Here is a 54687-nt window from a genome sequence, read left to right as displayed (position 1 = left end):
CCGTTGGCGGCGTTGCCGCCGTCAAGGCCGAACTTGTTGTGCCAGTAACGGTACGCCACGAAGGCCTCCACGAAATGCGCGTATTTCGCGCCCCAGAGCGCCTTGCTGGCGTCAAAGCTCAACCGGACCGGCTCGGCATTGATCTCCGTCTTGGTGTTCCAGTTCGACGGAAGCGTATAGCCACCATAGGCGCCATTGCCCTTTGGTCCGTAGATGCCGACATGCCCGCTCAGCGAGAAGTAGCGCAGGCCCTCCGGCAGAAAACCGAGACTACTGCCGTAATCGATCTCGAGTGCCCAGGTCGGATCGTAGTGCAGATTGCCGTCGACCGTTCCGGTGAAGCCGGCCGGCATCAGGCCCTTGTAGGGCGGCACGCCGTATAGTCCGACGCCGTACGGACTGTTGCCCGCGTTGTTCGGAACCGCATAGACCGAATGATTCCACTCCTGATAATAGAGCGGAGCGATCGTCAGGTAGCTCTTGAACGGCAAGTCGAATGCAAATTGCAAACCAGCGACGATCGCCTCCTTGGCCGGCGCCGCATAGCCCAGCGTCGTCCGCCCGTCGGCGCCGATCTCGAAGGACACGTTGCGTAGCGCCCCTGCCCTGAACGCCGTGGTGTTGAACACTTCGTTGAACCCGATCGTGCTGCGCAGCGAGGCGTTGATCTCCATGTTGCCCGAGCAAGGCGCAGTGGCGCCGAAGACCGGATGGTTGTAGACCGCCGAACAGGGCGAAGCCGGATCGCGGTGATCGGACTTCAGCAATTCGGCATAGAGACGGTTGGTGCCATAGGCCCAGCTGTCGGTATGGGTGAAGGCGTAGACCTGCTTTACGGTCTTTGCGGTTTCGCCGGGAGCGGTCGCGCTCGGCAGCACGCCATAGGTAAAGCTGTTGTCGACGCTGGTGAAGAACGGCGTGCCGAACGGTGACAGGGCCGGCGTTCCCGGCACCGGAGCTCCCAGCTTCACGGTCATGCCGTAGTAGATGCCGTTGCTGGAACAGCTGCCATTGTAGACGCCCTTGGTGATGCAGGACGTGTCATAGGCCTCGGCATAGCCGCCGATGTTCTTTTCGTATCGCCAGGCAGCCCAGACGTCGACGAGGTGCGCGTAGCTCGCGCCCCAGAACAGCTTGCCGGCGTCGAGCGTCAGGCGGACCGGCTCGAGCGCGTAACCGGTGGTCCGGTTGCTGAGCGGGCTTCTCGGATAAGGGCCGTAGCCGCCGTTGCCGTCCGCGCCGCGGATCGCCGCGCGCCCGCTGATCGAGAAATATTGCAGGGTCTCGGGCAGGAAGCCGAGATCCATGTAGTAGTTGAAATCGAGCCCCCAGGTCGGCGAGAAGTGCATCACGCCGTCGGGAAGGCCGGGATAAGGCGGCGGCATCGACACCGGGCCGCCGAAGCCCGGAGGCATGAGCTGGGCGCCGTGCTGCATCCGCTGGAAGTACATCGGACTGACGTTGAAATAGCCCCTGTACGGCAGGCTGAAGCCGAACTGCAGACCGGCAAGCACATCGTAGTTGCTGGATGCGGTGAAGATGTTCGAGAGCGAAGCGTCCGCCCCGACGAGAAACGAGATGTTGGTCAGCGGGCCGACGGAGAACGCGTTGGTGTCGAACAGTTCGTTCCATCCGAACGTGCTGCGGATCGACGCAGAAGCCGCCACGCCGCCGGCGCAGAGTCCAGTCGGCGCAAGCACGGACCCGAGACATGGCGCGGTCGCCGCTCCGTGATCGTATTTCGACGTCAGCAGCGAGAAGCTGTTGCTGCCATAGGCCCAGGTGTCATAGTGCGTATAGGCGAGCGTTGTGCCCTGCGAGTTCTTGGCGTAGCCGGGAACGCCTCCCGAGAATTGCGAAACCGTGACGCGGTTGTCGTTGGCCAGGAAGAACGGTTTTTCGGCCGGCGGCGGCGCCTTCAGCGTCGCGGCCTTCTTCGGCATCTCGCGCGCTGCATCGGTCGTTTGATCGGCGGCCTGTGCCGCTGCCAGCATACAGAACAGCCCGGCCACTGCGCCCGGGAGTACGCCCTTCCGCATCATCCTCGCCCCCTTGTCGTTGTTGTTGTTGTCGATCCGCCCCTGTCGATCCCTTCGGATCCTTGAATGCTCTAGCCGGCGGCCTCCCGGACCGGCGGCAAGCGCCAGCGTCCCGCCAGCATCTCCTGACGCGGTAGGTAGCAGCGCATGATCAGGCTGAACGGTCCGCGCTTCGGCGCCGGCAGCCAGTTGGCGGCTCGATCCCCGCCCGGATCGCCGCGCCCGATCCAGATGGTGATCGACCCGTCGGCATTGCGCCGAAGGCCGTCCGTGCGATCGCCGATGGCGTAGCGGCCCAGCGCGTTCTCGGTGAGGAACAACTGATTGTCGTCGGCGACTTCGTACATCGTCAGCGACCAGAAGCCGTTCAACGGCAGTCTGGCGGGCAAGTGAAGCTGATAGCCAGCCGCGCCGTCGAAGAAGCCGTTCTCCAGATTTCCCGCGGCGCGCATGTACATCGCCTCGGCAACCGGCAGCGCCCCGATGCCCCACAAGGCCACGGCGGCGCGGTAGCGATAGTCCTGATCGAAATTGCCGAGGTTGGCGCGCGGATAGCTCCAGCCGTCAATGAATTCCAACCGCCTGCCGCCGGACATCAGTGCCGTCCGCGCTGCGGCGACACCCTGGGCAATCGCCTCCGCGGCTGCCGGCGACGGCAGCTGGAGCGCGGCTGCGATCCGACGCAGAACAGCGGTATCGGTCGCCGGGGGCGGGTCCGACGCCATCAAGCCCTGAATGCTCGCGAACAACGCCGGCGTCGCCGCGTTGCGCTCCGCATGGTCGTTGGGCGGGCTACCCGACGGGCCGTCCAGTTTGAAGCCATCCTGAATCCGGCGCGCGGCTGCGAGATCCGCGACGCCGTCGACCAATGTTCTGATCAGCAGCCACGCATGCGGGGTCGCGACGCGGACGACATCGGGGCCCGAACCGGTCTGATCCGGTCCGACGATCGTGAACGTGCCGCCGGCATTGCCAATCGTCCTGGTGCCGAGCACCGCATTGTTATTGGTGTACAAGTCCATCAGCGCGGCGGAGAAATAGCGGTCTCCGGTCGGCGGGATCGTCAGCCGGACCGCGCCCTGCGTCAGATCGAGCCATGCGATCGAATACAGCGTGTCGTTGTTCGGCGTCGTGACCCAGCGCGCCCTGTGATCGATCAGGTCGCGCTGATGCGACAGCGTATTTTGTAGCCCGGTGCGGCCAAGCGAGTTGCGGCGAACCGCGGCCATCTCGATCAGCGGCAACGCATAGACGAAGGCCTCGCCCGCCGCGGCGGCCAGGCTCGCTTCCTCCGGGATCGGCTGGGACGGCGGTGCGCCGGCAGATGTCTGCGGCAAATCCCTGAGCGTCATCTTTCGTCTCCAGTTAGGGCCATCGATCCAGGCTCAAGTCAGCGCAACGGCAAGGCTTTGGACGCGCTCGGGCGGCGTTCGGTAGCGGCCAAGCGACAGGAACAGCATCACGGGGACGATCTGCACGGCCGACAGCAGCAGCAACGGCAGGACCACGCTATCGCTCAATGTCGAAAGCCAGACGAACGCGACCGGGCCGATCGCCGCGCCGATGCAGAACGCAAACAGCAGCCAGCTGAAGACCTTCGAGACCGATCGGGTGCCGAAATAGCGCCCGGCCAGATAGGGCATCAGGTCCGCCTCCCCGCTGATCGAGAACCCCATCAGGATCGAGGCGAGCACCATCGGGACCACTCCGCCCGCGGTGGCATTGATCAGCGCGGACAGTGCCATCAGCAGAACGGTCAAGATGCCGACGACGCGGGCGTGCAACCGGTCGAGCAGATGTCCGACCACAATTCGCCCGAACAGCGCAGCGACGGCGCCGGCCGCCTGAATCCAGGCCACATCGGCGGCGCTCACGTCGGCGCGGCGCTTGAGGATGTACATGACGTTCGGCGCGATCGCATAGAACGACATCCCGATCACGGCAAAGCAAAACGCGAGCTTCCAGAAAGTCGGAGTGCCGATGATCTCGGCGGCGCTGATGCCGGCCTCCGGTGCGTGGACCTCAGTCGATGGCCGCGCCCCATCGGTTCTCGACGCCGGATCGCCGCCGGGCGGACCGTCCGCCACCAGCCACGCCACGAGCGGCAGGCAGACGACAAGCTCGAAGGCGGCGAATGCCAGCAGGCAGGCCGACCAGCCGTATCTTGCGATGATCCCGTGCGCGGCCAGCGGCACGATGAAGCTGCCGGCGGCCTGCGCGCTCGCGGCGAGACCGAGCGCCAGGCCGCGTCGCTGGTCGAACCAGCGGGAGATCGCCTTTGCATAGGACACGACATTGGTGCCCGCGCCGACAAAGCCGAACAGCGCCGCCGCGAGATAGAACTGCAGCAGCGAATTTCCAATCTGGCTCAGAATGACGAGCGACACCGCGAACAGGGCAATGCTGATCAGCGCGAACTTTCGCGATCCCAGCCGATCGAGCGGCCACGCGCAGAACAAATAGGCGACCATCGTCGACGACAGCACGATGGTCGCGGCCCGGGCTACCTCACCCTGGCTCCAGCCGTAGTCTTGCGCCATTGCGCCGGTCAGATGTGCAAAGCCCGCGGTGAAGATCGGCGCGGCGCCGAACGAAATGCCAATTCCCGAGCCGATGACGACCTTCCAGCCGGGATCCATGATCTGTCGCGCCATGCTGCCCTCGTCAGTCACGAGCGACGCGCACCGACAGCGACCGGCCGGCCGCGTCGATGCACCGGAGAACGACGACCGCCCGACCAATCCGCGATCTCCTGTTGCCGCTGAACGACATCGTGCTCCTCCCGAAATATTATTGCATATTTTTATGCAGTTATAATTTTGCGGTTCGAGCGATGTCAAGCCGCCGGTGATGCTTGACGCGCTAGGTTGCCAGCCGGTGCACCGTGACCCAGGAATCGCGCAGGATCTCGCGCCGCCGCGCAAACAGCCCGCCCCAGACGTTGCGGTTCGGCTGCGCCTGGTGCGCGGGTTTCGGCTTCCAGTAGCGGCTCTCATCCCATGCTTCGAGACTGGGATAATTCACGATCATCAGCACCACCGCCTCGCCACTGGCATTCAGCTCGCGGCAGCGCCAGAAGCCGGCGATGCGCATCGCAGTGTCGGCTTCCGACGATTTCCACGCCTCGACGCTCATCTCCGTCAGCGCCCGCACCTGATCCGGCGCGACGACGAACCAGCGGTGGGTGTAGATGCCCTCGGCAGAACATGGCTCCTGTCCGCGCGCCAGGACATCGAACAGGCGACTGCGGCTGCCGACGAGGTTGGCGCCCTCATAGGCATGCGGTGTGGGTTCGCCCGTCCAGCTTGTAGCGACGGTGACGACGTTGCTCGAGATACCGATCAGCGGCACGAAGACACCGAGCACCTGTGCATCGGACGGTTCGCCGTCGGCCTTGAGCGTCGCGGCGATCTCCTCGCCGCGGTTCGGTTGAACGATCAGCTCGTCAAACCGCAGCACCCGATAGTTGGTGTCCGGCAATGGCTCCTCCCCGGTCGGCTCGCTTCGGACGGGCTTCGTCCTGGAATATATTTGCATATCTTTATGCAAAAATATTCCGCCCGCTCGAGCGGTGTCAAGCCGCCATCGATGCCGCGGCACATCGCGATCCCGCAACACGCGGGATGCGAAGGACTTGCCGGAGCGGGAAAAATCCGCTCTGTCTGGCTAGCCGCGAATATTTTCTCGTGCTCGATTTTGCCAAGAGGCAATCAAGCTTTTGAAGGACCGCGATTGTATGGTTTCCCGCTCGACATCAGGTCTCTCTTCCGCCAAGTCGGCCGACGGCCGGCGACAGCGCACGCAGGTCACCCGCGGCAATATCGTCTCCGCGTGCATCGCGCTTCAGAATGAGGGCTCGGCACGTCCATCGGCGCAACAGATCGCGGAGCGGGCTGGCGTTTCGATACGCACGCTGTTTCTGCATTTCCCGGAGAAGGGACAGCTCACGCAGGCGGTGCTCGACGAGTTGACGCCCCCTGAATCGATCGAGCCGCCGCCTGCGAAATCCGTCCTGCACGGCGCGGTGGACGTTCGCGTTGCGCAGTTCATCGATATGCGGGCCCAGGCGCTGGAGCGAATGACGCCGCATCGTCGTGCGTCCAACGCGATGATCGAGACCTCGCCGCTGCTGCAGAAGCACCGTCTGCGGGTACGCAAGGCCTTTCGCGACGTGGTCGGCCAGTGGTTCGCCACTGAACTTGAGCAGGTGTCCGCCGAGGCACGGCAGAAATGGCTCGTTGCCCTTGCGACCCTGGTCGATTGGGAGATGTGGCAGTCGCTGCGCACCTATCCGAACCGAAGTATTCCCGAGGCGAAGGATTGCCTCACGCTTCTGCTCAAGGCTGCCCTGCGGCAGATGGAAGCGGAAGGGTCATAGGCCGAGCCCGCTTGGAGCATGAGCGCCGCGCCATGGGTTGGCGCGGCGGTATGCTGAACCGCCCGTTAACATTACCGCTCAAATTGCCGGATGGCCTCAACGGCATTTTCCATCTCTCTCCGCTAGCGTTACCCGCGATGAACGCAAGACCGACCAGCCTTGCAGACCGGGGAAACATGGGACGTGGCCGATATTGCTGACCAGGCAATGATCCGCCGGGCATCGCGCAAGGATGCCACGGATGATCGCGCGTTGCCGCCGCTGTCAGCCGCGCCGGTCGGCGCATGGCGGGCGCTGGCCGAGCGCGCGATCGAGGCCAATGGCTACTATCAGCCCGACTGGGAATTGGCGGTCGATGCCTCCGCCCGCGGCCGCACCGGCGCATCGCTGCTCAGCGCCACCGGCGATGCCGGGCAATTGATCGGTCTGCTGCCGGTCATCCCGATGCGGCGAATCTACCGGGTCCCCCTGCCCGCACTGGTCGGCGCCGAACCCTACGGCACGCTGTGCACGCCGCTGCTCGACCGCGACGCCGCAGAGCAGGCCGCCGGCAAGATGCTGCAGCAGGCACGCAACGCCGGCGCGCATGCGCTGATCCTGCGCACCATGTCGCTCGAGGGCCCGGCCATGGCGGCGATCCGCGCGGTGCTCGCGCGCGACGGTTTGCAGCCGCGCCCGCTGAGCACCTATCAACGCGCGCAGCTCGATGCGACGCGCGATGCCGATGAATTGCTGCGCGACGCGCTAGGGCCCAAGAAGCTGAAGGAGCTGCGCCGCCAGCACCATCGCCTGTCCGACCACGGCGCGGTGCGCTTCGACGTCGCGCGCACGCCGCGCGACATCGCGGCGGCGCTCGAGACATTCCTTGCGCTCGAAGCCGGCGGCTGGAAAGGCCAGCGCGGCACCGCGCTCAGCCAGCATGCCGGCGACGCGGCCTTCATCCGCCGCGCCACTTCGGCGCTGGCCGAGACCGGCCGCTGCGAGATCGTCACCCTGCATGCGGGCGGCACGCCGGTCGCAGGCGGCATCGTGGTGCGCCACCAGGACCGCGCCTTCTTCTTCAAGATCGGCATCGACGAGCGTTTTGCAAAGCATTCGCCAGGCGCACAATTGACGCTGGAGCTGACGCGCCATCTCTGCGCCGATCCCGCGATCAATTCGGCCGATTCCACCGCTGCGCCCGGCCACCCCATGATCGACCCGATCTGGCGCGGCCGCTTCGCGATCGGCGACGTGCTGCTGCCGCTGCGGCGGCGGGATCCGCTGGTCGCCGCCGTTCATGCCGCATTGACCCTGAACAATTTCGCCTACGAGGCCGCACGCAGCGCCATCCACTTCATCCGCAGCCGGCGCGGCAAGCCCGGATAGCACGGTCCCCCTTTACGCGAGCCCGCGCGGATCGATAGGCTGCGCATGACGGCCTTGAGCCGCTAACGTCGTGATCGGGCGGGAACGTGACGATCCAAGAATGCTACGTCCAGCAGGACGCGTTGACCGACCCCGGCGAGTTGGCCGATGCGTATGACGATTTGCCGGAGACGGTCTCCGGACTGTGCGAAATCGTCTCGGGGCTGATCATTCACGTCGCGCTGGCGGAGCGGTACGGCATTCCGCCTGACTTCCCGATGATCCGGCAAACCCAGCCGGTCGCAGATCGCTTGAAGCTGATCCTGGCGTCGTTCGCCGGTCCGCTGACCGTGGCACGCCCGCCGCGCAGCCGCACGTTCGGCACCTGTCGCGACTACGCGCTCCTGCTGTGCAGCATGCTCCGAAGGCGATCGATCCCGGCGCGGGTCCGCTGCGGTTTTGCGACTTACATCGGCGACGACATCTATCATGACCATTGGATCTGCGAATATTGGACACCAGGCGACCGGCGCTGGCTGCAGGCCGACGCGCAGCTCGATGCGCTTCAGATTGAACAAATGCAGATCACATTTGACAGCGCGAACCTGCCGCGCGATGCGTTTCTGACCGCATCGCAGGCGTGGCGGATGGCGAGAAGCAACGCGGTGGCTGCCGGAGCGTTCGGACACGGCGCGGCCACCGGTCTGTGGTTTCTTCACGTCAACGTCTACCGCGACCTGCTGTCGCTCACGAACCGGCAAATGTCGGCCTGGGATAGCTGGCGCGAGGCTGCGCCGGCCAGCAAGGTCTTGAAGGCCGACGCCCTTGCCGAACTGGACCGGCTCGCGGACGTGGTCGCGGCGTTCGAGGACGGTGCGGAGCAGTTCGCCGTGCTGGACGAAGCGGCATCACGCAACCTGATGCCGCCCTGGTCTCGGTAATGCGCCGGACAGTTCGGCACAACGAGTTCGGCTCCTCCACAGTTGCCGATGGTTTACCTTTTCGTAGCCATGCAGACACATCAGGAAACAATAAGTTCCCGCCGTCAGGTTGGTGTCAGCTGGCCCTTCTAGCGTTGAGGGGCGCTGTTTCTCAGACAGCACATGCCCTTGCCTGGAAAGCCTCACCTGATGGAAGCATCGGGTGAGGCTTTCTGCCGCTGTACGTCCGGCCCGACCATCCTCGGCGCGGGCTCGCCTTACTGCAGCGGCGAGTGCGGGGCCGGCAGCATGATGGTCGAGTGCATCTCCTCGAGCAGCTGCGTGCCCTTGCTCAGGAATTCCAGCCACGCCGGATCCTTCATCGCGCCGCCCCGCGCAGCAGCGCGGGCGTTGAGATCGGGATAGGCCCAGATATGGCAGACCTCGTTGGGCTGCCCGGAATCGGTGTGCCAGAGGCCGACGATCTTGGAGTATTTCTCACGCTCCGGCAGCACGCCGGTGATCAGATCGAGCCATTGCTTGGCGGCGCCGAGCGGCTTGGCGCGATAGTTGCGGAATTCGTAGATGTTGCCGTTGGTGGCCGGTGCCACCGGCGGAATGATCGCATTCATCAGCCGGACCTCCTGGCGCACGAGGAGCGGACGGATCGCCGGAATGTACTCGCCGGTCCAGCGCGGATTCTTCGCAAGCTCGGCGCGAAGCCGGGTCCGCTCGTTGAGATCGGCGTAGCTCCACATGTGCATGACCTGATTGAGCGGCCCAATCTCGGTGATCCAGTAGCCTTCCAGCTTGCCGAAATTGTCGGCGCGGATGTCGCGCGAGATCGTGCTCGCCGCCTTCACCATCTCGCCGACGGTCCCTGGACGTACCGTGTAGGTGCGCAGCTCATAGATCATGATGGTCTCCCTGGTTGTTTCCGATGGATCGTATGGTCAAACGAAAAAGCCCGGCATGTGCCGGGCTTTCGTGAAGAACTTCGGACTACTCGGCCGCCTGCGCGTTGATCTCGGCCGAGACCTGGCGGATGGCACGGGCGAGCTGCTCGGCCGGCTGGGCGCCGGACACCGCGTATTTCTGCGCGAACACGAAGGTCGGCACGCCCGATATCCCCTTCTCGGACGCTTCCTGGGCTTGCGCGGAGACCAGCGCCACATCCTCGTCGGTAGCAAGACGCTTGCGCACGTCGTCGGCGTCGAGCCCGACATCGGCTGCCGCCTGCACCAGTACATCGTTGTCGGTGAGATCGCCGCCGTCGCGGAAATACAGCTCCATCAGCCGCTGCTTCATCTCGGCCGCCCTGCCCTTGGCCTCGGCCCAGTGGATCAGGCGGTGGCAGTCGATCGTGTTGGGCTGCCGCTTGACGAGCTCGGGATGGTAGGTCAGCCCCTCCTCATTGGCGGCGGCGACCACGCGGCCGGCGATGCCCTTGTAGGCCTCGACCGAGCCGAATTTTGCCGTGAGATATTCGTCGCGGCTGATGCCCTCGCGCGGCACCCAATTGTTGAGGAAGAACGGCCGCCAGTGCACCTCGACCGGCACATCGGGCACCAGCTTGAGTGCATCCTCGATGCGGTGCTTGCCGATGTAGCACCAGGGGCAAACGACGTCGGAGACGATATCGAGGCGAAGCGGCTTCAGATCGCTCATGGCAGGGTTCCCGGCGGAATTGGAACCCCAAAAGTAGGCCGAAAGCGTCCCGAGACAAGCCGCTATTTCATACTGGCTGCCATCTGCCGCATCCGCTCGGCGGTCAGTTCGTCGGCCGGAAAGAACGTCTCCAGCGCCAGTTCCTGCAGCGTGATGTCGACCGGGGTGCCGAACACCATGGTGGTCGAGATGAAGCTCAGGATCTCGCCATTGAGGCGGAGCTTGAACGGGAGCGCGACGTTGTTGTCGGGGGTGATCGGGGCCGACCGCGCCGGGATCGGATAGGACTTCAGGTCCTGATAGAGCTTGAGCAGCTCCGGATCGGCCGTTGCCTCGCACTGCCGATGCAGCCGCTCCAACAGATGCGCGGCCCATTCCGCCAGGTTCACGGTGCGCGGCGCAAGGCCCTCCGGATGGAAGGCCAGCCGCAGGATGTTGAAGGGCTGGCCGAGCAGCCGCTGCGGCACGCCCTCGAGCAGCGGCGCCACCATGCGGTTGGCGGAGACCAGATTCCAGTGCCGGTCATAGGCCAGCGCCGGGTTCGGCTCATGCGCCTTCAGCACCAGGTTGATCGCCTCGCGCGCCGATTTCAGCGCGGGATCCTCCAGCGAGCGTTGCGGGAATGCGGGTGCGAAACCCGCAGCAACCAGCAGCACGTTGCGTTCGCGTAAGGGCACGTCGAGGCGCTCCGCCAGTTTGAGGACCATGTCGCGCGACGGCGCCGAGCGGCCGGTCTCGACGAAGCTCAAATGCCGCGCCGAGATTTCGGCATCGACGGCGAGGTCGAGCTGGCTGAGATGGCGGCGCTGCCGCCATTCGCGCAGGTGCTCGCCGATCAAGACGGGTTTTGCGGGCTCGGCCCGCGCCAGGGATGCATGTGCGTTCATGGTGCAAAACCTACCATGCGAAATTCGCCCGTTCCATTACGCCTGAGGTAATCGAATTGGCGCGCGGGCCGGCTCATCTTCCACGGCACAGGAGATGACCATGCTGATGCTGTCCCTTATCCGCGCCCTCGCCGTCCTGATCGCTTGGCTAGTCCCTTGGCTGGTCCATCTGGTCACCTGGCTGGTCGCGCGGTCGCTCAACATGCCCCAACCGATCGTGCACGACACCGGCGTGTTCGTGTTCGCGCAGGTCTATGCGGTCGAGATGAGGGTCGGCAGGGCGCTGTGCCCGTTCCGGCTGTGGCGCCAGTTGCAGTCCCTGTTCGGCTGACCAATCCCATCCCAACCAGAGGAGACACCGCCATGATCCATTCGTCCCACCTTCTGCGCCGCGCTTTGCTTGCCGATGCCGTGTTCAGCGGCGTATCCGCCATCGCGATGGTGCTCGACGCCGGAGCGCTGGCCTCGTTGCTTAGCCTGCCGGAAGCGCTGTTGCGCGAGACAGGGCTGTTTCTGATTGCCTACGCAGCATTCGTTGGCTGGCTCGGCGCGCGAACCTCGCTGCCGAAAGGACCCGTGATCCTGGTGGTCGCCGGCAACGCCGCCTGGACGCTTGCCAGCATCGCGCTGCTGCTCTCGGGCTCAGTGTCGCCGAACCTCTTGGGGACCATCGTGATCCTCGCCCAGGCGATCGCCACCGGCGTGTTCGCCGAGCTGCAATATATGGGGTTGCGGAAGAGCCAGGGTGTGGTGACGGCGTAACGACTGTCGTCGTTACGAGCGAAGCTGCGTAGGATGGGTAGAGCGAAGCGAAACCCATCGGCTTCGTTCCGAGGCAAAGATGGTGGGTTTCGCTGCGCTCTACCCACCCTACAAAGTCATTGCACTGCTCCTGCTTCGCTTCGCCTGTAACGCTCGCCGACCCCAAGCATCACGCCCTGCCCGCTCGCGACGCCCATCTCGAGGCTCGACGCGATACGCCGCGCGCGCTCGATGAAATGATCCGCCGCGACCGGCGAGCACAGTTCATGCGCCGTCGCCTCGAACAATTCGAGCCAGCGATCGAAATGCGCGGCATCGACCGGCAGCTTCATGTGCTTGACCATCGGCGTGCCGTGATAGCGCCCGGTCATCAGCGCGACCGACGACCAGAATGCGCACATCTGGGCCAGATGCGGCTCCCAATTGCTGATCCTGGCCTCGAACACCGGCCCGATCATCGGGTCGCTGCGGACCTTGGCGTAGAAGGCGTGCACCAGCTGCTCGATCATGGCGTCGGTGATCCCGGTCCGCGCGACGATCTCGGCAGTGATCTGCTCGCGGCGCTCTGCTGCTGTCATTCGCTCACATCCCAAATCGGTATTTTAAATACCTATTTAGACTGCTATGGTGGCTCCGCCAAGTGCCGATTTCGAAGGGCTTCCATGCGCCTGACTTCATTCACGGATTTTGCGCTGCGCGCGCTGATGCGGCTGGCCGGCGAGCCGGACCGCTCATTTGCCACCAGCGAGATCGCGGCCGAGTTCGGCATTTCCCGCAATCACCTTGCCAAGGTGGTGCGCGACCTCGCCGAGGCCGGCTTCATCGCGACCCAGCGCGGCGCCGGCGGCGGATTTTCGCTGGCGCGCGCTCCGCAGGCAATCACGCTCGGTGAGGTGGTGCGCGCGCTCGAAGGCGGCAGCGCGCTGGTCGAATGCTTCAGGGATGATGGCGGCGATTGCGTGCTGCTGCCGCGCTGCCGTCTGAAGGCGCGGCTCGCTGCGGCCCGCGAGGCCTTCATGCGCGAACTCGACGGGACCACGCTCGCCGAATGCGCCTATCTGCCGCGTCCTGCGCGCACCCGCGCATCGCGATGATGGTCGGCGCCCCAGGATCGCAGGAGATCGGCTTCGGAACTCAGGCCTGCAGCACGCGCGTGGCGCCGCGCCTTGAAGGCACCGCCCGCTTGCCGGTCACTGCGGTCAGGCTATGGCCGTTGAGGTGCTTGCCATTCAAAGCCTTGCCGTTCAGAGCCTTGCCGTTCGGCGTTTGGCCGTTGCCGAGCTTGCCATTGGCCTTGGCGGCCTTCTTGGCCTTCCGCTGCTTGGCCCGCGCCTCGGCGAGCTTCTCGGCCTCGCGCCTGGCCTTCCGCTCGGCCTTTTCCTTCAGCCGCAGCCGCTCCGCCCTCGCCTCCGCGCGCTTCTTCTTGCGCTTCTTCTCGCAGGCATCGCACTTGCAGCCGATCGGCTTCAGATAGGCTTTGAAATAGTCGGTTCCGTAATCGTAGTTGATCTCGTCGCCCGGCTCGATGTCCTTGATAGCGCGGATGAACACCTTGCGCTTGCGCGGCTTGACGTCGGATTCCGCGTTCGGCCGGCAGGCGTGGTTGATGTAACGGGCAACGTTCTCGCGGATCGAGCCGTCGATGGTCCAGCGGTTGGTGAGCTCGAACAGATATTTGTTCTCGATCGCGTCCTCATCCTTCTTCTTCGAGTCGAGCAACGGCCCGAAATAACGGATGATCTTGGTACCCTTCTTGATCGGCTTGGTGGCGAAAAGGCCGAGGCCAGTACGGGAACGGCCGACGCGATAGGGCTTTTGCGATAATGATGCGGGCATGACGATCGAGGCTAAGGCACGCAAGGTGCACGCGACAGAAGTTGCGAAGCCGCCCTTCTAGGACGATTCCGCGCGCCTGTCAGGTGTTTCCCGCGTGTCTGTTGAACCTTCCCCAGATTGCATATGTCAGACACAAAGTAACGTCCGGATCGCAGGTTTCCCCCGATGAAATACCTTGCTTTTGCGACAATCGCTGTGGCGCTCGCCAGCGCAAATCCTGGTCAGGCTGGCGCCCAAACGATCAGCAGCAGCTATACATCGACCGCGCCGAAGGCCTGCCGGATGATCGGCAAGCCCGGCGACGAGGACGGCAGCACTACGCGGGTCTGCCCGGGGAAATCCGGCCTTGTGGTGCTGATCAACGAGGGCGATCTGCGCGAAGTGGTCTCGGTCGGCCGAAACCGCGCGGCAGCCGCCAGGGAACCGGCTGCGCAGGCCTGGTTCGGCCCGTTCAGCTCGACCGGCGATACGGTCGAATGGCGTGCCGCCGGCAGCAAGCCCTTCGCGATCATCCAGCGCTGGCAGATCGCCGACAACAGCGAGCAGGACAAGAAAGGCAGTCCGGTCTCACGGGCGATGCTCGCCGTGACGCGGCTGCCGCCAGGCGAGGTCTGTCATGTCGCCTATGTCGACGTCGCCGCCAACCCCAACGCCAATGAGCTGGCGCGGCAAGCCGCGGACGATTTCGCCCGCGATTTCAAATGCGGCGCGGACCAGGTGAGAACGGTGGGACAGACCGGCCGCTCGACGTTGCTTGTGCAGCGCTAACCATTCAGCACGGCTTCGTATTGCCCTTCAGCATCGCCTCGAACAGCAAGTCGAGCGTGCTGCCATGTGGCATCCGGTTCAGCACGTCGGTCAGGCGTCCATCCAGCAACAGCATCGTGAAGCCATGGACCAGCGACCAGGCACGCACGATCGCGGCGGCCTGATCGAGCGACAGCGCTCTCTCCTGGATCTGCTCGTGACGGCTCTCGCCGATCGAACCGGCGAGCCCGGCAAACGAAATATTGGCCGCCTCATGCAGCGAGGGCCTCGACATATCGAGCCGCTCCGTGCGGAACATCAGCCCATACATGCCGGGATGCGCCTGCGCATAGGTGACATAGGCCTTGGCGCGCGCCAGCCCCTTCTCGATCGCGGTGGCGCCGCTGGCGCCGGCCGCGACCATCGCCGCGTTGAACTGGCGAAAGCCGATCGCGGCAAGCTCGCTGACGAGGCCGGTGAGATCGCCGAAATGATGCGTCGGAGCGGCATGCGACACGCCGGCCTCGCGCGCCACCGCACGCAGTGTCAGTCCCGCCAGTCCATCACGCTCGAGCACGCGCTCGGCGGCCTTCAATAGCGCCTCGTGCAGATCGCCATGATGATACGGCGTGTCGTTGGCCCGGCGCCGCGGCGCCGGACGATCGGCTGCCGCTCGCGCAACCCGGCGCGGCGCAGCCCGTGCCGGGCGAGCCGCTTTGTTTTCTTTGGATAATCTTGCCATGTCGCTATTATAGGTCGCAATTTTTACACTGTAAAGATTTTGCTTGACGATCGATGACGTCATCCCTATTGATATCTTTACGATGTAAAGATCAATAAGGCAGGGAGATGCGGTATGCTCGACCAAGTCATATCCAACACGGCGCGGACCAATCTGGCGCCGATCCCGTTTGAAGCCGACGCGCCGTTCCTGAAGGTCACTGGCGAATTGCCGCGCGAGCTCAACGGCACGCTCTACCGCAACGGTCCCAATCCGCAGTTCGAGGCGCCGGGCGCGCACTGGTTCGTCGGCGACGGCATGCTGCACGCCTTCCATCTCGAGAACGGCCGCGCCAGCTACCGCAACCGCTGGGTCCGCACCCCGAAATGGCAGGCCGAGCACGACGCCGGCCGCGCGCTGTTCGGCGGTTTCGGCCGCAAGATGCCGGACGCCCCTGCCGACATCACGACCGACGGCGGCGTCGCCAACACCAACATCATCTTCCATGGCGGCCGCCTGCTCGCGCTCGAGGAAGGCCACCTGCCGACCGAGATCGAGCCCGGCACGCTCAATCGCCTCGGCTATTGCGACTACAAGGGCGCGATCTCAGGCCCCTTCACTGCGCATCCCAAGATCGATCCGGTGACCGGCGAGATGGTGTTCTTCGGCTACAACGCCGCGGGCCCGCTGACGCCGGCGCTGTCGTTCGGCGCGGTGAACTCATCCGGCGTGGTGACGCGATTCGAACGCTTTGAATCGCCCTACGCCAGCATGGTGCACGACTTCATCGTCACCGAGAACCATGTGCTGTTTCCGATCCTGCCGATCACCGGCAGCATGCAGCGCGCGATGCGCGGACAGGCGCCCTACGCCTGGGAGCCCGAGAAGGGCGCCTATGTCGGCGTGATGAAGCGCAGCGGCGCATCGAAGGACATCGTCTGGTTCCGCGCCGAGACCTGCTACGTCTTCCATGTCATGAACGCGTGGGAGGACGGCAACCGCATCATCGCCGACGTGATGCAGTTCGAGGAAGCGCCGCTGTTCAACCATCCCGACGGCTCGCAGACCGACCCGAAGAAGAACCGCGCGCGCTATTGCCGCTGGACGTTCGATCTCTCCGGCAATACCGACCGCTTCACGCAGACCTATCTCGACGATCTCACCGGCGAATTCCCCCGCGTCGACGATCGCCGCGCGGGATTTGTCAGCAATCATGGCTGGTACGCCTGCGCCAACCCCGATCTGCCGATGTTCGGTGCACTGTCGGGCATCGTGCATGTCGACGGCCGTGGCCAGCGGCTCGGCCACTATCTCCTGCCCGCCGGCGACACCATCTCCGAGCCCGTGTTCGTCGAGCGCAGCGCCGACGCAGCCGAGGGTGACGGCTGGCTGCTCGCGGTGGTCTGGCGTGCCCGCGAAAACCGCAGCGACCTCGCTGTCTTCAACGCCACCGACGTCGAGGCCGGCCCGACCGCGCTGGTTCATCTCGGCCACCGTGTGCCTGACGGATTCCACGGCAATTGGGTGGGCGCGGAGTAGCTGCGCGTCACTCCAGACGTAAGAACACCCAGTCCCTCCACTCGTCATGCCCGGGCTTGTCCCGGGCATCGAGGTATTTGTCGGGTTTTGAAGGAAGACGTGGATGGCCAGGATAAGTCCAGCCATGGCTGGCGATATAAGAAACGCTCCACGATCGCTTAAGTATCAATCTGAATTCACTCACTTTCTTGAGATCGCATCACGATTTTGACACTGTAAAGATATCGCTTGACGCTCGCTCTGCCCGCCCTTAGGATATCTTTACGATGTAAAGATTAGCCCTTCGAGGCTCCCAATGACGATCTTCCTGATCCTTGCTCCTTACGGCGCCTTCGCCACGCTGATGCTGGTGACCTCGGCCACGGCGAGCCTGCTCTGCGCCGCGCTGATCTGCCTTGCCGTCATCGCGTTCGATATCGCGCGCGGCCGCAGCATCAAGATCCTCGGCGTCGGTTCGGTGATCGTGTTCACCGCAGTCGGCAGCTACCTCACCTTCGTCGATCCGACGCCAAGCACCATCGCAGTGAAGATCGCCGTCGATGCCGGCATCCTGCTGGTGTCGTTCGGCTCGATCCTGATCGGCCATCCGTTCACACGGCAATATGCGCTGGAGCAGGTCGATGCCGAGATCGCGAGGCAGCCGGGCTTCCTCACTGCCAACTACCTGATCACCGGAGCCTGGACCGCTGCGACGCTGTTGATGCTGATCGGCAATATCGCGGTGCTGTATGTGCCGGCCCTGCCGCTGTGGACCGGCCTCTTGATCGCCTTCGCGGCACGTAACGCCGCGGTGGGCTTCACGCGCTGGTATCCGCACTATCGAGCGGCCAAGTACGGGACGCCGCCGGCCGGCGCGCTACCGTCGCGCTAGACGCTGCAATAGCAACATCACAACGATCATCCTGCCAGAGGAAACGGAAACCACGACGATGAAGAGCGTATTTGCCAGGCTCGCGAGCGACTTCCTCTCCACCATCATATTTCTTGGGGTCTACCTCACCACCGACAATGTCCTGATCGCCACCGCTGTTGCGATCGTGGGTGCGATTGCCCAGGTGGTCTATGCGCACGTCAAGGGACAGGCGCTCGGCTACATGACCTGGGCGAGCCTCGGGCTGGTGATCGTGCTGGGCGGCGCGACGCTGCTCACCAACGATCCGCGCTTCGTGCTGGCGAAGCCCGCGATCGGCCACATCGCGATCGGCGCGATCATGCTCAAGCGCGGCTGGATGCTGCGCTATCTGCCGCCGATCGTGACCGAGACCATTCCGGAATACGCCACCCTCGCCGGTTACGCCTGGGCCGGGCTGATGTTCATCCTCGCCGCCGGCACCGTCGCGATCGCGGCGACCGGCGACATCAAGCTGTGGGCGTTCTACGTGTCGGTGGTGCTGGTCGGCGCCAAGATCGCCGCCTTCGCGATCCAGTACGTCGCCTTCCGCTTCCTGGTCGGCAGCCGGCTGCGCACCGCCGCCCGCGCCTGATCGCCGCAGCCGCGATCTAGGCGCAAGCTGCAAGATGGGCTATACCCGCCCTCGCTTTTAACCGGAGGGGAGACATCAATGGCGGTGGACGGAAACTGGAATCTGACGATGACGACGCCGATGGGCGAGCGCAAGGCGACGCTGTCGCTGGCAAGCTCCGGCGGCACGCTCACCGGCACGCAGGGTGCCGAGGGCAACTCCACCGAAATCTTCGACGGCACCGTGAACGGCGACAGCGTCGCCTGGAAGGTCTCCATCACCAACCCGATGCCGCTGACGCTCGAATTCTCCGGCAAGGTCGCAGGCGACGGCATTTCCGGCGAGATGGGCATCGGCCCGATGGGCAGCTTCCCCTTCACCGGCACGCGGGCGTAAGCCCTCAATCTAGAACCAGATCTGCATCGGCAGATCATGCGCATCCAGCGGCTGCGGTCCCCCGGGAACGCAGCCGTTTGGTTCATGGGCTGCGAGCGCCACCGCACAAGCATCCAGCACGTCGTCGCGCTTCGCTCCGGTGCCGATCCGCACCTCAGCCAGCCAGCGATCGATCTCGCGAACGCCTGATCGCTTCAGCAGCTTGCGACGAAGCGCATCGCCCTCCTCCGACTTCTTGCGCGGCAATGCCGTGCCGCCGTTCAGCCGCAGGAACACCAGCTCGGGATGCACCTCGCGGATGTCGCGCGCGGCGTTCGCGCGCACGAACGCGTCGACCTCCATGATCTTGCTGCCGAGGTGCCAGAGCTGGCGCGAGACGCGGGTCTGGCCGCGGCGCAGCGCTTCACGGTTCGCCGCATCGGGATCGTCAAACTGCTGCCACAGCCAGCGCCGCGCACCGGTGAAGACACGCGAGGTGTGCGGGCGCAGCCGCTCACGGGCCAGACGATCGCAATCGCGCTCGCCGGCATCGGTCATGCCGATCGGAATATCGATCCCGGCGCGATCGAACGGACGCGAGAGCGCGTCCGCAATGTCGCTGTGAAAGGAAAGCGTTCGCTGGTCGCCGTCGATGCTGACGGCGACCCAGCCTTTGGAGAATCCGTCGAGGCCTGTTGCCCTCAACCCAGATTCAATTCCTTGAAGAAGTCGTTGCCCTTGTCATCGATGATGATGAAGGCCGGAAAATCGACCACCTCGATGCGCCAGATCGCTTCCATGCCGAGCTCGGGATACTCGACCACCTCGACCTTCTTGATGCAGTGCTCGGCGAGGTTCGCCGCGGCGCCGCCGATCGAGCCGAGATAGAAGCCGCCATGCTTCTTGCAGGCCTCGCGCACCGCGACCGCGCGGTTGCCCTTGGCGACCATCACCATCGATCCGCCCGCGGCCTGGAACTGGTCGACGAAGGAATCCATGCGGCCGGCCGTGGTCGGGCCGAACGCGCCGGAGGCGTAGCCGTCGGGCGTCTTGGCGGGGCCTGCGTAGTACACCGGATGGTTCTTGAAATAATCCGGCAGTGGCTCGCCCTTCTCCAGCCGCTCGCGCAGCTTGGCGTGCGCGGAGTCGCGCGCCACGATCATGGTGCCGGTCATCGAGACGCGGGTCTTGATCGGATACTGCGACAGCGTCGCGAGGATATCCTTCATCGGCTTGTTGAGGTCGATCTTGACGACCTCGCCGCCGAGCGACTGCTCGACCGCCGGCAGATACTGCGCCGGATTATGCTCGAGCTCCTCGAGATAGACGCCGTCCTTCGTGATCTTGCCGAGCACCTGGCGATCAGCCGAGCAGGAGACGCCGAGCCCGATCGGCAGCGAAGCGCCGTGGCGCGGCATGCGGATCACGCGCACGTCGTGGCAGAAATACTTGCCGCCGAACTGCGCGCCGACCCCCAGGCTTTGCGTCATCTTGAGGATTTCCTGTTCCATCTCAAGATCGCGGAAGGCGTTGCCGTCGGCCGAGCCGTGGGTCGGCAGCGCGTCGAGATAGCGCGCCGAGGCAAGCTTCACGGTCTTCATGCAGAGCTCGGCCGAGGTGCCGCCGATCACGATCGCGAGGTGATACGGCGGACACGCCGCGGTGCCGAGCGTCAGCACCTTCTCCTTCAGGAAGGCGAGCAGCCGATCTTTGGTCAGGACCGACGGCGTCGCCTGGAACAGAAAGCTCTTGTTGGCCGAGCCGCCGCCCTTGGCCATGAACATGAACTTGTAGGCGTCGTCGCCCTCGGCGTAGATCTCGCACTGCGCCGGCATGTTGTTGGCCGTGTTCTTCTCCTCGTACATCGACAAGGGAGCGACCTGCGAGTAGCGCAGGTTACGGCGCAGATAGGCGTCGCGCGCGCCCTCGGAGAGCGCGGCCTCGTCGTCACCGTCGGTGATGACGTTGCAGCCCTTCTTGCCCATGATGATCGCGGTGCCGGTGTCCTGGCACATCGGCAGCACGCCGCCGGCCGCGATGTTGGCGTTCTTCAGGAAGTCGAAGGCGACGAACTTGTCGTTGTCGCTGGCTTCCTTGTCCTCGAGGATCGAACGCAGCTGCTTCAGATGGCCCGGCCGCAGATAGTGGTTGATGTCGCCGAAGGCGGCCTCGGAGAGCGCCCGCAACGCCTCGCGCGACACCACCAGCATGTCCTTGCCCAGCACCTTCTCGACCCGAACGCCCTCGCTCGTCACCTTCTTGTAGGGCGTGGTGTCGGCACCCAGCGGGAACAGCGGGGTGTGCTTGTAGGGCGGAACGGGCTTCTGGTCAGGGAAGGCTGAGGGGGCGTTCATGAGCTGCTCTTTGGGCTTGCAGGTCGGGTTCGTAAGGCCGGTCCGGCCGTGCGGCCGCCGGAATGTAGAGCCGTTCTAAGCCTTTTTCGGACAAAGGAAAGGGAAGCCGGCCGTCTTCCAGCCATGCACGGGACCGGCAATCCATGTGCTACCCTTCATCCGTCGGTAATCTCTGGTTGCCACAACGCTTCAGTGATCCGCGGAGCGGTCAGGAAAGCCATCAGGAGACCATCATGAAGACAGCGCTTTTCGCCTCGTTCACAGCGCTGGCCTTGGTGATCGCGGTCCCGACCGGCGCCGATGCGGCCCGCCTCGGCAGATCCTGCGGCGGCCTTGCCGGCGTTCAATGCAGCCGTAGCGGCCAGTTCTGCCAGTTCAAGCCGGGACAATGCGGCCGCGCCGACCAGACCGGCAGCTGCGCATTCCGGCCGACGATCTGCAACAAGATCTACAAGCCGGTGTGCGGCTGCGACGGCAAGACCTACGGCAACGATTGCGAACGCCGCGCCGCCGGCGCCTCCAAGGCGCAGGACGGCAAGTGCGCCTCCTGACAGGGCCGTATTGACGCGCTGCGCGGGAGCCTGCATGTAGCTTCGCGTATTTTCATACCGCGGGGGTATTTCGTGACAGCACCGTTGCGCCGACGCTTTCCCTTGAGCATCCGCTCTTTTCTGCCGGCCGCGCTGATCGCGCTGGCGACAGCCTTCACTGCGGCGCCTGCGCATGCCGATCCCTGCGAGGACATCGCCAAGCAGCTCGCCGGCCAGATCGACGGGCTGAAGGTCAATTTCAGCGCCGCCAACATCACATACCTCACACATCCGGCGGCGAAGGAATTGTCGCTCGGCTGCCGCGGCAAGGACTATTCGATCGAGCTGTTTGCCAAGACCGATCGCAAGATGAAGCCCGAGTTCTTCAACCTGGTCGGCTCCGCCACCGCGCTGGTCTTCACCGTGCCCAAGGACGATGCCACCACCGGCACCTCGCGGTGCCTGAAGCGCATGGGCATTCTGCGCGGCAACACCATCACGATGCGCTATCGCCGCCTCAACCTTGAATGCACGCGCAACAAGGCCGACGCCTCGATCACCGTACGACGCGGCAAGAACGAGTGATCGGTCAGGCTTCCGCGGCGACCCGTCCGATCGCATCGACGATCTTGCCCCAGCCCGGGCTCATCATGTCGAAGGCGTAGCGGTTGCCGGGGAAGACGAAGCCGTCATGCACCATGCGGACTTGCGTGCCGCCCTCGACCGGCGTCAGCGTCCAGGTGACGACGGAGTCGAGTTTCGAGCCGAATTCCGGATTGGTGTCGGCGCCGCCCTTCCAGGAATAACGCAGCAGGTGCGGCGGATCGCAATCCAGCACCTCGCAATGCACGACACCGTCCCAGTCGCCGATCGGCCGCGTGCGGAAGTTGAACTTGTGCCCGACGCACGGCTGGAAATCGTTCGGCATCAGCCATTTCATCAGCAACTCGCTCGTGGTCAGCGTCCGCCAGATCCTGTCGGCGGCATAAGGCAGCACCTTCTCGACCGTGATCGCGTGCGTCTCACCCATCACTCACTCTCCTTCAACAGCCGTTCCAGATTTGCGAAGCGCTCGGCCCAGAACGTCTCGTAATGGCCGAGCCAGTCGATCAGTGGGCTGAGCCCCTTCGGCGCGACGCGATAATGGATGTGCCGGCCCTCGCGCCGCTCGGCGACGAGGCCGGCATCGCGCAGCGCGCGCAGATGCTGCGACACCGCCGGCTGCGACACCTTGGAGCCCTGCACCAGCCCGGTCGCGGCGATTTCGCCTTCCCGGATGATCCGCTCGAACACCGCCCGCCGCGTCGGGTCCGCGAGGGTCTTGAGCACGTTGGTCAGCTGCATGGCGCTGGTCATGCGAATATATAAGCAATCACTTATACGATTGTCAATGCAGAGATGACGCAAGGACGGCGCGGGAACACCTCGCCTGCTCCGAAAGTTGATGATTGCGGTCGCATGTTTGCCGGAAAATGAGTGCGATAATCGCGGCTGGAATCACGGAGCCCGCTCATGATCGCAAAGCTCCTCGTGCAGAATACCTTCTTCGTCATCGCCATGGCCGCGCTGCTGTTTGCCTTCGCCGGCACGCTGCATTGGCCCGGCGCCTGGGCTTACCTGATCGCCTCGGCGCTGATCGGCCCGGCCTGCGGGCTGTGGCTTGCCAAGGTCGATCCCGGCCTGCTTGCCGAGCGCATGCGTCTCACCGCGCGCGAGGGCCAGCCCGCCGAAGACAAGCGCTTCATGCTGGTGTTCCTGGTCATTGCCGTGCTGTGGTTCGTCGCGATGGGCCTCGATCGCCGCTTCGGCGGCGCCGACGCCGGCGTGCCGCAGATCGTGCTCGGCCTCGTGCTCTATCTGATCTCGACCGTGCTGATCCTGTGGGTATTCCGCACCAACTCGTTCGCTGCCCCGATCGTAAAGGTGCAGACCGAGCGCCACCATCACGTGATCTCGACCGGGCCCTACGCGCTGGTGCGCCATCCGATGTATGCGAGCGTGATGCTGTTCTTCATCGGCGTGCCGCTGACACTCGGCTCCTGGTGGGGCCTTGCCTTCGTGCCGGTGTTCTTCGCGATGTTCGCCTTCCGCACCGGGATCGAGGAGCGTACGCTGATGGCAGGGTTGTCAGGCTATGCCGACTATGCGGCGCGGGTGCGCTATCGCCTCGTTCCCGGACTGTGGTGAGGAACCATCATGGCAGAGAGCAAGACCTACACCGGCGGCTGCCATTGCGGCCAGGTGCGCTTCGAATGCACCACCGACATGGCCATGGTCACCGCCTGCAACTGTTCGATCTGCACCAAGAAGGGCCTGCACTTCGTGTTCATGCCGCCAACGAGCTTCCAGCTCCGCGCCGGCGCCGAGAACCTCAAGGAATATCTGTTCAATCGCCATGCGATCCGCCACCAGCTCTGCGTCGATTGCGGCGTCGACGTGTTCGCGCGCGGCAAGAAGCCTGATGGCACCGACATCGTGGCGCTCAACATTAGCTGCATCGACGGCATCGACCTGTCGAAGATCGCAATGACGCCGGTGGATGGGCGGAACAGGTGACTGCGATCACCATTCGTCACGGTCGGGTCAAAGATCCAGCGCCTTGTAGCGCCGGAAAATCCCCTCCTCGTTGAACGGAATCCGCCGCGCGCTCGCCAGATACGCCTTGATGTTCGGCCGCTCGGCGACCCGATCGCGCAGCGCGATCAGGCGCGGCACCTTCTTCTCGAACCCGGCCATCCGCTTCGGAAATGCGTAGCGCAAGCCTTCCACGATCTGGAACAGCGACAGGTCGACGTAGGTCAGCCGGCGGCCGGTGACGAAGCCACCGCCATTCGCCTGCACGAGATCCTCGAAATAGCCGAGATATTTCGGCACCCGCGATTTCCAGAACTCCTCCGTGCGCTTCTTCGCCGGCGCCTTCTGGTCCTCGTAATACAGCGACGGGCCGAGTGGGTGATGGGTATCGTGGATCTCCAGCACGAAGTCCGCGATCGTCAGCTGCAACTCGTGCACCCAGAGCTTTCCGGCTTCGGCCTTCGGCGCGAGGCCATGGCGCGTGCCGAGATAGAGCAGGATGTTGGCGGTCTGCCCGATCAGGAGTTGGCCGGCCTTGAGGAACGGCGGCGCAAACGGCGGCGTGCCCTTGTGCGCGTCCATCATCTTCATCATGACGCCAGTGCCGCCCTTAGCCCGCGCGACATCGGTGTATTCGGCCCCGGCATCCTCGAGCGCGAGGCGAACATATTCGCCGCGGCCCTGGATCATCGGCCAGTAGTAAAGCTGATAGTGCATGCACTTACCTCCAAAAACTTTCGCCGCATCGCATCGCTTCGTGGTGATCGTAGCCGTGCCGTGGTCAGATCGTCCATCGCGCGTGGCCCGCCTGTCCGAACTGCGCGGAGGCTGCTAAGATTACAGCATCGAGTCTTCGATGAAGGATCAACTTATGGCGGACGACAAGAAGAAGCGGGGCGCACAGGATCGTGCTCTGATCGCGTTGAGCGAGTCCTACGAAGTTGCGTACTGGTCCAAGAAGTTCAAGGTCACGCCGGCAAAGCTCAAGGCCGCCGTCAAGAAGGTGGGTCATTCCGCCAAGAAGGTGGAAGCCCATTTCAAGGAGCAGCGGCACATGGCCGCCGACCGCGCGCGGATCGCGATCAGCGAGCCCTACGAGGTCCGCTACTGGTCGAAGAAGTTCAAGGTGACCCCTGCGCGGCTCAAGGCGGCGGTCGCCGAGGTCGGACATTCCTCAAAGAAGGTCGGGGCCTACTTCGCGACGAAGAAGAAAACCGCGAAGAAAAAGAAGGCTGCGAAGAAGACGGTGAAGAAGGCAGCCAAGAAGACCAAGCGCAAGAAGAGCTGAGCGCGGTCATACTGTCCCCGTCATTGCGAGGAGCGAAGCGACGAAGCAATCCATCGCTCCGCGCATGCGGCAGGATGGATTGCTTCGCTGCGCTCGCAATGACGGGCATTCACTTGCAGCAAAATCAGACTCGCCCCGCCGCCTCAATTCGCCGCGAAGCAGTACAGCAGGCCGTCGCCGCCGGCGCTCTTCAGATCGGCCTGCGAGCAGCCGCCATCGGGGCCGCGCGAGGGATGCGACGTGTTCCACGATTTTGACGGCTCGTCGTCGCGCAGCCCCTTGCGGTCGAAATGCCCGACCATCGCAGCGCCCTGCGTGCTGCTTGTCCAGTTCTTGCAGGTGCGGTCCTCACCGGCCGCAAACGCAGTACCGTCGGCCTGCGATCCCGTCAGCACGTCGTGGCGGTTCGGCGTATCGCCGGCACCGTTGATGACCTCGCCCTTCTCGGACAGCGCGGTCTGCTTGGTCAGGGCGTTGCTCGCGCTGTGCAGGTCGGCGACGTCCTTGGCGACCACGACGCCCTTCACATTCTTCCACGGGCCCTTGCCGATGCGGTCACGCGCGTTCACCGCTACCTTGCCATCGGCCGCCTGGGTCGAGAGATAGGCGCGCCATGTCTTCGGCGCGCCGAAGCCGGCGGCCTGCGCCAGGGTCTGGCAATGATTGTCGGCGCCGGCGAGACCGCCGAGATTGCCGCCATTGCCGATGCCGTTGCTGGTGACGAAGAAGCTGGTGTCGGCGGTCTGCGCTGCTGCCGGCGGCGCGGCCAGGACGACGAACGCAAGACAGGCAGGAACCGCGATATGCGCAATGACCTTCATTTCGTTCTCCCGATGGCGTTTTTTTGGTCCGCTGACATCACCCCGCGGCCTGTCCGGATATTCCGGCACCGCGACACGCAAATGAAACCCACAAAACAAAAGCGCCGCGGACGATGCCGCGGCGCCTTGTACTTGTCGTGACCGGCAATCGATCAGTTGGTCTGCTGGATCGCCGAGAGTTCCCAATTGCCACCGCGCTGGCGCACGAAGGTCCAGACCTCGGTGACCTCCTCCGGCTGCCCGCCGCTGACCTGACGGCCGGTGCCGCGCTCCAGCATCGTGTCGACCAGCGAGTAGCGCATCGCGACGGTCGCATATTCGCTGTCGCCTTCGCGCCAGGCTTCCGCCAGATCGCCCTGCAAGAGCTTCACATTGGACGTCTTGTTGGTGACGTTGCGCGCCTTGTTCTCCTCGAGATCCTTCGAGAAGTACGACACCATTTCCGGCGTCGCGAGCGTGTGCAGCTTGGCGATGTCCTCGTTCGACCATGCGGCCTGGATGTCGCCGAGCAGCCGCTCGAACGTCTCGTAGTCGCCGGGTGTGATCTCGACCGGCGCATTCGATCCGCCGCCGAGGCCAAAGCCGAAGCCCGAACGGGCGTTCGCCTGCGGACCGGGGCCGACGTCGGGGCCACCCGCGTAGGCGGCCGCCGGCGTATTGCGCCGCTGCCACCACGACATCGCGAGCCGGACCACCAGCACGATCAGACCGATCTGCAGCAGCAGGCCTAACATCGACGACAGGCCGCCGAGGCCCGAGAACAGGCCACCGCCGAACAGCATGCCGAACAGGCCGGCGCCAAGGAAGCCTGCGGCCAGGCCGCCGAGCAGGCCGCGGCCCATTCCGCCGCGGCCGAACATGCCGCCGGAATTCGCCGCCGCGGGCGAGCCCATGTTGGGGCTGCCAGGCTGGCTGAAGGTACGATTCATCGGAGCAACCGAGCCCGGCGCGGTGCTGGTCGAGGGCGGCGCGGAGAATGTCCGCGAGCCGCGCGAGCCGCCGCCGCCGACGCGGGCGTCGGCCGCCGAAACGGTCATCATCACGGGCAGCGCCAGCGCCATCGCGACGGCGATCGCCCGGACAATTCCACGCGTGCGTTGCGAGAAATTCATGTTGGTTTCCTCAAAGGATTCCCCGGCATGGGGAAACGCCCCTAACATGGGCAGAGCCAGATAAAAGTGAAGCGGGAAACGGGAACCGCGACTGCGGCCCTCGGTCGCGGCGATGTGACACTATGGGCCTTGTGGATGCCACAGCGCGTCCTAGCGCGATATGCGGCTCGGGTTCAACCGCGACCGCATTGCAGCATTGCCTCTGCCCTGCGGGAAGCGAAGGGGTATCGCAGCTCGTCGCCCGGCCTAATTCGCCGTCATGGTTTCCTTCACCGCGGCGACCAGCTGCGTCAGCGTGAACGGCTTCGGCAGGAACGCGAACTGCTGGTTCTCCGGCAGGCTTTTCTCGAAGGCGTCCTCGGCATAGCCCGAGACGAAGATGATCTTCAGCTCCGCATTGCGGCTGCGCATTTCCTTCAGCAGCGTCGGCCCGTCCATCTCCGGCATCACGACGTCGGAGACGACGAGATCGACCTTGCCGTTGTTCTCCTCGAACGCCTCCAGCGCCTCGACGCCGTTGGCCGCCTCGATCACGCTGTAGCCGCGCGAGCGCAGCCCGCGTGCATTGAGCGAGCGCAGGCCGTCCTCGTCCTCGACCAGCAGGATGGTGCCCTGCCCGGTGAGATCCGGCTTGGGCTTGGCGGCATCTGCGGTCGCAGTCTCCTTTGCCGCGCCGTTGCCGGCATGCGACTCCGGTGCAACCTCCTGCTCCTGATGATGCCGCGGCAGATAAATCCGGAACGTGGTGCCGCCGCCCGGCACGGAATCGACATAGACGAAGCCGCCGGTCTGCTTGACGATGCCGTAGACCGTGGACAGGCCGAGCCCGGTGCCCTTGCCGACTTCCTTGGTCGAGAAGAACGGCTCGAAGATCTTGTCGATGATCTCGTGCGGAATGCCGGTGCCGGTGTCCGAAATCTCGATCTTGACGTAGTCGGCCGCCGGCATCCCCTTGTTGGCGAGTTGCGCGGCTTCCTCCGTCGACACATTGGCGGTGCGGATGATCAGCTTGCCGCCGTCGGGCATCGCGTCGCGCGCATTCACCGCGAGATTGACCACCACCTGCTCGAATTGCGAGACGTCGACCTTTACCGGCCACAGATCGCGGCCATGGACGAGGTCGAGCTTGACCTTCTCGCCGATCAGCCGGCGCAGCAGCATGGTGAGGTCGCTCAAAGCGTCGCCGAGATCGAGCACCTGCGGCCGCAGCGTCTGGCGACGCGAGAACGCGAGCAGCTGCCGCACCAGCGTCGCGGCGCGGGTGGCGTTCTGCTTGATCTGCATGATGTCCTGGAACGACGGGTCGGTCGGCTTGTGCGCGTTCAGCAGGAAGTCGTTCGCCATCATGATGGCCGAGAGCACGTTGTTGAAGTCGTGCGCGATGCCGCCGGCGAGCTGGCCGACCATCTCCATCTTCTGCGACTGGTTGATCTGGTTTTCCAGCGCGCGCCGCTCGGTGGTCTCGAGCATGTAGACGATCGCGGTTTCGGCGTCGCGCTCGTCCTTCTCCACCGTGGTGACGAAGAACTGGGCGAAGCGCTCCTTGGGCCCGTCAAGCATCACCTCGACCGGCGCGATATCGCCCTGGCCCTCGGCAGCCTGGTTGATCGCGGCGATCAACAGGCCGCGGTCGCGCGGATTGACCGCACGGAAGATCGACTTGGCCGCGCCGCCGTCGCCGTTCAGCCCCTGCGCCAGCTTGGCATAGCGCGCATTGGCGCCGACCACATTGCCGCCGCGATCGACGGTCGCGATCGCCATCGGCGTATGGTCGAAGAAGCGCATGAAGCGCACCTCGGCGGCGCGCTCCGGATCGGAATGCTCGTCGCGGGCGCGGCTGATCACCAGCGTGCGCGAGGCGCCCGCCGCACCGTCGGCGCCGAAGGCGAGCTTGTGATAGAGCCGCACCGGCACGGTCTTGCCGCCGCGCATCCGCAGGTCGATGTCGAACACCTCGGTCTTGACCTCGCCGGGCACCGCCGCGATCGAGGTCAGCAGCGCCGCGCCGTCGCCCGAGACGATGTCGGTCAGCTTCAGGCCGCCCGAGCCGATCTCGGCGAGATCGTAGTCCAGCCAATTGGCCAGCGTAGCGTTGACATAGGCGATCTCGCCGGCCGGATTGACCGAGAAGAAGCCGCATGGCGCGTGATCGAGATACTCGATCGCGTGCCGCAGCTCCTGGAACACGTCTTCCTGGCGCTCGCGGTCGCGGGTGACGTCGGCGATCGACCACACCGCATATTTCGCGTCGCGCTTGCCCTCGCCGAGCGGGCGTACCCGCAGGCGCAGCCAGCGGCCCTGTCCACCACCTTGCCCGGCCTCGTGCCCGGCGACACGGACCTCCTCCTGCTGCCGCTTGCCCTCGCGCGCCGCCTTCAGGAGGCGGAACACCGCCTCGGAGACGTCGGGGTTGCCGATGAAGACGCGTTCGACCGGACGGACGTCCTGTGGACCGGCCGCGCCGGTCAGTGTGAGATAGGCGGCGTTGGAATAAACCACGTGGCCGCGGGAGTCGGTGACGGCGAGCCCTTCGTGGGCGTGGTCGGCGATCCGCCCCATCACCGGGTCGTCGCTCGTGCGGTCGGAGAAGCGGATGATGCCGGCGGCCAGCGCGAACAGGTTGAACAGCCCGACGGTGGCGAGCAGCGCCAGCACGAAGAGGATATAGGGCTGCGCCTGGGTACGGCCGATGGTCATGAGCCAGACGGCCACCGCGACGATGCCGGTGGCGATCAGGAGCACCAGCAGGATACTGCCGCTCCGCCGCGCTGGCCCGTGAGCCACGAACGGCTCGGTCGCGGGAGGATCGTTGCTATCGGCGGTCATCTGGAGAGACATGGCTCGTCTGCATCACGGAGGCGACCGGCCGGCCACCTCGCCCCTGAGTGCCTGAATCGGACCCGAAAACGCAAGTCCATCAGGCGGCTAATTCGCAAGTTACGCGCTTTTCAAGCGGTTTTCCGCCCCTTACTGGCGCAGGCCGGACAGGCCGCGCCTCAGCCGCATCACGTAGCCGATGATTTCGGCAACCGCGTGGTAGTGCTCGACCGGGATTTCCTTGTCGATTTCGACGGTCGCATAGAGCGCCCGGGCCAGCGGCACGTTCTCCACGATCGGAATGTCGTGCTCCTTGGCGATCTCCCTGATCTTGAAGGCGAGGTTGTCGACGCCCTTGGCGACGCAGATCGGCGCCGACATGCTGCGGTCGTAGGCCAGCGCCACCGAATAGTGGGTCGGGTTGGTGATGATCACCGAGGCCTTCGGAACCTGGGCCATCATGCGCTTCTTGGCGCGCTGGACGCGCAACTGCTTGATCCTGCCCTTGACGTGCGGGTCGCCTTCCGACTGCTTGAATTCCTCCTTCATCTCCTGCAGCGACATCTTGTGACGCTCGTACCAGGTCCGGTACTGGAAGAAGTAATCGGCGATCGCGACCGCAGCCAGGATGGCGACCACCGCCGCCAGCAGATGCACCGTCATGCCGGTGATGGCGGGCAGCAGCTCGGCCGGATCGACCCGCAGGAACGATTCCATCCGCATCCGATCGGGCCACAGCACCATGACCATCACGACGCCGAGCGCGATCAGCTTGAACAGGCCTTTCAGGAAGTTCGCCACCGCCTGCTTGCCGAACAGCCGTTTGAAGCCGGCCGCCGGCGAGATCTTGGAGAATTTCGGCTTCAGCTGCTCGCCCGACCAGACCAGCTGATGCTGGATCATGTTGCCCGCGATCGCAGCCAGCGCCAGCATCAGGAACGGCACGCCGATCGCGGCAACCACCGCGTAGCCCAGCGTCTGGGTCAGTTGCAGCAGGCCGGCACCGTCGGTGCGGATCATCCATGAATTGGCGATCAGATTGCGCAGCGGCATCAAGATGCCGCCACCAATCGAGCCCGAGAAGGTCGACAGCACCAGCGTGGCGCCGGCGATGACGAACCAGGTATTGACCTCCTGGCTCTTGACGACGTCGCCTTTCTCAAGGGCGTCATCGAGACGTTTTTGCGTGGGGTCTTCTGTTTTGTCTTCGGTATCGTCGGCCATCTCGTCTCCTGATCAATTCATTGGAGCGAGTTGGCGCATGACGCCGTTGAAGTAGTCGAAATAGGTGTTCATCATCGCCGCGAGCACGACGCCGAAGATCAGGAAGCCGACCACGATCGAGAGCGGCACGCCGACGAAGTAGACCTGCATCTGCGGCATCAGCCGCGCCAGCACGCCGAGCCCGATGTTGAAGACGAGGCCGAACACCAGGAACGGCGCCGACAGCTGCAGGCCGATCTTGAAGGCCGCGGAGAACGCAGAGGTCGCGAGCGCGGCGACGTCGCCGGTCGGCATGATCTCGCCGGGCGAGAAGATGCGGTAGCTCTCGCTCAGCGCCGCGATGACGAGATAGTGGCTGTCGGTGGCGAACAGCAGCGTCAGGCCGAGGATGGTGAGGAAGTTGCCGATGATCTGGCCCTGCTGCCCCTGGGTCGGGTCGACGGCGGTGACGAAGCCGAGCCCGAGCTGCTGGGCGATCACGGAGCCCGCGACGTTGAGCGCCGACAGCGTCACCCGCGCGGTGGCGCCGAGCACGATGCCGATGATCAGCTCATGCACCATCAGGACGCCGAGCGCGGAGATCGACGTCAGGTCGACGTGATAGGCGTTGCGATGCAGCGGAAGGATGATCAGCGTCAGCAGCAGCGCGATCGACAGCTTGACCCGTGCCGGGATGTTGCTCTCGCCGAAACCGGGCAGCAGCATCACCATCGCGCCCACGCGCGCGAACACCAGCACGAAGATTGCGGCCAGCGCCGGAAGCAGGGAGACATCGATGCGCATGACCGCGGCATTAGTGCATCAACCGCCGATGATTCGCGACGAAATCCGCATCATGTGGCTACTGAGCGCGTCCGCCATGAACGGCAGCGCCAGCAGCAATGTGACGAAGATCGCGAGAATCTTCGGCACGAAGACCAGCGTCTGTTCCTGGATCTGGGTCAGCGCCTGGAACAGCGACACCACGACGCCGACCACGAGGCCGACCACCATCAAGGGCGACGACACCAGCACGATGGTCCAGATCGCATCGCGCGCCACGTCGAGAGTTTCAGGGCCGGTCATTGTTGTTCTCGCTTCTTGCAATCTTACTGCGCATCGCCCCGGGATGACGTCCTGACGGACGTCAGATCGGCATCTTCATGATGTCTTCATAGGCCTGGATCACGCGGTCGCGCACCGAGACCAGCGTCGACACCGCGACGTCGGTGTCGGCGACCGCGGTCACTACATCCATCACATTCGCCTTGCCGGAGGCCATCGCCATGGTCTGCGCGTCGGACTTCTTGCCCGCTTCCAGCACGCTGCCGACGGAGTCTTTCAGCAGCGCGCTGAAGGACGGGCCGGCGACGGCCTGCCCGGCCTTCTCGACACCGCCGCGCTCCATCAGTTTCGCGAGGTTGGCGTAGGCGTTGGCGGCGACGGTCGGTGTAGCCATGATTTACGTTCCCTGTTCTTGTTGCGTCAGGACTTGAGGATGTCGAGCGTGCGCTGGATCATCCGCCGCGTCGCGCTGATGATGTTGAGGTTCGCCTCGTAGGAGCGCTGGGCGTCGCGCATGTCGGTCATTTCGACCATCGAATTGACGTTCGGATATTTGACGTTGCCAGAGGCGTCCGCCGCCGGATTGCCCGGCTCGTGCTTGATGCGGAACGACGACTGGTCGGGGCGGATGCGGCCGAGCGTCACGACCTGGGCGTCGAGCGAACGATCGAGCGCCGAGGAGAAGGTCGGCACCTTGCGGCGGTAGGGGTCGCCGCCCGCGGTCTGCGCCGTCGAATCGGCATTGGCGATATTTTCCGAGATCACCCGCATCCGCCCCGCCTGCGCGCGCAGGCCCGAGGTCGCGATGCTCATCGAGCGGGTGAAATCGCTTGTTCCGTCTGCCATGGGATCCTCCCGCCGCCGTTACGCGGCCTAACCCTTGCCGATCGCGGTCTTCAGCAGATGCAGGCTCTTGCTGTAGAGCGAGGTGACGGCCGCGTAGTCCATCTGGTTGGCCGACACTTTCAGCATCTGGTCCTCGAGATTGACCGCGTTGCCGGCCGGGCGGGTCTGGAACCCGCTCTTGCCGCGATCATTGTCGAATGTGTCCGGCGCACCTGACGCCGCCATGTGGGTGGCGCTGGTCTGCATCATCGGCAGCGTCCCCATGCCGCCGCCGACCGTGGCGCCGGCCCGGTCGAACTTCGGCTCGACCAGGTCGCGCGGCCGGAAGTTCGGCGTGTCGGAATTGGAGATGTTCTCGGCGAGCACCCGCTGGCGCTCCTGGTGCCACTGCATCTTGCTGCGCAACGCCGACAGGATCGGAAGATCGTTCATGGCCATCGTCGCGGCTCCGTTAACCTTTGGGTGGCCTTTGGGCCTTCCGAGGTAGGCAGAATTTGCCCGGTGTATGGTTAACGGGTGGTTAAAATATCGGATGGAGCCGTGGAGAACGCCGCAACTGCGGCCGGCGAGCGCATTTTCGCCACGAATGCTGCGTTAACCAGCACAAACCAAGACAGCATGGGGCGCTGAGAAGTCGTTTTGGGACAAGCGATTCTTGGTTTATTAATAGAACAGTCGGCTGCAAGCCGCTGGGAATTAAGAAATAAGGCGAATCTCGGGCGCGATTCGCTGCGCAAACCGCACCTATCAATCCGCGCTCGTTGATGGCGGAAGCTGAGGAAGGCCACGATGGCCGGGGACTCCAATATGCAGGTCATTACATTCGTCTTGGCATTCGTTGTCGTGCTGGCGCTGATCGGCGTCACCGCATGGCTCGTCCGCCGCTTCGCCGGAAACCGCCTCGGGGCCAACGCCAACCGCGGACGCATGCCGCGACTGGCCGTGATCGACGCGGCTGCCGTCGATGGCCGCCGCCGGCTGGTGCTGGTACGCCGCGACAACATCGAGCATCTCCTGATGATCGGTGGCCCGACCGACATCGTCGTCGAGCCGAATATCGTCCGCGCAATGCCGGGGCGCGATCAGGCGTCGACTCGTCCTGCCGTCGCGGCCGATGCCGCGCCGCCGCGCGTGGCGCCGCTTCCGGATGCCGCCTGGAACGAGAGCGAAGCCGCCCGTTCCGACAATTTCGACCTTCCCGAGCCGGAGCTGCCGCCGCGTCAGGCACGGCCCTCGTTTGCCGACGAGCTGCGCCGGCCTCCGCCGCCAATCGCCGAGCGTCGCAACGATCCGCTGACGAGCTTCACGGCCGAGCGCAGCGAACCTCGGCCCGATCCGATGCCGCCGCGCCTGCCGTCGCGCTCCGAACCCGTCATTCCGCGGCCGCCGCGCGCTGCCGAGCCGCCGAAGGCGCCGCCGCGCGCGCCCGAGCGCGCCGTCGCGCCGCCGCCTCCCCCTGGTCCGCCGCCGATCGCAACCCAGGCGCCTCCGCCGGTGCCGCCGGCATCGAACGCCGATGCTAATCTGGCCGAGATGGCGCAGCGGCTCGAGGCGGCACTGCGCCGCCCGACCGGCGCAGGCGAGACAGTCGCACCGCCGGTTGCGCCCGAGGCGCCGCCGGTCCGCGCGCCGCGTAGCGAGCCGCCTGCCCCGCCCGCCGGCGGACAGAAGAGCGGCTTTGAGAATCTCGAGGACGAGATGGCATCGCTGCTCGGCCGACCGAAGAATCCTTCGTGAGGTTCGGGGCAGTCCCGCGTAGAGTTTTTTTCATCGCTGTCCTGATCGCCGCCGGATCCTTCGCCGATCCGGCGATGGCGCAGGATATCAGCATCAATCTCGGCGGCGGCAATGGCGGCGTGACCGAGCGCGCGATCCAGCTGATCGCGCTGCTCACGGTGCTGTCGATCGCGCCGTCGATCCTGGTCATGATGACGTCGTTCACGCGCATCGTGGTCGTGCTCTCGCTGCTGCGCACCGCGCTCGGCACCGCGACCGCGCCGCCGAACTCGGTGATGATCGCGCTTGCGATGTTCCTCACCGCCTTCGTGATGGGCCCGGTACTGCAGAAATCCTATGACGACGGCATCAAGCCGCTGGTCGCCAACCAGATCGGTGTCGAGGAAGCGCTGCAGCGCGCCTCGGTCCCGCTGCGCGGCTTCATGCAGAAGAACGTCCGCGAGAAGGATCTGAAGCTGTTCATGGACCTCTCCGGCGAGCCGCCGCCGGCGACGCCCGAGGAGATGTCGCTGCGCATCCTGGTGCCGGCCTTCATGATCTCCGAGCTGAAGCGCGCCTTCGAGATCGGATTCCTCCTATTCCTGCCGTTCCTGATCATCGACCTCGTGGTCGCCTCGGTCTTGATGTCGATGGGCATGATGATGCTGCCGCCGGTGGTCGTCTCGCTGCCGTTCAAGCTGATCTTCTTCGTGCTGGTCGACGGCTGGGCGCTGGTCGCCGGCAGCCTGGTGCAGAGTTACGGGGGGTAGCCCCGCGAAACATTCATGGCCTCATCGCTGGATCGGCCGTGCCGTTGCATTATCATGCGCCGCACCGCATCCAGGGAGCCGCGCCGTGCAGCAGCCATTCGACCGCGCCGCAGAAGACCTCGGCAACGCCATCCATCTCGAACACGTCAACGTGCAGGTGCCGGACCAGCGCCTCGCCACGCTGTTCTATGTCGCCGGCATCGGGCTGACCCGCGATCCCTATCTGATGGTCTCCGACAGCAACATGTGGGTGAATGCCGGCCGCAGCCAGTTTCATTTGCCGAGCGGCCGGCCGCAGGTACTGCGCGGCCACACGGCAATCGTGATCGCCGGACGGCAGGCCCTGCTGCAGCGGCTCGCTACAGTCGCGCCCAAGCTCGAAGGCACCGCGTTCGGCTATCGCGAGCACAACGATCACGTCGAGGCCATTTGCCCATGGGGCAACCGGCTGCGCTGCTTTGAGCCGGACGCCGGGCGGTTCGGGCGCATCGCGCTCGGCATGCCCTATGTCGAGTTCGACGTGCCGCGCGGCACCGCCGAGGCGATCAGCCGGTTCTATCCCGAGATCATGGGCATCCCCGCCAGCGTCATGAGCGGCGACGGTGTCGTCGCGCGCGCAAAAGTCGGCAAGGACCAGTATCTGCAGTTCCGCGAGACCGACCAGGCGCAGGGCGAGTTCGACGGCCATCACGTCCAGATCTACATCACGGACTTCTCCGGCCCCTACAAGCGGCTGCGCGAGCGCAACCTCGTGTCCCGCGAGGACAATCAATACCAGTACCGCTTCTGCGACATCGTCGATCCCGCCAATGGCCGGCACCTGTTCACCGTCGAGCATGAGGTGCGCAGCGCCACCCATCCGATGTATCTGCGGCCGCTGATCAACCGAAATCCCGCACAGACCAATCGCACCTTCGCCAACGGCTACGACCAGGCGCCGTGGGCGATGGGGCCGGACCAGTACGACGGATGAGCGCGCGCACGTCTGCGCGTCGCGACATCATCAGCAACCCCAGCCACGAGACGACATGCTTCCCTCCCAGCGCCATCTGTTCCAGATCCCACGCGAGGTCTGCTACCTGAACTCCGCGTCCTACAGCCCGCTACCCTTGAAGACGCTCGACGCCGGCCGCGCCGCAGTCGGACGCAAGGGCCAGCCCTGGACGATCGATGCCGGTTTCGCCGGCCGCCAGCATGAACGGGCCCGCACCGCGGCCGCACGCCTGATCAATGCCGATCCTGATGACGTCGCGCTGATCCCGGCGATCAGCTACGGCATCGCGACGGTGGCGAAGGCGCTGAGCATTCCGCGCGGCACCCGCGTCATCGTACTGGAGAACGATCACTCCTCACCGGTGCTGGAATGGCTTGCCCGTGCCAAGGCGCAGGGTTTCGTCGTCGACACCGTGCGCCAACCCGCCGACGGCGACTGGACGTCGGCGGTGCTTGCAACGATCGACCGCGCGGGCGCGCCGCCGGTCGGCCTCGCCTCGATCTCGTCGGTGCACTGGTCAGACGGCGGCATCATTGACGTCGACAAGGTGCAAGCCGCACTGCGGCGGCATGGCGCGATGTTCGTGATCGACGCGACGCAGAGCGCGGGCGTCGTGTCGATGGACGTGACAAAGCTCGACCCCGACGCCGTGATCTTCCCGACCTACAAATGGCTGATCGGTCCCTACGGCCGCGCCTTCCTCTACGTTGCAAAACGTCACCAGAACGGCGTGCCGTTGGAGCAGACCTCCGCCGGCCGCCGCGATGTCAATTCCGAGAACCCGGTCTATTTCGGCGACCTCGGCTATGTCGACAATGCCCGCCGCTACGACATGGGCGAGCGCGATCATTTCATCACCCTCGAAATGGCCTCGATCGGCATGGAGATGATGGCGGAATGGGGCGCTGCCGCCGTCAGCGCGCGGCTCGCGATGCTCAATGAGCGAATCACCGACGGGGTGCGCGATCTCGGGCTCAATCTGCTGGCGCGCAGCCTGCGTGCGCCGCACATCCTGAGCCTCGGCATCGCCGGCGGCATTCCGAAGGAACTGATCGCGCGGCTTGCCGCCGAGAACATCCACGTCGCGCTGCGGCTCGGCCGGATGCGGATTTCGCCGCACGTCTTCAACGACGAGGCCGACGTGGATCGCCTCGTCGCCATCCTGACGAAAGCGCTGCGCGGCTAACTCCGCTTGCGCCCCAGCACGACGACGCTGACCAGTTCGATCGCCAGCGCGACGGCCACGCCGGCCGCGCCGATCACGAACAGCAGCGCATAGTTGCCACCGCTCTGCGCGAACAAATAGGACAGGCCATAGGCACCCGCCGCCTGGAACAGCGCGAAGGCCGTGGTCGCCTGTGCCCAGGCCGAGCGCTGGCTCGCAGCGGAATGCGGGATCAGCTCGTGAATGCGGCCGATCACCAGCGGCACGATGCCGGGTGTGAAGCAGCCGACGATGAGGCTCGACACGATCAGCGCCGCGGGCGAATTCGTCACCGCGGGCAGCGCGACCGCAACCGCCTCGATCAGGAACGCCGCGCGGAGCGCGGCGGCGAAGCCGGCGCGATCGGCGAGATGTCCGGATAGCAGCGGGCCGATCACCGCGCCGATGCCGTACAGCACCCAATAATACGATCCTGCCGCGATCCCCTGCCCGAGGCCGCGGGCGACATAATCGACCAGGAACACCATGTGCGGCACCAGCGCCAGCGCATTGAGGCCATATTCCACGCACAGCGCGATCACCAGCGGCGAGCGCACACCATGCGCAACAACAGGCTGCTCCGTCACAGCATGCGGGGCAGGCACTTCCGCGGGCCATGCCTTCCAGCTGATCAATGTCAGCACCGCCGACAGCAAGCCAAGGCCGTACCAGGCCTGCTTGACGCCCTGCAGCAGCAACAACGGCACCAGCGTGCCCGACGCGGCGACGCCGAGGCCAACACCGGCGAAGATCACGCCGCCGATCAGGCCGCGCTTGCTTGGCGCGGTGTGCGGCAGGATCGCAGTCGCCGCCAGCACCATGATCACGCCGCCCGAGATGCCGGCAAGGAAGCGGAAGCCGAAGAACCAGATGAAGGAGATCGGCACCGCGCAAGCAAAGCAGGTGACGGCAGCGAGCACCATCATGCCGCGCAGCGCCCACACCGAACCGACGCGTGCGCCGAGATCGCGGGCGATCAGCGCGCCGGCGAGATAGCCGGCAAGGTTGGCTGCGCCGAGATAGACGGCTTCCGCCGGCGTGAACCATTTGGCCGCAATCAGCGCCGGGATCAGCGGCGTGTAGGCAAAGCGCGCCAGCCCGAGCCCGACCAGCGAGGCGCACAGTCCCGCGGCTGCGGACAGCCACAACGGCCCGCCTGCACCGAGATGCGGCGCGGCGTGATGGCGCCGGTCATGATCGACATTGGCTGACATGGACATCGCAGTAGGCCCTCCGGCCGTTCATGAAAAATGATTAGTTGCGATCGCTGCAATCGCTCGCAGCGATCACGACGCACCTCTCCCGATCGGGAGAGGTGACGATTTGCACGGCACGATCGAGATCGTGTTTCAGTGACCGGCGCTTTGGCCGCCGTCGACATGCAGGATCTCGCCGGTGACGAAGCCCGCGCCTTCCAGGAACAGCACGGCATCGACGATGTCCTTCATCTCGCCCATGCGGCCGACCGGATGCTGTCGGGCAAGGAAATCATGGGTCTCGGGGGCGTGCATCGGCGTCTTGATCACGCCGGGTGCCACCGCGTTCACGCGGATGCCCCTCGCCGCATATTCGATCGCGAGCGACTTGGTGGCGGCATTCAGGCCGCCTTTGGTCAGCGACGCCAGCACCGCGGGCACGTTGCTGTTGGCATGGTCGACCAGGCTGGTCGTGATCTGCACGATGTGCCCCGAACCCTGCTTCACCATCTCCTTGGCGACGCGCCGGCTGATGTAGAAGAAGCCGTTGAGGTTGGTCGCCAGCACCTGCGCATAATCCTGGTCGGTGTAGTCGGTGAACGGCTTTGCGACGAAGATGCCGGCATTGTTGACCAGCGTGTCGATGCGGCCGAAGCGCCCAAGCGCCTGCTTGACGATGCGGTCGGCAACCTCCGGGTCGCCGATGTCGCCGGCAACGGTCAGAACGTCGACGTCGGTCGACGGCTTGATGCTGCGGGAGTTGGCGACGACGCGCCAGTTGCGGTCGCGATAACCCTTCACGATGGCCTCGCCGAGGCCCTGCGACGCGCCGGTGATGATGGCAACCTTCTGCTCTGCACCCATGATCTCTCTCCATCTGTTGATGAGGCTGCGACAGCGCCGCCTCGATGGAGAGCAAGCTAGATACATCCGCATTTCGTGCGAATGCCCGCTATTCGGCAGACACTCTTCCGCGGCGCGAACGACTGGCCCGGCTGGCCTCGCGCGACAGCCGCTCGAAATAGCGCTTCAGCCGCGGCGTCGCGAAATCGACGAAGGCGCGTACCTTGGGCACGTCGAAGCGCCCCTGCGGCGCCAGCAGATGCACCGGCAACGGTGGAGGCTCGTCGCCGGCGAGCAGTATCTGCAGCCGTCCGTCACGGATTTCCTCGGCGATATGATACGAGAACAGCCGGGTGACGCCGTGCCCTTCGCTGGCCGAAGCGACCGCCGCCCGCACCGTGTTGACGACCAGCCGCGGCGCGAACTGGACCGCGCGCGCGACCTTCGACTTGGCGGCCGGCGGAAAGCTCCAGGAGTCGAGCCCGAAATGCGTCATCGCGATGATCTGGTGCCTTGCGAGATCGGCCGGCTCGCCGATCACGGGATGCTGCACGAGATAGCCCGGCGATGCCGCGATCACGCGCCGCACCTCGCCGAGCTTGATCGCGATGAAACTGGAATCGGCGAGATGGGCGATGCGCAGTGCAACGTCGATGCCTTCGTCGATCAGATTGACGGTGCGATCAAGCATCGCGAGCCGCACCGACACCGCCGGATGTTCGGCCACGAAGGCGTCGAGCAGCGGCCGCAGCACGTCCTCGCCGACGACGACCGGTGCGGTGATGGTCAGCGTGCCGCGCGGCGCCGACCGCTCGCCGCCGGCCGAGATGTCGGCCTCCTCGAGCTCGCTGAGGATGCGCCGGCACGCCGCCGCGTAACGCTGGCCGGCCTCACTCAGCTTCAGCGACCGCGTGGTACGATGAAGCAGCTCGGCGCCGACATGATGCTCGAGGAACGCGATCGCCCGGCTGACCGCCGCCGGCGAGCGCCGCAGTTTCCGCCCCGCACCGGCAAGGCTGCCCTCGTCGACCGCCGCGACGAAGACCTTCATGGCGTCGATGCGGTCCATCGCTCTCCCCGGTTCGCGGCCGCCGCTAACCCTTCACGTCATACTGCCTGCTGAGGTGATCGCCGATCTGCACCAGCATCGCGACGCATTCGGGGTAGCCGGGCCGCGCCACCGTGGCCTCGTTGGCGCTGGCGCGGAATTCCCAGCTGTCGCCGTCGCGCAGCACGGAGATGTCGATGCCGTCGGGGCAGTCGGCATGGACTTTCAACTCGGCCCGCGCCATCGCGATGAGTTCGGCTTCGGTCTTGATCGGCTTGCTCATGTGACGACGTCCTCCCGGCTGGCGATATCAGCCATGGTTGCCGATTTGGCAGCGGGATGTCGAGAGGACGCACCCGATCACGGGCTGTTGCAATTGACAAATTGCGGGTCCCCGGCGAACATCGGGCTGGGTCGATACCACCCGCCGCTTGCACCCCGCCCGGGGATGGTAAACGTATCAAGCCAGGTTTCAGGCTTCCTTTGCCCGCACGAACGGGTCAGCAACGCAAGCCCCTGACGCTTTCCGTTCGTCGATGCAAAGGTTGATCCCATGCGCGACTTTCGTGATGCCAAGGCCATGGCGCAGACGCTGCGCGAAGCGCTCGCCGCCAAATCGATCCCCCTCACCCACAGCGACAGCTTGGAGCTGACCGCCAAATTGTTCGGACAGCGCGACTGGAACACGCTGGCGGCGCGGATACAGGCCGCCGGACCGCCGCGCACGCCGACCCAGGCTGCCGACTTCACTGCGGAATCACCGCCGACCGCCGCGCGGCAGGAGATCGCGGTGGCTTCAGCCGTGCTCGACAATTATGCCGGCTTCTACAAGCTCAACGACCGCGCCGTGTTCACGGTGACACCCGACGGACATCATCTGGTGATGCAACTGACCGGACAGCGCTCGGTGCGGTTCTTTGCGGCGAGCGCGTCCGAATTCTTCGCCAGGATTGTCGACGCGCAGGTCAGCTTCGTCGTCGGACCGGACGGACGAGCCACCTCGCTGGTTCTCCATCAGAACGGCACCGATATTGCGATGGCGCGTATCGATGCCGCGGCGGCTCGGAAGATCGCCGATCAAACGGCGGAGCGCGTCAAGAACCAGTCGGCCAATCCTAGAACCGAGGCTGCGCTGCACCGCCTGATCGATGGGATCGCCTCAGGGAATCCCAACTACAATGAGATGAGCCCGGCGCTGGCGGCGGCGACCCGCAAGCAGATGACGTGGCTTCAGCCCCTCGCGGACCTCGGCACGATCCAGGCAATCCGCTTTCTCGGTGTCGGCGAGCAAGGCGAAGACGTCTATAGCGTCAGGCAGGCGAACGGCGCCGCGCACTGGCGCATCGCGCTCGACGACAAGGGCATCATTTCGACCGCGTGGGTGACTCCCGGCCCGTAACGGCCCGTGCCGCTACGGCGTCACGCCGGCGCGGCGCTCGCCCTTGATGACCGGCAGCGTGCTGACCGGCGCGGCCTTCGGCTTGTCCGGCAGCGATCCGGTGGTGACCGGATCGGGCAGCGGCGCGCGGGCGGTGGCGTCGGGGAAGCGGGTCTTCATCTCGCGGATGAAGCCGTCGAGCGTGTCGACGCTGGCGGCCATCCGCGCGATCTGGGCGAATTCGGCGCTCGAGGTCGCGACCGGCTTGCTGGCCGCGTCGAACGCCAGCCTGTCGGCATCGCCGGACATCAGCGGCGCGTACTTTTCGCGGAACCGGGACAGCCCGATGGCATCCTCGGCGAGCGCGTAGCCGACCACGGCGCGGATGACGTCGGCCTTCTCACTCGGGTTGAGCGGGGTGAAATCGCGCCAGCGGTCGCCGTAATAGAGCTCGATCTGCTCGGACGCCTCGCGCCAGTGCCGCGACGCCCAATAGATGTCCGAACGCAGCCGGATCGCCTCGCGCCCGGTGATGTTCGAGATGATGTCGAGCGCGAGGTCGTGCCGGCCGACGTCGCTCTGCGCGCGCGCCTCGAGCAGCAGCCGCTGCTGGCGCAGTTCGCCGGAGAGATCGGCGATCCGGGTCGAGCGCAGCGCGCCGATGGCGCGGTCCGGCTTGCGGTTCATCAGATAGACCATCGCAAGCCGCGCGGCGACCTGGGCGCGCGCTGCGCCTTCGAGCCGCTTGTCGACCTGGTATTGCAGGAGGTCGGCGGCTTGGTCGAGCAGATCGACGCCGACCAGACGGTCGGCGAGACGGCGGATCATCTCGTCGCCGCGGCGGCCGATCGGCGTCAGCTCGCGATAGTCGTAGAAGGTGCCGAGCGCATCGATCGGCGCCATCTCGTCGCCCTTCGGGCCGAGATAGAGCTGCACGAACAACGCCGAGGCGGCATCCTGCGCCTGGCGCGATTCCGGCGCGTTCGGCTGCAGCCGGGTCGCCGCACGGGTCACCGCGAAGGCATCGGCATAGCGCGCGGTCTCGGCATAGATCTTCGACAGCACGTACAGCGTCTTCAGCTCGATATTGTCGCCGCGCCACAGCATCGACAAGAGCTCGAGCTCCTTCAGCACATCGTCGCGGCCGATCTCGCCGCGCTTCTGCCGCAGCAGCGTCTCCAGCAGCCTGCCTTCGGCGGCGGCCTGACGGTCGGCGGAACCGGCGGCGAAGCGGTAGGCGTCGAGCGCATCCTTCTCCTGCCCGAGCGCTTCGGCGAGCCGGCCGCGCAGCACCGCAACCGCGGGCTTGAGCGCGTCGGGAACGCCGACCACGTCGAGATCGCTCTTGCGCCGTGCGGCGCCGGCATAGTCCTTGACCTCGAGCGAGGCCTTCATCGAATCCAGGGTGACGATACGCTGCAGATCGGGCGGCAGCGTCGCAACCGCGAATTCGGCGTTCTTGAATTTCTCGCGCGCCTCGGGCCATTTGCCCTCGCGGGCAAAGGCCAGCCCCTTCCACAATTGGGAATCGTAGCCATTGCCGATCACGGGATTGGCGAGGTCCTTGAGCCCCTGCGCCGGGTGCCCGATCAGGATGCTGGCAACCGCATGCACCATGACCACCGACGCCGCCTCGCTGCCGCGCTTGCTTTCGGACAGCATCAGATTGGCGACACCATGGGCTTCCTGGTACATGCCGCGCGCCATGTAGAAATCGGCGAGATCGAGCCGCGCCTGCGGCAGCTGCTCGGCATTGGCCGTCGAGGCCGCCGTAATCAACCCGTCGAGCTGCTTGAGGAAATTCTCCGACTGGTTCTTGCGCCACTCGTCCGGATCGAACAACGGCTTCACCGCCGCGGTCGCGCGCTCGGCGGCGACGTCGGCCGACGACAGCGTCAGGCCGCCGGGCCGGCCCAGCGTCACCTTGTCGGCGCCGACCTCCGCCTTGACGTCGTCGGCGTTCGGATGAACCACGACGCCGTGAATCGATTCCAGCAATGAGAGCTCGACAAAGTCCTGCCGCTTGATGATACCGCGGGTCGGCGGCGGCGCGGTCACGACCCAGAGCGTATCGCCCGCGTCGGGATCGATCAGCCTGTGGAGCTGGCCGGGATTGGCGAGCGGCACGCTGACATTGGCGAGCGAGGGCTCGCTGATGTTGCGCACCACACTGAGCGGCAGCGGCGGCTTCTGCACCCGGTCGGCGAAGGTCAGCGTCCAGCTCACGCCGCGCGAGCGGTCGTCGCTCTCGAGCGATGGCATCTGCGGCCGGTTGAGGCGGAAGCGCACCGCCTGCCCCTTCTCCAGCGCGATCCGGCTGACGTCTGATATCAGCGAGCCGGCTTTGGCGCGGATCGGATCGACGTCGATCGCCTCAGGCGTGTCGAACACCATCCATACCGTGTCGGCGCGACGGAACAGTGCCGCCGGCGTCGCGCCGGGGAATGAGAACGTCACCCGCAGCCCGTCGCTGTCGCGCTGGGCTTCGACCGCGGAACTGGCAGCAGACTTGGCGCCGGCGCGGGCCTCGGCAGGCGGTGATGGCGCCGCCGCTGGCTTCTGCGCCTCGATGGCCTGCGCGGCCGCGGCAGCGGGCGCAGGCTTTGGCGCGTCGCTCGGTTCCGGCGCAGCGCTGCCCTCGCGCGGCGCAGCCGGTGCAGCGGCCTTCTCGACCTCGGCCGGCGGCGCCGCGGCGATCTTCGGCAGCTCCGAGTTGGGCAGCTCGGATCTCGGCTGTTCCGATTTGGCGGGCGCGGGCGCCGGTTGCTCAGTCCCGGCCCGTTCGGGTTTGACCGGCTCGGACTGCACCTGCTCAGACTTTACCTGTTCCGCCGTTGGCTGTTCGGATTTGGCCGGCTCCGCCTTGGATTGCTCTGTCTTGGGTTGCTCGGACTTGGGCTGCTCGGACTTGGGCTGCTCGGACTTGGGCGGCTCGGACTTGGGCGGCTCGGACTTGATCTCGATCTTGGCTTGCTGCGCGATGTTCTCCGATGTCACCGGCGCGGCCGCAGCCGGACCCTTCGGCTTGCCGCGCGACGTCGGCAACAATGCGCTCAGCGAAGGCTTCGCCGCCTGCTGCTGCTCGGCCTGCTGAAAGGCGACATCGACGATGTAGTTCTTCTCGTCGCGGAACGAATGCACGTCGACATCGCCAATCAGCGTCACGTCGACCGCCGAGGTATCCGTGTCGGCGCGCGAGCTGATCGACGCGACGTTCGGGGGACCGGCGACCTTGGCATCGGCCAGGTCGAAGCTGAGGACCGAGTTGAAGGACAGCGTCAGCTTCTGCTCGTTCAGCACCGAGGAGACGCTGACCCCGTCGGGGACCTCGAACACGAAACGGACGAAGGTGGGCTGCACCAGCGCACGAACCCGGATCGGCGGCTTCTTCTTGGCGGCATCGGCCGCACGCTGGATGCGCAACAGACGCTCGGCGGCACGGGCACGCTCCGCCAGCTCGCGGATCACGTCCTGCGGCAGCGACGGCGGCGGGCCGGTCCAGCCGTCGGGCAGGAAGTCGACGAAGATGCGCTCGCCGGCGGTCATGGTGTTGATGGTGACGCGGCGCGCCAGCGACAGGCGGATCGCCGAACCGTCGGGGTCGCGGCGCGCGGCGCCGACATAGTCGGGCACGGCATCCGACAGCTTCTCGACGGGGATATCGACCGGACGCTTGAAGCGGATCACGATGATCGAGCCGGCGGTCGTGACCTCCGACTCGACATCCTCCTTCAGCTTCAGCACCAGCCTGGCATAGCCGTTCGCGGCCGCGAATGTCGCCTCGCCCGGCACCGGCGACAGGTCTTGGGCCGACACCGTGGCTGGATATGTGACGGTTGTGAGGACAAGGCCGGTGGCGAGCAGGCACAGACGCGCGGTCCGCGCCCAGGCACGGCCTAGCGACCAAGTTTCAGCGGCAGCCGTTCGCGCCATCTCGAAACGTCTTCTCGGGACCTCAGCCATACCAGCGCGAAGCGCCCTCGCCCACGCATCCCGATCTTGGATCGGGCGGCGTTAAGGAGCTGTTAACGTCAATGGATTGTTTCACTGAGCTACGCAGCTGGTTTCGGAGCCGCTTTCGGCCCTGCGGTAATCCGCCAGTCGAACGTGTTTGTGGTATGGTTAAAGAACACTTGCCATCACATTGGAACGGCTCGCGGAAACTGGGCAGTTCAAGCTGCGGCTCAATACGGCGAGATTCGACATCCAGGATCATTGGAAAACACTTGAGCAGCAAACCGCTTATGTCGAAGCGGCGCTGGACGATCGAAACTTCGGCGCTGCGGCTATCGCCGACGTTTGCGAAAGCGCGTCACATGGCTCGTGGGTGCAACCCACCGAAGGTTGGCCTCTGAGGCCAACGCGTTCCGTCAATTCGTCTTCGGGGCGAGCATCTTGCCTTCGATCTTGGGAAGCTCGTCGGTCGAGGCCGACTTGTCGCCGCCGGCGCGGCGCGCGAGTTCGACGGTGAGCCGTTCGGCGGCCTCGGGCTGCATCAAGCCGAGGATGTCCGACATCTTGCGCGGCTGGATCTGCGAGGCGATCTGGTAGAGCACGGTCATCTCCAGCCGATCGAACACCTTTGCGGCGTCCTTCGGCTTCATGTTCTCGTACATGGTGACGATGCCCTTGAAGCGGGCGGCGTCGGCTTCGACCTTGGCCGCCGCATCGGCGTTCGCCTTGGCATCATTGGCCTTGGCCTCCTCGACCTTGGCCTCGATGCGCTTCTCCGCAGCCTTCAACAGGCTTTCGCGGATCTCGACCTCGCGGGCGCGCGTTTCGAGCTCCTGGCGGCGCGACTGCAACCGCTCCAGAATCGCGCGCTCCGACGCCGACACCGGCGGCGGCGCATCCATATTCACCACCACGCCGTCGGGCTTGGGCGCCTCCGCGGCCGGTGCGGCCGGTTTCGGTGCCTCGTCCTTCTTCGCGTCCTTGCCCTCGACGGATCCCGTAATGTCGCCGGGATCGGCCTTGATCTTGCTGTCGGCAACCGCCTTGGGCGCGCCAGGGAAGTTGAAATTCTGCTGCGCCCAAGAGGGGCCAGCCGGCGGCGCGTCCTCGGCAAACACGTAACCGCCATCGAGCACGAGGCCCGCGACCTTCAGCACCATCAGGCCGAAGATCGCAACCAGCACCACGGGCATCACTCTGATGTCACGAAGCAACTTCATGCAGCGAGGCCGCCGGCCCTCCTGCGCTCGGTGAAGGCTTCAGCCGCCGCGGCAACCGCGCGCGCGGCCGAAACCCTGGGCGGCTGCGCCACCGGCGCGGCGGGCGCAGCTGCCGGTGCCGGCGCGTACGCGGGCTCCGCCGGCCGCGCCGCCAGCGCGATCTTGGACAGGCGGCGCACCACGCCATCGCCTTCCGCCAACTGGTTCTTCAGCTGCGCCGACATCAGCGTCGCCGCGTCGAGCTGGTTGCCGAGGTTCTCGTTGACGTCGCGCACCGCGTGCTTCAACCCGCCGATCGCCCGTTCGGCGATCTCGGTCGCGGTGATCAATTCGGCGATCGTCGCCTTCAGCGAATGCTCGTCCGCCTTCAGCCGCTGCAGGCGCTTGTTGAGCAGCCAGCAATAGCCGATCGTCAGCATCAGCAGCACGGCCACCAGACTCTCGATTGCTAGTCCAAGCACATGACTCATGGTGCCTCCATCATCTTGGTCCGCTCGTCCGCCTTCTCGAACATCGCGAAGGTGGTTTGGGGTTTACGCAAATTCTTGGTGACGCGGATCGCGACACGGTCGCCGACGCGGCCCATGCGGCCTTCCGTCAGGGTGACGTTGCCGCAACGGACCGAGACCAGCGCGTCGGAGCGGATGTCCAGCGGCAACGTGTCGCCGACCTTGAGCTTCATCAGCTCCTTGAGCGGGATATCGGCCTCGTACAGCACCGCATCGACCGCAATCTCGGCCTGCGCCACTTCGGTGGCAAAATGGCCTTCCCAGATCGGATCGCGGCCGAACTTCTCGCCCATGAACATCTGCAACAGCACGTTGCGGATCGGTTCGATGGTGGCGTAGGGCAGCAGCAATTCGACATTGCCGCCGCGGTCTTCCATGTCGATGCGCAGGCGCACCAGGATCGCGGCGTTGGCCGGGCGGCTGATCGCGGCAAAGCGCGGGTTGGTCTCGAGCCGGTCGATCGTGAAGGTCACCGGCGACAGCGGCCGGAACGCCTGCTCGGCATCCGACAGCACCACCTCGACCAGCCGCTTCACGAGGTTGGTCTCGATCGTGGTGTAGGGCCGGCCCTCGATCTTGAGCTGGGTCTGGCCGCGGCGGCCGCCGAGCAGCACGTCGATCATCGAATAGATCAGGTTGGAGTCGACCATGGCGAGGCCGAAATTCTCCCACTCCTCCGCCTTGAACACCGAGAGCACCGCCGGCAGCGGGATCGAGTTCATGTAGTCGCCGAAGCGCACCGAGGTGATGCGGTCGAGCGAGACTTCGACGTTGTCGGAGGTGAAATTGCGCAACGACGTCGTCATCAACCGCACCAGGCGGTCGAACACGATTTCGAGCATCGGCAGACGCTCATAGGACACCATCGCCGAATCGATGATGGCGCGGATGCCGGAATGATCGTCGAGGCTGACGTCGCCGACCGTGAAGCCGAGGAGATTGTCGATCTCCTCCTGCGACAGCACGCGCTCGCCGTTGGTGTTCTTGCCGCCGAAGTCGCGGCTGCCGTCCTCGACCATGGCCGCCCATTGCAGCGCCATGTTCTCGGTGAGCTCGTTCTTGGCAGCTTCCGCCGCGGCTGCCGCGGGATCCTCGGAATCGAGCGAGGCTTCCCACTGGGCCGCAATGGCGTCCTGGTCCATCTGGTCGTTGCCGGCCATGGCTTTACATCCGCCCCGTCACTGGATCACGACTTCCTTGAACAGCACCGCGCTCACCTGGTTGGGCGCCAGCGCGAGGTTGACGCGCTTGGTCAGCTCTTCCTTGAGACGGAACAGGCCGGCCGAGCCGTTGAGATCGCTCGGGCGCAGCTCGCGCATATAGGTCTGGAACAGGTCGGTGACGCGCGGCAGCGCCGGCTTGATCGCCTCGACCTGCTTCTCTTCCTTGATCTCGAGCACGAGTTTCAGCTTGAGATATTGCACCCGCTCGCCGGGCGCGCCGACCAGATTGACCAGCATGTCGGGCACGTCGACGAAGCTCGGCGGCTTCGGCGGTGGCGCTTCGGCGTGCTGCTCCTCGCCGTGACCGCGCATGAAGAAGAACCATCCGCCCGCGCCCGCGCCGAGCACGACGAGGAAGCCGACGACGGCAATGATCAGCTTGAGCTTGCCCTTCTTCGGAGCGGCCGCGCCCTCGCCGCCTTCCGTCTTTTCCTCGTCCGCCATCGTCCGCCCGCTTCGACTTGAAGGATGCGAACGCGATTTGCCCCAGCTTTGGCTTCAAGACGCGATACAAAGGCCGCCGGCGCACACGCGCCCCAATGCCGGCAACACTGGGGTCATAATGGTTAACGGAAGATTAGGATTTACCTTCAACTAGGAAAAAACTGCCGGGCAAACATGGTCAACAAGACCTTTCTGCCGCCCGGCACGGCGCCCTGAAAAACACTTAACCAATTCAAATATCTACGTATTTCAAGTTGGCACGGGTTTCGCTGAGAGGACGACGTAACTGGCGGGTTTGGGAGAACCCAATGGTTACCGACGGTCCGGCGTGAAGGTTTGGGAGAACCTTTCGCATCGGATCACCTCACAGGGGAGAACCACCGATGCAGAATACGCTTCTGGTCGGACTATCGAAGCAGATGGTGCTGGAACGGCAGATGGATGTCGTTTCCAACAACATCGCGAACATGAACACCAACGGCTACAAGGCCGACCGGTCGCTGTTCCAGGAATATCTGTCCTCGAACGCGCATGAGGACAATTTCGCGTCCCCCGACCGCCGCGTCTCCTTCGTGCAGGACCGCGCGACCTTCCACGACTTCTCGCAGGGCCCAACCGAAGAGACCAAGAACCCGCTCGACGTCGCGATCGACGGCAACGCGTTCCTGGTGGTGCAGACGCCGGGCGGCGAGCGCTACACCCGCGACGGCAACCTCGCGATCAACAATCGCGGCCAGCTGGTCACCGCCTCGGGCTACCAGGTGCTCGGCACCGCCGGCCCGATCACGTTCCAGCAGACCGATCACGACGTCAACATCGCTCCCGACGGCAATGTCAGCGTGCTCGAGGGCACGTCCCGGCTCGACTCGATCCGCGGCAAGCTGCGCCTGGTCTCGTTCGCGCAGGCCCAGCGCCTGCTGAAGGAAGGCTCCAACCTCTATGTGCCGGGCGAAGGCGCGACGCCGCAGCCGGACACCAAGGCGCAGATCCGCCAGGGCTTCATCGAGAAGTCGAACGTCAATTCCGTCGTCGAGATGAGCCGCATGATCGAGATCACGCGGACCTACACCCAAATCGCCTCGCTGCTCCAGCAGCAGAGCGACCTGCACAAATCGGCGATCGAGAAGCTCGCCGACGTGCCGACCTGATCCGGGGGACTGACCGATGCGTGCACTTTATACTGCAGCGACCGGAATGGCGGCACAGGAACTCAGCGTTCAGGTGATCTCCAACAACATCGCGAACCTGCGTACCACCGGCTACAAGAAGCAACGCGCCGCGTTCCAGGACCTGATCTACGACCACGTGCGCCGGGTTGGCGCGCAGGCCTCCGACCAGAACACCATCATGCCGATGGGCATCGACCTCGGCGGCGGCGTCAAGACCGTCGGTACGCCGCGGATGATGACCCAGGGCACGCTGTCGCCGACCGGCAACGATCTCGACATCGCGATCCGCGGCGAAGGCTTCTTCAAGATCCTGATGCCGGACGGCACCTTCACCTACACCCGCGACGGCTCGTTCCAGATGGACAATCAGGGCCGCATCGTCAACGCGCAGGGCAACCTCGTGCAGCCGACGATCACGATCCCGCAGAACGCCTCCGGCCTCACCATCAATGCGCAGGGCCAGGTCTCGGTGACGCTGCCGGGCCAGACCGCGTCGACCAACATCGGCCAGATCGGCCTGACCCGCTTCATCAACAAGGCCGGCCTGATGCCGATCGGCGACAACCTGTTCCAGGAAACGCCGGCCTCCGGCCAGCCGCAGGACGGCATCGCCAACACCGACGGCTATGGCGACATGCAGCAGAGCAACCTCGAACAGGCCAATGTCGAGGTGGTCTCGGAAATCTCCGACCTGATCGCCGCGCAGCGCGCCTATGAGATGAACTCGAAGGTGGTCTCCGCGGCCGACCAGATGATGCAGTCGACCTCCAACCTGTTCCGCTGAGGATGATGTCGATGATCGCCCGCTCATTCCTGATCGCAGCCGCGCTCCTCGCGGTGACAGTGGTACCGGCCACAGCGCAAGTCCGCGGCGAGACCATCGCGGTGCCGACGCTGCGCGCCAGCGTCACGGTCGCGGACGACATCGTGCGGGTCGGCGACCTCATCGACAACGCCGGCAGCGCCGGCAGCATCGCGATCTACCGCGCGCCCGATCTCGGCACCACGGGCACGCTGCCGGTGGCGCAAGTGCTGAATGTGCTGCGCACCCACCAGGTGATCGGCGTCGATACCCGCGAGCTGAAGGAGATCACCGTCACGCGGCTCGCGCGCACTATCGACAGCAAGGAGATCGAGCAGCAGCTGTCGCGCGCGCTGGAGGGCCGCCATGGGCTCGGCAGGGCCGGCAATATCGCACTCACCTTCGACCGTGATCCCGGCGATATCAGGCTCGAGGCAACCAACACCGGCGCGATGCAGCCCATCGCCGTGCGCTACGACCCGCGCTCGACGCGTTTCGACGTCACCTTCGAGGTCAGCAACGAAGCCGGCGCGGCGCCGTACAAGCTGCGCCTCACCGGCACCGCGATCGAAACCATCGAGGCCGCCGTGCTGACGCGCAATGTCGAACGCGGCGACGTGCTTAAAGCCTCCGACGTGGTGGTCGAGCGCCGTCCGAAAGCCGAAATCGGCAACGACGCGGCCGTGCGCGACAGCGCCGTCGGCATGCAGATGCGCCGCCAGATCCGTGCCGGCCAGGCGCTGCGTACAGCCGACATGGCAAAACCCGATCTCGTCACCCGCGACCAGAACGTCACGCTGGTCTACCGCACCTCCGGTCTCTACCTCACGATCCGCGGCAAGGCGATGGACGGCGGCGCCGAGGGCGACGTCGTCAACGTGATGAATTTGCAGTCCAAGCGCGCCGTCGCCGGCGTCGTCACCGGGCGCGGCGAGGTTTCGATCTCGGTCGCGTCCCCGCGCGCCGCGCCGGGCGCCGACACCGCCTCTTCAACTTCCGCTCCCGTCAAGCTGAGTTCAGTCGCACCAAACGCCGAGTAAAGTTCATGTCCCAGTACCGCATCAACCGCCTCATCCTGACCGGTGCGCTGCTCGCACTCGGAACGATCGCCAGCGGTTGCTCGTCGATCGACCGTCTCTCCCAAATCGGTGAGAAGCCGAAGCTGACGGAGATCGAGAACCCGACGGCGCAGCCCGGCTACAAGCCGGTGCAGATGCCGATGCCGAAGCCCGAGGTCGCCTCCTACAGCCCCAACTCGCTGTGGCGCAGCGGCTCGCGCGCTTTCTTCAAGGACCAGCGCGCAGCACGCGTCGGCGACATCCTGACCGTCACGGTGAACTTCACCGACAAGGCCGCGATCGCCAACGAGACCCAGCGCAGCCGGAGCAACACCGAGGATTCCGGGGTCACCAACTTCCTGGGCTCGCAGACCATCACGCAAGCGAACAAGATCCTGCCCGGCCGCATCCTGACCGCCGACTCGACGGCCTCGAGCGACGGCAAGGGCTCGGTGAATCGCCAGGAAGCCTTGCAGACCAGCGTCGCCGCCGTCGTCACCCAGATTCTCCCGAACGGAAACCTTGTGGTCGAAGGCAAGCAGGAGATCCGCGTCAACTATGAAATCCGCGAGCTGATCGTCGCCGGTATCGTGCGCCCGGAAGACATCCAGAGCGACAACACCATCGATTCCTCGAAGATCGCCCAGGCCCGCATCGCCTATGGCGGCCGCGGCCAGATCACGGACGTGCAACAGCCGCGCTATGGCCAGCAGGTTCTCGACGTGCTCTTGCCCTTCTAACGACATGGCTGAGTAAGTCTCTTACGAGCTCCCACACCTCGTCGCGAACCTAGGCGCGGCGCGGCGTACCAACACGGCCCTCGCTAGCTCCCCTGGCGAGGGCCGTGGCATTCTTGTGACCGGTCGAATGCACTCGCGCGCTCGTCGCGCACCAGTCCGGTACCGCTTCGCGCAAGTCGCACGATTGCTTTCTCGGTTCGTTAACCGTTGCAGCAACCCGCAGTAGCAGTCCCGACGCTTGCAACGTAGCTAGACGGCAACGCAGGGTTTGCAATTCGTGACGCTCATGCAAAGAGACGGTCAATATGCGGCGTGGTTTCGCACGCCGCGTGGCGAAGGCACTGGAATAGTCCATCTGGCAAACGGCAGGATCTCAGGCGGCGACGCCATGTTCACCTATGGCGGATCCTATCAGCTCGATGAGGACCGCTTCACGGCGGTGCTGACGACGCACAGATATGCCGACGGCCCGTTCACCACCGTCTTCGGATACGACGAGGTCGAGGCGCAGCTGACCGGCACCTTCAGCGGCAATCGCGCGGTGTGCTCGGGCACCGCCAAGCAGGCCCCCGGCGTGCTGTTCGAGGCCACGCTATTTCTGCAGCAACAGGAGCAGGCGCCCGCCCCCGGCCCAAAAACCATCACAACGCGCGCGGATGTGGCGCGGCTACCGAAGCTCCCCGACCGCCGCACGGCCGTCGTGACCAGGCGCTTCAGCTGATCGGTCCGCAATCCCGATGGCATCTCCGCCCCTTCGGGCGTACCATCGCGCATGCGCGAAGCGCAGCCCGATCGATCCAGCCGGAAGGAGGAACGCATGTATGCCGCCATCCGTCACGCCAAGGCGAAGTCTGGTAGCGCCGAAGAACTCGCGCGCCGGATCAAGGAAGGCGCGATTCCGATCATCAGCGATGTCGAAGGCTTCATGGCCTACTACGTCGTCTATGCCGGCGACGACACGGTCACCGCGATCAGCGTCTTCAACAATTTTGCCGGCGCCGAGGAAGCCAACCGCCGTGCGCTGGCCTGGATCGATGACAATCTCGGTCCATTGCTGGTCGGCCAAGCCACCGCGGTTGCGGGTCCGGTGATCGTGCATACCAAGGCATGACGGCCGCAACCGGGTT

Annotated in this window: 60 protein-coding genes (1 of these 60 only partly in view); 27 read left to right on the top strand and 33 right to left on the bottom strand. The window is 65.2% G+C overall.

Annotation, left to right across the window (positions count from 1 at the left end):
* From CO675_RS33320 to CO675_RS40740, 4 genes are all read right to left on the bottom strand, one after another.
* A protein-coding gene (locus tag CO675_RS33320) for a hypothetical protein (RefSeq protein WP_097676047.1) crosses the window boundary here: on the bottom strand, positions 1 to 2042 show its 5' portion. Its footprint begins 82 nt before the window's first position; only the first 2042 of its 2124 coding nucleotides appear in the window; its start codon is at positions 2040 to 2042; its stop codon lies off the left edge, out of view.
* Positions 2043 to 2110: 68 nt separating this feature from the next.
* Positions 2111 to 3391, bottom strand: coding sequence for a DUF1254 domain-containing protein (locus CO675_RS33315; protein ID WP_097676046.1), 1281 nt, complete (start codon positions 3389 to 3391; stop codon positions 2111 to 2113).
* Positions 3392 to 3424: 33 nt separating this feature from the next.
* On the bottom strand, positions 3425 to 4693 hold the full coding sequence (locus CO675_RS33310; RefSeq protein WP_158231341.1) for an MFS transporter: 1269 nt from the start codon (positions 4691 to 4693) through the stop codon (positions 3425 to 3427).
* A 208-nt stretch (positions 4694 to 4901) separates the two neighbouring features.
* Positions 4902 to 5519, bottom strand: coding sequence for a hypothetical protein (locus CO675_RS40740; RefSeq protein ID WP_158231340.1), 618 nt, complete (start codon positions 5517 to 5519; stop codon positions 4902 to 4904).
* Between the two features lie 238 nt (positions 5520 to 5757).
* Here CO675_RS40740 and CO675_RS33305 point away from each other — a divergent pair, with 238 nt between their 5' ends.
* The 3 genes from CO675_RS33305 to CO675_RS33295 all read left to right on the top strand — a co-directional run bounded on the left by CO675_RS33305 (position 5758) and on the right by CO675_RS33295 (position 8705).
* A complete protein-coding gene (locus CO675_RS33305; RefSeq protein WP_143279183.1) occupies positions 5758 to 6417 on the top strand; it encodes a TetR/AcrR family transcriptional regulator in 660 nt (219 codons plus the stop codon).
* Between the two features lie 183 nt (positions 6418 to 6600).
* Positions 6601 to 7785 carry a GNAT family N-acetyltransferase gene (locus CO675_RS33300; protein ID WP_097676042.1) on the top strand — a complete coding sequence of 395 codons (1185 nt, stop codon included), beginning with the start codon at positions 6601 to 6603 and terminating at the stop codon, positions 7783 to 7785.
* A 122-nt stretch (positions 7786 to 7907) separates the two neighbouring features.
* Complete coding sequence (locus CO675_RS33295; protein ID WP_158231339.1) at positions 7908 to 8705, top strand: transglutaminase domain-containing protein; 798 nt, start codon at positions 7908 to 7910, stop codon at positions 8703 to 8705.
* Between the two features lie 257 nt (positions 8706 to 8962).
* Here CO675_RS33295 and CO675_RS33290 read toward each other — a convergent pair whose 3' ends face one another.
* The 3 genes from CO675_RS33290 to CO675_RS33280 all read right to left on the bottom strand — a co-directional run bounded on the left by CO675_RS33290 (position 8963) and on the right by CO675_RS33280 (position 11239).
* Entirely contained in the window at positions 8963 to 9601 is a 639-nt protein-coding gene (locus CO675_RS33290; protein WP_097676038.1) for an NIPSNAP family protein, read from the bottom strand.
* 85 nt (positions 9602 to 9686) lie between these two features.
* On the bottom strand, positions 9687 to 10352 hold the full coding sequence (locus CO675_RS33285) for a DsbA family oxidoreductase (RefSeq protein WP_097676037.1): 666 nt from the start codon (positions 10350 to 10352) through the stop codon (positions 9687 to 9689).
* 62 nt (positions 10353 to 10414) lie between these two features.
* Entirely contained in the window at positions 10415 to 11239 is an 825-nt protein-coding gene (locus CO675_RS33280; protein ID WP_097676035.1) for a helix-turn-helix domain-containing protein, read from the bottom strand.
* Positions 11240 to 11333: 94 nt separating this feature from the next.
* On the opposite strand from CO675_RS33280, the gene CO675_RS33275 reads away from it, so the two are divergent.
* Both CO675_RS33275 and CO675_RS33270 read left to right on the top strand, forming a co-directional pair.
* Positions 11334 to 11570, top strand: a complete 237-nt coding sequence (locus CO675_RS33275) for a hypothetical protein (protein WP_097676033.1) — start codon at positions 11334 to 11336, stop codon at positions 11568 to 11570.
* Between the two features lie 32 nt (positions 11571 to 11602).
* On the top strand, positions 11603 to 12001 hold the full coding sequence (locus tag CO675_RS33270; protein WP_097676032.1) for a hypothetical protein: 399 nt from the start codon (positions 11603 to 11605) through the stop codon (positions 11999 to 12001).
* 116 nt (positions 12002 to 12117) lie between these two features.
* On the opposite strand, the gene CO675_RS33265 is transcribed toward CO675_RS33270, so the two are convergent.
* Complete coding sequence (locus CO675_RS33265; RefSeq protein WP_097676030.1) at positions 12118 to 12579, bottom strand: group III truncated hemoglobin; 462 nt, start codon at positions 12577 to 12579, stop codon at positions 12118 to 12120.
* A gap of 84 nt (positions 12580 to 12663) precedes the next feature.
* Between CO675_RS33265 and CO675_RS33260 the strand changes: the two genes are divergently transcribed.
* The gene (locus CO675_RS33260; RefSeq protein ID WP_097676028.1) at positions 12664 to 13095 is read left to right on the top strand and encodes an RrF2 family transcriptional regulator; all 432 of its coding nucleotides are present in this window, start codon (positions 12664 to 12666) and stop codon (positions 13093 to 13095) included.
* 40 nt (positions 13096 to 13135) lie between these two features.
* On the opposite strand, the gene CO675_RS33255 is transcribed toward CO675_RS33260, so the two are convergent.
* On the bottom strand, positions 13136 to 13837 hold the full coding sequence (locus CO675_RS33255) for an SET domain-containing protein (RefSeq protein ID WP_097676027.1): 702 nt from the start codon (positions 13835 to 13837) through the stop codon (positions 13136 to 13138).
* Between the two features lie 165 nt (positions 13838 to 14002).
* On the opposite strand from CO675_RS33255, the gene CO675_RS33250 reads away from it, so the two are divergent.
* The gene (locus CO675_RS33250) at positions 14003 to 14605 is read left to right on the top strand and encodes a hypothetical protein (RefSeq protein ID WP_198964834.1); all 603 of its coding nucleotides are present in this window, start codon (positions 14003 to 14005) and stop codon (positions 14603 to 14605) included.
* Between the two features lie 4 nt (positions 14606 to 14609).
* Here the strand turns inward: CO675_RS33250 and CO675_RS33245 are convergent, their stop codons facing one another.
* On the bottom strand, positions 14610 to 15326 hold the full coding sequence (locus CO675_RS33245; protein WP_097676025.1) for a TetR/AcrR family transcriptional regulator: 717 nt from the start codon (positions 15324 to 15326) through the stop codon (positions 14610 to 14612).
* A 114-nt stretch (positions 15327 to 15440) separates the two neighbouring features.
* Here CO675_RS33245 and CO675_RS33240 point away from each other — a divergent pair, with 114 nt between their 5' ends.
* From CO675_RS33240 to CO675_RS33225, 4 genes are all read left to right on the top strand, one after another.
* Entirely contained in the window at positions 15441 to 16844 is a 1404-nt protein-coding gene (locus tag CO675_RS33240; protein WP_097676024.1) for a carotenoid oxygenase family protein, read from the top strand.
* A 295-nt stretch (positions 16845 to 17139) separates the two neighbouring features.
* The gene (locus tag CO675_RS33235; RefSeq protein WP_097676022.1) at positions 17140 to 17715 is read left to right on the top strand and encodes a hypothetical protein; all 576 of its coding nucleotides are present in this window, start codon (positions 17140 to 17142) and stop codon (positions 17713 to 17715) included.
* A 58-nt stretch (positions 17716 to 17773) separates the two neighbouring features.
* Positions 17774 to 18328 carry an inner membrane-spanning protein YciB gene (locus tag CO675_RS33230; RefSeq protein WP_097676021.1) on the top strand — a complete coding sequence of 185 codons (555 nt, stop codon included), beginning with the start codon at positions 17774 to 17776 and terminating at the stop codon, positions 18326 to 18328.
* A 78-nt stretch (positions 18329 to 18406) separates the two neighbouring features.
* Positions 18407 to 18703, top strand: a complete 297-nt coding sequence (locus CO675_RS33225; RefSeq protein WP_097676020.1) for a hypothetical protein — start codon at positions 18407 to 18409, stop codon at positions 18701 to 18703.
* 9 nt (positions 18704 to 18712) lie between these two features.
* Here CO675_RS33225 and CO675_RS33220 read toward each other — a convergent pair whose 3' ends face one another.
* Together CO675_RS33220 and CO675_RS33215 are read right to left on the bottom strand one after the other, a co-directional pair.
* Positions 18713 to 19387 (bottom strand): DUF429 domain-containing protein, encoded by a 675-nt coding sequence (locus tag CO675_RS33220; RefSeq protein WP_097676019.1) that lies wholly within the window; start codon positions 19385 to 19387, stop codon positions 18713 to 18715.
* Positions 19384 to 21036 carry a fumarate hydratase gene (locus CO675_RS33215; protein WP_097676018.1) on the bottom strand — a complete coding sequence of 551 codons (1653 nt, stop codon included), beginning with the start codon at positions 21034 to 21036 and terminating at the stop codon, positions 19384 to 19386. The genes CO675_RS33220 and CO675_RS33215 overlap by 4 nt, the downstream gene beginning before the upstream one ends.
* A gap of 233 nt (positions 21037 to 21269) precedes the next feature.
* Here CO675_RS33215 and CO675_RS33210 point away from each other — a divergent pair, with 233 nt between their 5' ends.
* Both CO675_RS33210 and CO675_RS33205 read left to right on the top strand, forming a co-directional pair.
* Positions 21270 to 21587, top strand: a complete 318-nt coding sequence (locus CO675_RS33210; protein ID WP_097676017.1) for a Kazal-type serine protease inhibitor family protein — start codon at positions 21270 to 21272, stop codon at positions 21585 to 21587.
* Positions 21588 to 21689: 102 nt separating this feature from the next.
* The gene (locus tag CO675_RS33205; protein ID WP_097676016.1) at positions 21690 to 22151 is read left to right on the top strand and encodes a hypothetical protein; all 462 of its coding nucleotides are present in this window, start codon (positions 21690 to 21692) and stop codon (positions 22149 to 22151) included.
* 4 nt (positions 22152 to 22155) lie between these two features.
* Here CO675_RS33205 and CO675_RS33200 read toward each other — a convergent pair whose 3' ends face one another.
* Positions 22156 to 22596, bottom strand: coding sequence for an SRPBCC family protein (locus tag CO675_RS33200; RefSeq protein WP_097676015.1), 441 nt, complete (start codon positions 22594 to 22596; stop codon positions 22156 to 22158).
* Positions 22596 to 22922, bottom strand: coding sequence for an ArsR/SmtB family transcription factor (locus tag CO675_RS33195; RefSeq protein ID WP_097676014.1), 327 nt, complete (start codon positions 22920 to 22922; stop codon positions 22596 to 22598). The genes CO675_RS33200 and CO675_RS33195 overlap by 1 nt, the downstream gene beginning before the upstream one ends.
* 156 nt (positions 22923 to 23078) lie before the next feature.
* Between CO675_RS33195 and CO675_RS33190 the strand changes: the two genes are divergently transcribed.
* Together CO675_RS33190 and CO675_RS33185 are read left to right on the top strand one after the other, a co-directional pair.
* Positions 23079 to 23753: a methyltransferase family protein gene (locus CO675_RS33190; RefSeq protein ID WP_097676012.1), complete on the top strand. Its 675-nt coding sequence runs from the start codon at positions 23079 to 23081 to the stop codon at positions 23751 to 23753.
* Positions 23754 to 23762: 9 nt separating this feature from the next.
* Positions 23763 to 24122 carry a GFA family protein gene (locus CO675_RS33185; protein ID WP_097676011.1) on the top strand — a complete coding sequence of 120 codons (360 nt, stop codon included), beginning with the start codon at positions 23763 to 23765 and terminating at the stop codon, positions 24120 to 24122.
* 27 nt (positions 24123 to 24149) lie between these two features.
* Here the strand turns inward: CO675_RS33185 and CO675_RS33180 are convergent, their stop codons facing one another.
* A complete protein-coding gene (locus CO675_RS33180; RefSeq protein WP_097676009.1) occupies positions 24150 to 24857 on the bottom strand; it encodes a glutathione S-transferase in 708 nt (235 codons plus the stop codon).
* Positions 24858 to 25011: 154 nt separating this feature from the next.
* On the opposite strand from CO675_RS33180, the gene CO675_RS33175 reads away from it, so the two are divergent.
* The gene (locus CO675_RS33175) at positions 25012 to 25428 is read left to right on the top strand and encodes a DUF3606 domain-containing protein (protein WP_097676007.1); all 417 of its coding nucleotides are present in this window, start codon (positions 25012 to 25014) and stop codon (positions 25426 to 25428) included.
* A 143-nt stretch (positions 25429 to 25571) separates the two neighbouring features.
* Here CO675_RS33175 and CO675_RS33170 read toward each other — a convergent pair whose 3' ends face one another.
* The 9 genes from CO675_RS33170 to flgB form a co-directional block, all read right to left on the bottom strand.
* Entirely contained in the window at positions 25572 to 26249 is a 678-nt protein-coding gene (locus tag CO675_RS33170; protein WP_097676005.1) for a lectin, read from the bottom strand.
* A gap of 152 nt (positions 26250 to 26401) precedes the next feature.
* Entirely contained in the window at positions 26402 to 27361 is a 960-nt protein-coding gene (locus CO675_RS33165; RefSeq protein WP_097676004.1) for a Tim44 domain-containing protein, read from the bottom strand.
* Positions 27362 to 27607: 246 nt separating this feature from the next.
* Positions 27608 to 30187: a cell cycle histidine kinase CckA gene (gene cckA / locus CO675_RS33160; protein WP_097676003.1), complete on the bottom strand. Its 2580-nt coding sequence runs from the start codon at positions 30185 to 30187 to the stop codon at positions 27608 to 27610.
* A 141-nt stretch (positions 30188 to 30328) separates the two neighbouring features.
* A complete protein-coding gene (gene flhB, locus CO675_RS33155) occupies positions 30329 to 31402 on the bottom strand; it encodes a flagellar biosynthesis protein FlhB (protein WP_097676001.1) in 1074 nt (357 codons plus the stop codon).
* A 12-nt stretch (positions 31403 to 31414) separates the two neighbouring features.
* Entirely contained in the window at positions 31415 to 32185 is a 771-nt protein-coding gene (gene fliR / locus CO675_RS33150; protein ID WP_097676000.1) for a flagellar biosynthetic protein FliR, read from the bottom strand.
* Positions 32186 to 32203: 18 nt separating this feature from the next.
* Entirely contained in the window at positions 32204 to 32467 is a 264-nt protein-coding gene (gene fliQ / locus CO675_RS33145) for a flagellar biosynthesis protein FliQ (protein WP_050401183.1), read from the bottom strand.
* A gap of 61 nt (positions 32468 to 32528) precedes the next feature.
* Entirely contained in the window at positions 32529 to 32840 is a 312-nt protein-coding gene (gene fliE, locus CO675_RS33140) for a flagellar hook-basal body complex protein FliE (RefSeq protein ID WP_092115393.1), read from the bottom strand.
* A gap of 26 nt (positions 32841 to 32866) precedes the next feature.
* Positions 32867 to 33292, bottom strand: coding sequence for a flagellar basal body rod protein FlgC (gene flgC / locus CO675_RS33135; protein WP_097675999.1), 426 nt, complete (start codon positions 33290 to 33292; stop codon positions 32867 to 32869).
* Positions 33293 to 33319: 27 nt separating this feature from the next.
* Positions 33320 to 33730 (bottom strand): flagellar basal body rod protein FlgB, encoded by a 411-nt coding sequence (flgB, locus tag CO675_RS33130; protein WP_097675998.1) that lies wholly within the window; start codon positions 33728 to 33730, stop codon positions 33320 to 33322.
* A gap of 369 nt (positions 33731 to 34099) precedes the next feature.
* Between flgB and CO675_RS33125 the strand changes: the two genes are divergently transcribed.
* The 4 genes from CO675_RS33125 (at position 34100) to CO675_RS33110 (ending at position 37958) form a co-directional block, all read left to right on the top strand.
* Positions 34100 to 35029: a flagellar biosynthetic protein FliO gene (locus CO675_RS33125; protein ID WP_198964833.1), complete on the top strand. Its 930-nt coding sequence runs from the start codon at positions 34100 to 34102 to the stop codon at positions 35027 to 35029.
* Complete coding sequence (gene fliP, locus CO675_RS33120; RefSeq protein WP_050631029.1) at positions 35026 to 35778, top strand: flagellar type III secretion system pore protein FliP; 753 nt, start codon at positions 35026 to 35028, stop codon at positions 35776 to 35778. Before CO675_RS33125 ends, fliP begins: the two co-directional genes overlap by 4 nt.
* Before the next feature lie 85 nt (positions 35779 to 35863).
* On the top strand, positions 35864 to 36751 hold the full coding sequence (locus CO675_RS33115; RefSeq protein WP_097675996.1) for a hypothetical protein: 888 nt from the start codon (positions 35864 to 35866) through the stop codon (positions 36749 to 36751).
* A 55-nt stretch (positions 36752 to 36806) separates the two neighbouring features.
* A complete protein-coding gene (locus tag CO675_RS33110) occupies positions 36807 to 37958 on the top strand; it encodes an aminotransferase class V-fold PLP-dependent enzyme (RefSeq protein ID WP_097675995.1) in 1152 nt (383 codons plus the stop codon).
* On the opposite strand, the gene CO675_RS33105 is transcribed toward CO675_RS33110, so the two are convergent.
* The 4 genes from CO675_RS33105 to CO675_RS33090 form a co-directional block, all read right to left on the bottom strand.
* The gene (locus tag CO675_RS33105; RefSeq protein WP_245453029.1) at positions 37955 to 39196 is read right to left on the bottom strand and encodes a YbfB/YjiJ family MFS transporter; all 1242 of its coding nucleotides are present in this window, start codon (positions 39194 to 39196) and stop codon (positions 37955 to 37957) included. The genes CO675_RS33110 and CO675_RS33105 overlap by 4 nt on opposite strands.
* A 129-nt stretch (positions 39197 to 39325) precedes the next feature.
* Positions 39326 to 40036: an SDR family NAD(P)-dependent oxidoreductase gene (locus CO675_RS33100; protein WP_097675994.1), complete on the bottom strand. Its 711-nt coding sequence runs from the start codon at positions 40034 to 40036 to the stop codon at positions 39326 to 39328.
* An 88-nt stretch (positions 40037 to 40124) separates the two neighbouring features.
* Positions 40125 to 41084 (bottom strand): LysR family transcriptional regulator, encoded by a 960-nt coding sequence (locus tag CO675_RS33095; protein WP_097675993.1) that lies wholly within the window; start codon positions 41082 to 41084, stop codon positions 40125 to 40127.
* A 25-nt stretch (positions 41085 to 41109) separates the two neighbouring features.
* Positions 41110 to 41346, bottom strand: a complete 237-nt coding sequence (locus CO675_RS33090; RefSeq protein ID WP_097675992.1) for a hypothetical protein — start codon at positions 41344 to 41346, stop codon at positions 41110 to 41112.
* Positions 41347 to 41616: 270 nt separating this feature from the next.
* Between CO675_RS33090 and CO675_RS33085 the strand changes: the two genes are divergently transcribed.
* Positions 41617 to 42462, top strand: a complete 846-nt coding sequence (locus CO675_RS33085) for a glyoxalase superfamily protein (RefSeq protein ID WP_097675991.1) — start codon at positions 41617 to 41619, stop codon at positions 42460 to 42462.
* A gap of 12 nt (positions 42463 to 42474) precedes the next feature.
* On the opposite strand, the gene CO675_RS33080 is transcribed toward CO675_RS33085, so the two are convergent.
* The 5 genes from CO675_RS33080 to fliL form a co-directional block, all read right to left on the bottom strand.
* A complete protein-coding gene (locus tag CO675_RS33080) occupies positions 42475 to 46374 on the bottom strand; it encodes a hypothetical protein (protein ID WP_097675990.1) in 3900 nt (1299 codons plus the stop codon).
* Between the two features lie 437 nt (positions 46375 to 46811).
* Complete coding sequence (locus CO675_RS33075) at positions 46812 to 47615, bottom strand: MotE family protein (RefSeq protein WP_097675988.1); 804 nt, start codon at positions 47613 to 47615, stop codon at positions 46812 to 46814.
* Positions 47612 to 48085, bottom strand: coding sequence for a DUF6468 domain-containing protein (locus CO675_RS33070; protein WP_097675986.1), 474 nt, complete (start codon positions 48083 to 48085; stop codon positions 47612 to 47614). Before CO675_RS33070 ends, CO675_RS33075 begins: the two co-directional genes overlap by 4 nt.
* Positions 48082 to 49284 carry a flagellar motor switch protein FliM gene (fliM, locus tag CO675_RS33065; RefSeq protein ID WP_092115408.1) on the bottom strand — a complete coding sequence of 401 codons (1203 nt, stop codon included), beginning with the start codon at positions 49282 to 49284 and terminating at the stop codon, positions 48082 to 48084. Before fliM ends, CO675_RS33070 begins: the two co-directional genes overlap by 4 nt.
* Before the next feature lie 18 nt (positions 49285 to 49302).
* Positions 49303 to 49791, bottom strand: coding sequence for a flagellar basal body-associated protein FliL (gene fliL / locus CO675_RS33060; RefSeq protein ID WP_097675985.1), 489 nt, complete (start codon positions 49789 to 49791; stop codon positions 49303 to 49305).
* A 383-nt stretch (positions 49792 to 50174) separates the two neighbouring features.
* Here fliL and flgF point away from each other — a divergent pair, with 383 nt between their 5' ends.
* The 6 genes from flgF (at position 50175) to CO675_RS33030 (ending at position 54671) form a co-directional block, all read left to right on the top strand.
* Complete coding sequence (gene flgF, locus CO675_RS33055) at positions 50175 to 50939, top strand: flagellar basal-body rod protein FlgF (protein WP_097675984.1); 765 nt, start codon at positions 50175 to 50177, stop codon at positions 50937 to 50939.
* A gap of 16 nt (positions 50940 to 50955) precedes the next feature.
* Positions 50956 to 51744: a flagellar basal-body rod protein FlgG gene (gene flgG, locus CO675_RS33050; RefSeq protein WP_097675982.1), complete on the top strand. Its 789-nt coding sequence runs from the start codon at positions 50956 to 50958 to the stop codon at positions 51742 to 51744.
* 2 nt (positions 51745 to 51746) lie between these two features.
* Complete coding sequence (gene flgA, locus CO675_RS33045) at positions 51747 to 52802, top strand: flagellar basal body P-ring formation chaperone FlgA (protein WP_097675981.1); 1056 nt, start codon at positions 51747 to 51749, stop codon at positions 52800 to 52802.
* Positions 52803 to 52807: 5 nt separating this feature from the next.
* Positions 52808 to 53560, top strand: coding sequence for a flagellar basal body L-ring protein FlgH (gene flgH, locus CO675_RS33040; RefSeq protein ID WP_097675979.1), 753 nt, complete (start codon positions 52808 to 52810; stop codon positions 53558 to 53560).
* A gap of 286 nt (positions 53561 to 53846) precedes the next feature.
* Positions 53847 to 54281, top strand: a complete 435-nt coding sequence (locus CO675_RS33035) for a hypothetical protein (RefSeq protein ID WP_198964832.1) — start codon at positions 53847 to 53849, stop codon at positions 54279 to 54281.
* A gap of 96 nt (positions 54282 to 54377) precedes the next feature.
* Positions 54378 to 54671, top strand: coding sequence for an antibiotic biosynthesis monooxygenase (locus CO675_RS33030; RefSeq protein WP_097676072.1), 294 nt, complete (start codon positions 54378 to 54380; stop codon positions 54669 to 54671).
* The last annotated feature ends 16 nt before the right edge of the window (positions 54672 to 54687 follow it).

It is taken from the genome of Bradyrhizobium sp. C9, assembly GCF_002532045.1.
Taxonomy (GTDB): Bacteria; Pseudomonadota; Alphaproteobacteria; order Rhizobiales; family Xanthobacteraceae; genus Bradyrhizobium.
This window is presented reverse-complemented; position numbering and strand designations above follow the sequence as displayed.

What these genes read in the sequence shown, in the direction of transcription:
- fliE (WP_092115393.1), bottom strand. Translation starts at nt 32,840, where the DNA reads ATGGCTACACCGACCGTCGCCGCCAACGCCTACGCCAACCTCGCGAAA.
- CO675_RS33070 (WP_097675986.1), bottom strand. Translation starts at nt 48,085, where the DNA reads ATGAGTCATGTGCTTGGACTAGCAATCGAGAGTCTGGTGGCCGTGCTG.
- CO675_RS33195 (WP_097676014.1), bottom strand. Translation starts at nt 22,922, where the DNA reads ATGACCAGCGCCATGCAGCTGACCAACGTGCTCAAGACCCTCGCGGAC.
- fliQ (WP_050401183.1), bottom strand. Translation starts at nt 32,467, where the DNA reads ATGACCGGCCCTGAAACTCTCGACGTGGCGCGCGATGCGATCTGGACC.
- CO675_RS33275 (WP_097676033.1), top strand. Translation starts at nt 11,334, where the DNA reads ATGACCATGCTGATGCTGTCCCTTATCCGCGCCCTCGCCGTCCTGATC.
- CO675_RS33100 (WP_097675994.1), bottom strand. Translation starts at nt 40,036, where the DNA reads ATGGGTGCAGAGCAGAAGGTTGCCATCATCACCGGCGCGTCGCAGGGC.
- fliR (WP_097676000.1), bottom strand. Translation starts at nt 32,185, where the DNA reads ATGCGCATCGATGTCTCCCTGCTTCCGGCGCTGGCCGCAATCTTCGTG.
- flgH (WP_097675979.1), top strand. Translation starts at nt 52,808, where the DNA reads ATGTCCCAGTACCGCATCAACCGCCTCATCCTGACCGGTGCGCTGCTC.
- flgC (WP_097675999.1), bottom strand. Translation starts at nt 33,292, where the DNA reads ATGGCAGACGGAACAAGCGATTTCACCCGCTCGATGAGCATCGCGACC.
- CO675_RS33250 (WP_198964834.1), top strand. Translation starts at nt 14,003, where the DNA reads ATGAAATACCTTGCTTTTGCGACAATCGCTGTGGCGCTCGCCAGCGCA.
- CO675_RS33090 (WP_097675992.1), bottom strand. Translation starts at nt 41,346, where the DNA reads ATGAGCAAGCCGATCAAGACCGAAGCCGAACTCATCGCGATGGCGCGG.
- CO675_RS33290 (WP_097676038.1), bottom strand. Translation starts at nt 9,601, where the DNA reads ATGATCTATGAGCTGCGCACCTACACGGTACGTCCAGGGACCGTCGGC.
- CO675_RS33190 (WP_097676012.1), top strand. Translation starts at nt 23,079, where the DNA reads ATGATCGCAAAGCTCCTCGTGCAGAATACCTTCTTCGTCATCGCCATG.
- CO675_RS33245 (WP_097676025.1), bottom strand. Translation starts at nt 15,326, where the DNA reads ATGGCAAGATTATCCAAAGAAAACAAAGCGGCTCGCCCGGCACGGGCT.
- CO675_RS33215 (WP_097676018.1), bottom strand. Translation starts at nt 21,036, where the DNA reads ATGAACGCCCCCTCAGCCTTCCCTGACCAGAAGCCCGTTCCGCCCTAC.
- CO675_RS33095 (WP_097675993.1), bottom strand. Translation starts at nt 41,084, where the DNA reads ATGGACCGCATCGACGCCATGAAGGTCTTCGTCGCGGCGGTCGACGAG.
- fliL (WP_097675985.1), bottom strand. Translation starts at nt 49,791, where the DNA reads ATGGCGGACGAGGAAAAGACGGAAGGCGGCGAGGGCGCGGCCGCTCCG.
- CO675_RS33235 (WP_097676022.1), top strand. Translation starts at nt 17,140, where the DNA reads ATGACGATCTTCCTGATCCTTGCTCCTTACGGCGCCTTCGCCACGCTG.
- CO675_RS33240 (WP_097676024.1), top strand. Translation starts at nt 15,441, where the DNA reads ATGCTCGACCAAGTCATATCCAACACGGCGCGGACCAATCTGGCGCCG.
- flgB (WP_097675998.1), bottom strand. Translation starts at nt 33,730, where the DNA reads ATGGCCATGAACGATCTTCCGATCCTGTCGGCGTTGCGCAGCAAGATG.
- CO675_RS33260 (WP_097676028.1), top strand. Translation starts at nt 12,664, where the DNA reads ATGCGCCTGACTTCATTCACGGATTTTGCGCTGCGCGCGCTGATGCGG.
- CO675_RS33270 (WP_097676032.1), top strand. Translation starts at nt 11,603, where the DNA reads ATGATCCATTCGTCCCACCTTCTGCGCCGCGCTTTGCTTGCCGATGCC.
- CO675_RS33200 (WP_097676015.1), bottom strand. Translation starts at nt 22,596, where the DNA reads ATGGGTGAGACGCACGCGATCACGGTCGAGAAGGTGCTGCCTTATGCC.
- CO675_RS33225 (WP_097676020.1), top strand. Translation starts at nt 18,407, where the DNA reads ATGGCGGTGGACGGAAACTGGAATCTGACGATGACGACGCCGATGGGC.
- CO675_RS33285 (WP_097676037.1), bottom strand. Translation starts at nt 10,352, where the DNA reads ATGAGCGATCTGAAGCCGCTTCGCCTCGATATCGTCTCCGACGTCGTT.
- cckA (WP_097676003.1), bottom strand. Translation starts at nt 30,187, where the DNA reads ATGACCGCCGATAGCAACGATCCTCCCGCGACCGAGCCGTTCGTGGCT.
- CO675_RS33035 (WP_198964832.1), top strand. Translation starts at nt 53,847, where the DNA reads ATGCAAAGAGACGGTCAATATGCGGCGTGGTTTCGCACGCCGCGTGGC.
- CO675_RS33265 (WP_097676030.1), bottom strand. Translation starts at nt 12,579, where the DNA reads ATGACAGCAGCAGAGCGCCGCGAGCAGATCACTGCCGAGATCGTCGCG.
- CO675_RS33280 (WP_097676035.1), bottom strand. Translation starts at nt 11,239, where the DNA reads ATGAACGCACATGCATCCCTGGCGCGGGCCGAGCCCGCAAAACCCGTC.
- CO675_RS33170 (WP_097676005.1), bottom strand. Translation starts at nt 26,249, where the DNA reads ATGAAGGTCATTGCGCATATCGCGGTTCCTGCCTGTCTTGCGTTCGTC.
- CO675_RS33165 (WP_097676004.1), bottom strand. Translation starts at nt 27,361, where the DNA reads ATGAATTTCTCGCAACGCACGCGTGGAATTGTCCGGGCGATCGCCGTC.
- fliM (WP_092115408.1), bottom strand. Translation starts at nt 49,284, where the DNA reads ATGGCCGGCAACGACCAGATGGACCAGGACGCCATTGCGGCCCAGTGG.
- CO675_RS33175 (WP_097676007.1), top strand. Translation starts at nt 25,012, where the DNA reads ATGGCGGACGACAAGAAGAAGCGGGGCGCACAGGATCGTGCTCTGATC.
- flhB (WP_097676001.1), bottom strand. Translation starts at nt 31,402, where the DNA reads ATGGCCGACGATACCGAAGACAAAACAGAAGACCCCACGCAAAAACGT.
- flgA (WP_097675981.1), top strand. Translation starts at nt 51,747, where the DNA reads ATGATGTCGATGATCGCCCGCTCATTCCTGATCGCAGCCGCGCTCCTC.
- CO675_RS33125 (WP_198964833.1), top strand. Translation starts at nt 34,100, where the DNA reads ATGCAGGTCATTACATTCGTCTTGGCATTCGTTGTCGTGCTGGCGCTG.
- flgG (WP_097675982.1), top strand. Translation starts at nt 50,956, where the DNA reads ATGCGTGCACTTTATACTGCAGCGACCGGAATGGCGGCACAGGAACTC.
- flgF (WP_097675984.1), top strand. Translation starts at nt 50,175, where the DNA reads ATGCAGAATACGCTTCTGGTCGGACTATCGAAGCAGATGGTGCTGGAA.
- CO675_RS33180 (WP_097676009.1), bottom strand. Translation starts at nt 24,857, where the DNA reads ATGCACTATCAGCTTTACTACTGGCCGATGATCCAGGGCCGCGGCGAA.
- CO675_RS33030 (WP_097676072.1), top strand. Translation starts at nt 54,378, where the DNA reads ATGTATGCCGCCATCCGTCACGCCAAGGCGAAGTCTGGTAGCGCCGAA.
- CO675_RS33230 (WP_097676021.1), top strand. Translation starts at nt 17,774, where the DNA reads ATGAAGAGCGTATTTGCCAGGCTCGCGAGCGACTTCCTCTCCACCATC.
- CO675_RS33105 (WP_245453029.1), bottom strand. Translation starts at nt 39,196, where the DNA reads ATGTCCATGTCAGCCAATGTCGATCATGACCGGCGCCATCACGCCGCG.
- CO675_RS33075 (WP_097675988.1), bottom strand. Translation starts at nt 47,615, where the DNA reads ATGAAGTTGCTTCGTGACATCAGAGTGATGCCCGTGGTGCTGGTTGCG.
- CO675_RS33310 (WP_158231341.1), bottom strand. Translation starts at nt 4,693, where the DNA reads ATGGCGCGACAGATCATGGATCCCGGCTGGAAGGTCGTCATCGGCTCG.
- CO675_RS33185 (WP_097676011.1), top strand. Translation starts at nt 23,763, where the DNA reads ATGGCAGAGAGCAAGACCTACACCGGCGGCTGCCATTGCGGCCAGGTG.
- CO675_RS33210 (WP_097676017.1), top strand. Translation starts at nt 21,270, where the DNA reads ATGAAGACAGCGCTTTTCGCCTCGTTCACAGCGCTGGCCTTGGTGATC.
- CO675_RS33085 (WP_097675991.1), top strand. Translation starts at nt 41,617, where the DNA reads ATGCGCGACTTTCGTGATGCCAAGGCCATGGCGCAGACGCTGCGCGAA.
- CO675_RS33080 (WP_097675990.1), bottom strand. Translation starts at nt 46,374, where the DNA reads ATGGCGCGAACGGCTGCCGCTGAAACTTGGTCGCTAGGCCGTGCCTGG.
- CO675_RS33315 (WP_097676046.1), bottom strand. Translation starts at nt 3,391, where the DNA reads ATGACGCTCAGGGATTTGCCGCAGACATCTGCCGGCGCACCGCCGTCC.
- CO675_RS33255 (WP_097676027.1), bottom strand. Translation starts at nt 13,837, where the DNA reads ATGCCCGCATCATTATCGCAAAAGCCCTATCGCGTCGGCCGTTCCCGT.
- CO675_RS33110 (WP_097675995.1), top strand. Translation starts at nt 36,807, where the DNA reads ATGCTTCCCTCCCAGCGCCATCTGTTCCAGATCCCACGCGAGGTCTGC.